The 56,468-nt window shown below is 60.4% G+C and carries 52 protein-coding genes, 2 tRNA genes, 2 rRNA genes and 3 pseudogenes (1 of these 59 running past the window's edge); 35 read left to right on the top strand and 24 right to left on the bottom strand.

Going from position 1 to position 56,468, the window contains the following annotated elements:
* A protein-coding gene (locus KW849_RS00290) for a uracil-xanthine permease family protein (RefSeq protein WP_218426676.1) crosses the window boundary here: on the top strand, positions 1–541 show its 3' portion. Its footprint begins 734 nt before the window's first position; 541 of the gene's 1,275 nt are visible here — the last part of the coding sequence; the start codon falls outside the window, past its left edge; its stop codon occupies positions 539–541.
* A 139-nt stretch (positions 542–680) separates the two neighbouring features.
* On the opposite strand, the gene hemH is transcribed toward KW849_RS00290, so the two are convergent.
* Both hemH and KW849_RS00280 read right to left on the bottom strand, forming a co-directional pair.
* Positions 681–1,703, bottom strand: coding sequence for a ferrochelatase (gene hemH / locus KW849_RS00285; protein WP_218426674.1), 1,023 nt, complete (start codon positions 1,701–1,703; stop codon positions 681–683).
* Between the two features lie 13 nt (positions 1,704–1,716).
* Positions 1,717–2,619, bottom strand: coding sequence for a TIGR01777 family oxidoreductase (locus KW849_RS00280; protein ID WP_218426672.1), 903 nt, complete (start codon positions 2,617–2,619; stop codon positions 1,717–1,719).
* 196 nt (positions 2,620–2,815) lie between these two features.
* Here KW849_RS00280 and KW849_RS00275 point away from each other — a divergent pair, with 196 nt between their 5' ends.
* The 6 genes and pseudogenes from KW849_RS00275 to KW849_RS00250 all read left to right on the top strand — a co-directional run bounded on the left by KW849_RS00275 (position 2,816) and on the right by KW849_RS00250 (position 7,674).
* Positions 2,816–3,802: an NAD(P)/FAD-dependent oxidoreductase gene (locus KW849_RS00275; protein WP_218426669.1), complete on the top strand. Its 987-nt coding sequence runs from the start codon at positions 2,816–2,818 to the stop codon at positions 3,800–3,802.
* Positions 3,803–3,968: 166 nt separating this feature from the next.
* Positions 3,969–4,925, top strand: coding sequence for a MerR family transcriptional regulator (locus KW849_RS00270; RefSeq protein WP_218426667.1), 957 nt, complete (start codon positions 3,969–3,971; stop codon positions 4,923–4,925).
* Between the two features lie 21 nt (positions 4,926–4,946).
* Positions 4,947–6,389, top strand: coding sequence for a deoxyribodipyrimidine photo-lyase (gene phrB / locus KW849_RS00265; RefSeq protein WP_218426665.1), 1,443 nt, complete (start codon positions 4,947–4,949; stop codon positions 6,387–6,389).
* A 2-nt stretch (positions 6,390–6,391) separates the two neighbouring features.
* Positions 6,392–6,490 (top strand): annotated as a pseudogene (locus KW849_RS00260) (nuclear transport factor 2 family protein); the annotation flags it as partial.
* Positions 6,487–7,269 (top strand): SDR family oxidoreductase, encoded by a 783-nt coding sequence (locus KW849_RS00255; protein ID WP_218426663.1) that lies wholly within the window; start codon positions 6,487–6,489, stop codon positions 7,267–7,269. The pseudogene KW849_RS00260 and the gene KW849_RS00255, both read left to right, overlap by 4 nt.
* A 99-nt stretch (positions 7,270–7,368) precedes the next feature.
* Complete coding sequence (locus KW849_RS00250) at positions 7,369–7,674, top strand: YkgJ family cysteine cluster protein (protein ID WP_218426661.1); 306 nt, start codon at positions 7,369–7,371, stop codon at positions 7,672–7,674.
* Positions 7,675–7,796: 122 nt separating this feature from the next.
* Here KW849_RS00250 and KW849_RS00245 read toward each other — a convergent pair whose 3' ends face one another.
* The 6 genes from KW849_RS00245 to hemA all read right to left on the bottom strand — a co-directional run bounded on the left by KW849_RS00245 (position 7,797) and on the right by hemA (position 13,171).
* Positions 7,797–8,315, bottom strand: coding sequence for an acyloxyacyl hydrolase (locus tag KW849_RS00245; protein WP_218426659.1), 519 nt, complete (start codon positions 8,313–8,315; stop codon positions 7,797–7,799).
* A 123-nt stretch (positions 8,316–8,438) separates the two neighbouring features.
* Positions 8,439–9,230 carry a glutamate racemase gene (gene murI / locus KW849_RS00240; protein ID WP_218426656.1) on the bottom strand — a complete coding sequence of 264 codons (792 nt, stop codon included), beginning with the start codon at positions 9,228–9,230 and terminating at the stop codon, positions 8,439–8,441.
* Entirely contained in the window at positions 9,223–9,978 is a 756-nt protein-coding gene (locus KW849_RS00235; RefSeq protein WP_218426654.1) for a molybdopterin-synthase adenylyltransferase MoeB, read from the bottom strand. The genes murI and KW849_RS00235 overlap by 8 nt, the downstream gene beginning before the upstream one ends.
* Positions 9,972–10,802 (bottom strand): peptide chain release factor N(5)-glutamine methyltransferase, encoded by an 831-nt coding sequence (prmC, locus tag KW849_RS00230; protein ID WP_218426652.1) that lies wholly within the window; start codon positions 10,800–10,802, stop codon positions 9,972–9,974. Before prmC ends, KW849_RS00235 begins: the two co-directional genes overlap by 7 nt.
* A complete protein-coding gene (gene prfA / locus KW849_RS00225) occupies positions 10,803–11,885 on the bottom strand; it encodes a peptide chain release factor 1 (protein ID WP_218426650.1) in 1,083 nt (360 codons plus the stop codon). It lies immediately after the preceding gene.
* A complete protein-coding gene (hemA, locus tag KW849_RS00220; protein ID WP_218426648.1) occupies positions 11,882–13,171 on the bottom strand; it encodes a glutamyl-tRNA reductase in 1,290 nt (429 codons plus the stop codon). Before hemA ends, prfA begins: the two co-directional genes overlap by 4 nt.
* 333 nt (positions 13,172–13,504) lie before the next feature.
* Here hemA and KW849_RS00215 point away from each other — a divergent pair, with 333 nt between their 5' ends.
* The 8 genes from KW849_RS00215 to ychF all read left to right on the top strand — a co-directional run bounded on the left by KW849_RS00215 (position 13,505) and on the right by ychF (position 20,423).
* Complete coding sequence (locus KW849_RS00215) at positions 13,505–15,229, top strand: tetratricopeptide repeat protein (protein WP_218426646.1); 1,725 nt, start codon at positions 13,505–13,507, stop codon at positions 15,227–15,229.
* A 4-nt stretch (positions 15,230–15,233) separates the two neighbouring features.
* Positions 15,234–15,851, top strand: coding sequence for a lipoprotein insertase outer membrane protein LolB (lolB, locus tag KW849_RS00210; protein ID WP_218426644.1), 618 nt, complete (start codon positions 15,234–15,236; stop codon positions 15,849–15,851).
* 1 nt (position 15,852) lies between these two features.
* Positions 15,853–16,704: a 4-(cytidine 5'-diphospho)-2-C-methyl-D-erythritol kinase gene (gene ispE, locus KW849_RS00205; protein ID WP_108214858.1), complete on the top strand. Its 852-nt coding sequence runs from the start codon at positions 15,853–15,855 to the stop codon at positions 16,702–16,704.
* Between the two features lie 36 nt (positions 16,705–16,740).
* Positions 16,741–16,815: transfer RNA gene (locus KW849_RS00200), tRNA-Gln, on the top strand.
* A gap of 46 nt (positions 16,816–16,861) precedes the next feature.
* On the top strand, positions 16,862–17,803 hold the full coding sequence (locus KW849_RS00195; protein ID WP_003208392.1) for a ribose-phosphate pyrophosphokinase: 942 nt from the start codon (positions 16,862–16,864) through the stop codon (positions 17,801–17,803).
* A 142-nt stretch (positions 17,804–17,945) separates the two neighbouring features.
* Positions 17,946–18,545, top strand: a complete 600-nt coding sequence (locus KW849_RS00190; RefSeq protein WP_218426642.1) for a 50S ribosomal protein L25/general stress protein Ctc — start codon at positions 17,946–17,948, stop codon at positions 18,543–18,545.
* A 169-nt stretch (positions 18,546–18,714) separates the two neighbouring features.
* Positions 18,715–19,299, top strand: a complete 585-nt coding sequence (pth, locus tag KW849_RS00185; RefSeq protein WP_218426640.1) for an aminoacyl-tRNA hydrolase — start codon at positions 18,715–18,717, stop codon at positions 19,297–19,299.
* Between the two features lie 23 nt (positions 19,300–19,322).
* Positions 19,323–20,423 carry a redox-regulated ATPase YchF gene (gene ychF, locus KW849_RS00180; protein WP_218426638.1) on the top strand — a complete coding sequence of 367 codons (1,101 nt, stop codon included), beginning with the start codon at positions 19,323–19,325 and terminating at the stop codon, positions 20,421–20,423.
* A 178-nt stretch (positions 20,424–20,601) separates the two neighbouring features.
* Here ychF and KW849_RS00175 read toward each other — a convergent pair whose 3' ends face one another.
* Positions 20,602–21,819, bottom strand: coding sequence for an MFS transporter (locus tag KW849_RS00175; protein WP_218426637.1), 1,218 nt, complete (start codon positions 21,817–21,819; stop codon positions 20,602–20,604).
* 292 nt (positions 21,820–22,111) lie between these two features.
* On the opposite strand from KW849_RS00175, the gene KW849_RS00170 reads away from it, so the two are divergent.
* Positions 22,112–24,211 (top strand): methyl-accepting chemotaxis protein, encoded by a 2,100-nt coding sequence (locus tag KW849_RS00170; RefSeq protein WP_371319105.1) that lies wholly within the window; start codon positions 22,112–22,114, stop codon positions 24,209–24,211.
* 15 nt (positions 24,212–24,226) lie between these two features.
* Here KW849_RS00170 and KW849_RS00165 read toward each other — a convergent pair whose 3' ends face one another.
* Positions 24,227–25,132, bottom strand: a complete 906-nt coding sequence (locus tag KW849_RS00165; protein ID WP_218426633.1) for a LysR substrate-binding domain-containing protein — start codon at positions 25,130–25,132, stop codon at positions 24,227–24,229.
* Here KW849_RS00165 and KW849_RS00160 point away from each other — a divergent pair.
* From KW849_RS00160 to KW849_RS00130, 7 genes are all read left to right on the top strand, one after another.
* Positions 25,131–25,415, top strand: a complete 285-nt coding sequence (locus KW849_RS00160; protein ID WP_218426631.1) for a hypothetical protein — start codon at positions 25,131–25,133, stop codon at positions 25,413–25,415. The two genes, KW849_RS00165 and KW849_RS00160, sit on opposite strands and share 2 nt — an antisense overlap.
* Entirely contained in the window at positions 25,360–26,478 is a 1,119-nt protein-coding gene (locus KW849_RS00155) for an ABC transporter ATP-binding protein (protein ID WP_218426629.1), read from the top strand. Before KW849_RS00160 ends, KW849_RS00155 begins: the two co-directional genes overlap by 56 nt.
* 15 nt (positions 26,479–26,493) lie before the next feature.
* Positions 26,494–27,414: an ABC transporter permease gene (locus KW849_RS00150; protein WP_218426627.1), complete on the top strand. Its 921-nt coding sequence runs from the start codon at positions 26,494–26,496 to the stop codon at positions 27,412–27,414.
* Positions 27,414–28,220, top strand: coding sequence for an ABC transporter permease (locus tag KW849_RS00145; protein ID WP_256357015.1), 807 nt, complete (start codon positions 27,414–27,416; stop codon positions 28,218–28,220). Before KW849_RS00150 ends, KW849_RS00145 begins: the two co-directional genes overlap by 1 nt.
* A 27-nt stretch (positions 28,221–28,247) precedes the next feature.
* On the top strand, positions 28,248–29,294 hold the full coding sequence (locus KW849_RS00140; protein ID WP_218426623.1) for an extracellular solute-binding protein: 1,047 nt from the start codon (positions 28,248–28,250) through the stop codon (positions 29,292–29,294).
* Between the two features lie 60 nt (positions 29,295–29,354).
* Complete coding sequence (locus KW849_RS00135; RefSeq protein WP_218426621.1) at positions 29,355–30,806, top strand: amidase; 1,452 nt, start codon at positions 29,355–29,357, stop codon at positions 30,804–30,806.
* Positions 30,807–30,896: 90 nt separating this feature from the next.
* A tRNA-Met gene (locus KW849_RS00130) sits at positions 30,897–30,973 on the top strand.
* A gap of 99 nt (positions 30,974–31,072) precedes the next feature.
* On the opposite strand, the gene KW849_RS00125 is transcribed toward KW849_RS00130, so the two are convergent.
* Positions 31,073–32,182, bottom strand: coding sequence for a M14 family metallopeptidase (locus KW849_RS00125; protein WP_218426619.1), 1,110 nt, complete (start codon positions 32,180–32,182; stop codon positions 31,073–31,075).
* A gap of 168 nt (positions 32,183–32,350) precedes the next feature.
* Between KW849_RS00125 and ggt the strand changes: the two genes are divergently transcribed.
* From ggt to KW849_RS00110, 3 genes are all read left to right on the top strand, one after another.
* On the top strand, positions 32,351–34,183 hold the full coding sequence (gene ggt, locus KW849_RS00120) for a gamma-glutamyltransferase (protein WP_218426616.1): 1,833 nt from the start codon (positions 32,351–32,353) through the stop codon (positions 34,181–34,183).
* 175 nt (positions 34,184–34,358) lie between these two features.
* A complete protein-coding gene (locus KW849_RS00115; RefSeq protein ID WP_090457679.1) occupies positions 34,359–34,661 on the top strand; it encodes a type II toxin-antitoxin system HigB family toxin in 303 nt (100 codons plus the stop codon).
* A 3-nt stretch (positions 34,662–34,664) separates the two neighbouring features.
* Entirely contained in the window at positions 34,665–35,036 is a 372-nt protein-coding gene (locus KW849_RS00110) for a type II toxin-antitoxin system HigA family antitoxin (protein WP_095945264.1), read from the top strand.
* Positions 35,037–35,093: 57 nt separating this feature from the next.
* On the opposite strand, the gene ddlA is transcribed toward KW849_RS00110, so the two are convergent.
* Complete coding sequence (ddlA, locus tag KW849_RS00105) at positions 35,094–36,188, bottom strand: D-alanine--D-alanine ligase (protein ID WP_218426614.1); 1,095 nt, start codon at positions 36,186–36,188, stop codon at positions 35,094–35,096.
* Between the two features lie 165 nt (positions 36,189–36,353).
* Between ddlA and KW849_RS00100 the strand changes: the two genes are divergently transcribed.
* Together KW849_RS00100 and KW849_RS00095 are read left to right on the top strand one after the other, a co-directional pair.
* Positions 36,354–37,163, top strand: a complete 810-nt coding sequence (locus KW849_RS00100) for an AraC family transcriptional regulator (RefSeq protein ID WP_218427842.1) — start codon at positions 36,354–36,356, stop codon at positions 37,161–37,163.
* A 76-nt stretch (positions 37,164–37,239) separates the two neighbouring features.
* A complete protein-coding gene (locus KW849_RS00095; protein WP_046041843.1) occupies positions 37,240–37,608 on the top strand; it encodes a cupin domain-containing protein in 369 nt (122 codons plus the stop codon).
* A gap of 12 nt (positions 37,609–37,620) precedes the next feature.
* On the opposite strand, the gene KW849_RS00090 is transcribed toward KW849_RS00095, so the two are convergent.
* The 4 genes and pseudogenes from KW849_RS00090 to KW849_RS00080 all read right to left on the bottom strand — a co-directional run bounded on the left by KW849_RS00090 (position 37,621) and on the right by KW849_RS00080 (position 41,058).
* Positions 37,621–38,220: a flavin reductase family protein gene (locus tag KW849_RS00090; protein ID WP_218426612.1), complete on the bottom strand. Its 600-nt coding sequence runs from the start codon at positions 38,218–38,220 to the stop codon at positions 37,621–37,623.
* A 90-nt stretch (positions 38,221–38,310) separates the two neighbouring features.
* Positions 38,311–38,748: pseudogene (locus KW849_RS31745) on the bottom strand (methyl-accepting chemotaxis protein); the annotation flags it as partial.
* A 150-nt stretch (positions 38,749–38,898) separates the two neighbouring features.
* Positions 38,899–39,537, bottom strand: a pseudogene (locus KW849_RS31740) (PAS domain-containing protein); the annotation flags it as partial.
* 207 nt (positions 39,538–39,744) lie between these two features.
* Entirely contained in the window at positions 39,745–41,058 is a 1,314-nt protein-coding gene (locus KW849_RS00080; protein ID WP_218426608.1) for an MFS transporter, read from the bottom strand.
* Positions 41,059–41,259: 201 nt separating this feature from the next.
* Here KW849_RS00080 and KW849_RS00075 point away from each other — a divergent pair, with 201 nt between their 5' ends.
* From KW849_RS00075 to KW849_RS00065, 3 genes are all read left to right on the top strand, one after another.
* Positions 41,260–42,678, top strand: a complete 1,419-nt coding sequence (locus KW849_RS00075; protein WP_218426607.1) for a TIGR00366 family protein — start codon at positions 41,260–41,262, stop codon at positions 42,676–42,678.
* 93 nt (positions 42,679–42,771) lie between these two features.
* Positions 42,772–43,944 (top strand): hypothetical protein, encoded by a 1,173-nt coding sequence (locus tag KW849_RS00070; RefSeq protein ID WP_218426606.1) that lies wholly within the window; start codon positions 42,772–42,774, stop codon positions 43,942–43,944.
* Positions 43,945–44,088: 144 nt separating this feature from the next.
* Positions 44,089–44,610: an SET domain-containing protein-lysine N-methyltransferase gene (locus KW849_RS00065; protein WP_218426605.1), complete on the top strand. Its 522-nt coding sequence runs from the start codon at positions 44,089–44,091 to the stop codon at positions 44,608–44,610.
* Positions 44,611–44,616: 6 nt separating this feature from the next.
* Here the strand turns inward: KW849_RS00065 and can are convergent, their stop codons facing one another.
* Entirely contained in the window at positions 44,617–45,261 is a 645-nt protein-coding gene (gene can, locus KW849_RS00060; protein WP_108214835.1) for a carbonate dehydratase, read from the bottom strand.
* Positions 45,262–45,429: 168 nt separating this feature from the next.
* Between can and KW849_RS00055 the strand changes: the two genes are divergently transcribed.
* A complete protein-coding gene (locus KW849_RS00055; protein WP_218426604.1) occupies positions 45,430–45,834 on the top strand; it encodes a serine kinase/phosphatase in 405 nt (134 codons plus the stop codon).
* 140 nt (positions 45,835–45,974) lie between these two features.
* On the opposite strand, the gene rimI is transcribed toward KW849_RS00055, so the two are convergent.
* Positions 45,975–46,427, bottom strand: coding sequence for a ribosomal protein S18-alanine N-acetyltransferase (rimI, locus tag KW849_RS00050; RefSeq protein ID WP_108214833.1), 453 nt, complete (start codon positions 46,425–46,427; stop codon positions 45,975–45,977).
* Complete coding sequence (locus KW849_RS00045) at positions 46,420–47,166, bottom strand: energy transducer TonB (RefSeq protein ID WP_108214832.1); 747 nt, start codon at positions 47,164–47,166, stop codon at positions 46,420–46,422. Before KW849_RS00045 ends, rimI begins: the two co-directional genes overlap by 8 nt.
* 238 nt (positions 47,167–47,404) lie before the next feature.
* Here KW849_RS00045 and mksB point away from each other — a divergent pair, with 238 nt between their 5' ends.
* From mksB to mksF, 3 genes are read left to right on the top strand one after another with little or no spacing between them, the layout of a single operon-like run.
* Positions 47,405–48,682 carry an Mks condensin complex protein MksB gene (mksB, locus tag KW849_RS00040; RefSeq protein WP_218426603.1) on the top strand — a complete coding sequence of 426 codons (1,278 nt, stop codon included), beginning with the start codon at positions 47,405–47,407 and terminating at the stop codon, positions 48,680–48,682.
* Complete coding sequence (gene mksE, locus KW849_RS00035) at positions 48,672–49,373, top strand: Mks condensin complex protein MksE (protein ID WP_218426602.1); 702 nt, start codon at positions 48,672–48,674, stop codon at positions 49,371–49,373. Before mksB ends, mksE begins: the two co-directional genes overlap by 11 nt.
* Entirely contained in the window at positions 49,370–52,210 is a 2,841-nt protein-coding gene (gene mksF / locus KW849_RS00030; RefSeq protein ID WP_218426601.1) for an Mks condensin complex protein MksF, read from the top strand. Before mksE ends, mksF begins: the two co-directional genes overlap by 4 nt.
* A gap of 161 nt (positions 52,211–52,371) precedes the next feature.
* Here mksF and KW849_RS00025 read toward each other — a convergent pair whose 3' ends face one another.
* The 5 genes from KW849_RS00025 to KW849_RS00005 all read right to left on the bottom strand — a co-directional run.
* Entirely contained in the window at positions 52,372–54,675 is a 2,304-nt protein-coding gene (locus tag KW849_RS00025) for an intermembrane transport protein PqiB (RefSeq protein WP_218426600.1), read from the bottom strand.
* Positions 54,668–55,291, bottom strand: a complete 624-nt coding sequence (locus tag KW849_RS00020; protein WP_218426599.1) for a paraquat-inducible protein A — start codon at positions 55,289–55,291, stop codon at positions 54,668–54,670. The genes KW849_RS00025 and KW849_RS00020 overlap by 8 nt, the downstream gene beginning before the upstream one ends.
* Positions 55,278–55,937 carry a paraquat-inducible protein A gene (locus tag KW849_RS00015; RefSeq protein ID WP_218426598.1) on the bottom strand — a complete coding sequence of 220 codons (660 nt, stop codon included), beginning with the start codon at positions 55,935–55,937 and terminating at the stop codon, positions 55,278–55,280. The genes KW849_RS00020 and KW849_RS00015 overlap by 14 nt, the downstream gene beginning before the upstream one ends.
* A gap of 148 nt (positions 55,938–56,085) precedes the next feature.
* A 5S ribosomal RNA gene (gene rrf, locus KW849_RS00010) occupies positions 56,086–56,201 on the bottom strand.
* 159 nt (positions 56,202–56,360) lie between these two features.
* Positions 56,361–56,468 (bottom strand): 23S ribosomal RNA (locus KW849_RS00005); the annotation flags it as partial.

The raw sequence follows: 56,468 nt of genomic DNA, 5'->3' as shown, positions 1-56,468 counted from the left end.
TGCCGTGGGTAGCGTGACCGGTCGCGATTACCTGAAGAAACCTGGCCTGCACCGCACCCTGCTCGGCGACGGCATTGCCACCACGGCGGCCGGTCTGTTCGGCGGCCCGCCCAACACCACCTACGCCGAAGTGACCGGCGCAGTCATGCTGACCAAGAACTACAACCCGAAAATCATGACCTGGGCGGCGATCTTCGCCATCAGCCTGGCGTTCATCGGCAAGTTCGGTGCACTGCTGCAAAGCATTCCGGTACCGGTGATGGGCGGGATTCTCTGCCTGTTGTTCGGTTCGATCGCGGCGGTGGGGATGAACACGCTGATCCGCCACAAGATCGATCTGGCCGAGGCACGCAATCTGGTGATTGTTTCGGTGACCCTGGTGTTCGGGATCGGCGGCGTGCTGATCGGCACCGGCACCGGGCCGGACGATTTCGGCCTTAAAGGCATTGCGCTGTGCGCAGTGGTGGCGATTGGCTTGAACCTGATTCTGCCGGGCAATGACAGCTGGAAGCACAAGAAGGCGCAGGAGCCGCTGATCTAAAGCCTCACGCAACACCCTGTGGCGAGGGAGCTTGCTCCCGCTGGGTTGCGAAGCGACCCCATTTTTTTGCAGTCAATGCAAATGTTGTGACCGCTACGCGCTCAAGCGGGAGCAAGCTCCCTCGCCACAAATTGTGTTCCTACAGCACCAACGGCGCACGCTCGCACAACGCACTCAACGCCCGCGCCCAATGCGGGTCATCGTTGAGGCACGGCACCAGCACCAGGTCCTCCCCTCCCGCTGCGCGGAATTGCTCCTTGCCGCGATCACCGATCTCTTCCAGTGTCTCGATGCAATCGGCAACGAACGCCGGGCACATCACCAGAATCTTTTTCACGCCGCTTTTGGCCAACTCATCGAGACGCGCTTCGGTGTAGGGTTCGATCCATTTGGCCCGCCCCAGACGCGACTGGAACGACACCGACCACTTGCCCTCCGGCAGCCCCAAACGCTTGGCGACCTCTGCCGCCGTGCGCAGGCATTGGCCGCGATAACAGGTGGCGACCACCTCCGGCGGCGCCCCGGCGCAGCAATCACCACCACCCTCGAAGCTGTGACCGGGGTTGAGCTTCTTCAGATGCCGTTCCGGCAGGCCGTGAAAGCTCATCAGCAAATGATCGAAATCCTGCTCCAGATAGGACCGGGTCGTGGCCACCAGCGCATCGAGGTATTCCGGTTGGTCGTAGAACGGTTGCAGCACCGAAAGCTGTACGTCGAGGTTTTTCTCGCGCACCACGCGTTTGGCTTCCTCGATGACCGTGGTGGTGGTGCTGTCGGCGAACTGTGGATATAGCGGTGCCAGCGTGATTCGCTTGTGCCCCGCCCCAGCCATGCGAACCAGTGTCGATTCGATCGAAGGCTCGCCGTAACGCATGGCCAGTTCGACCGGGCCGTGGTGCCACTGGGTGGTCATGGCTTGTTGCAAACGACGGCTGAGCACCACCAGCGGTGAGCCCTCGTCCCACCAGATCGAGGCATAAGCATGGGCCGACTGCTCGGGCCGCTTGATCAGGATCAGCGATACCAGCAAGCGTCGAACCGGCCATGGCAGGTCGATCACGTACGGGTCCATCAGAAATTGGTTGAGGTAGCTGCGCACATCCGCCACCGAGGTGGAGGCAGGTGAGCCCAGGTTGACCAGAAGCAACGCGTGATCGGTCATGCAACGTCCTATTTCAAAGGCGACTGGACAGATCGTCCAGAGCCGCGCGCAAATCCATGAACTTAAAAGTGAAACCAGCCTGCAACAAACGCACCGGGGTGGCGCGCTGGCCGCCCAGCAACAGCAAGGACAACTCGCCTAGCCCCACCTTCAATGCGAAGGCCGGCATCGGCATGAACGCCGGGCGATGCAGCACGTCGCCCAACGCCTTGGCAAACTCGCGGTTGCGCACCGGTTTGGGCGCGCACGCATTATAGGGACCGCTGGCCTCGTTGCGATGCAGAAGAAAATCAATGAGGGCGATTTGATCGTCGACATGAATCCACGGCATCCACTGCCGGCCGTTGCCGATCGGCCCTCCCAGCCCCAGTTTGAACGGCAGTAACAGCCGCGACAAAAAGCCACCCTCCGCCGACAGCACCAACCCGGTACGGATGTGAATGACGCGAATGCCCATCGCTTCGGCCCGCTGTGCAGTCTCCTCCCAGGCGATGCATAACTGGCTGGCGAAGTCTTCACTGATCGGCCCCGAATTCTCGGTCAGTTCACGCTCGCCGCCGTTGCCATACCAGCCGACAGCCGAACCGGAAATCAGGACCTGGGGTTTCTGCTCGCGACTTTCGAGCCACGCCAGCAGGGTTTCGGTGAGCGTGATGCGACTGCTCCACAACAAGGCTTTTCGCTTGTGCGTCCAGGGTCGGTCGGCAATCGGCGCTCCGGCCAGATTGACGATTGCATCCACCGGCTCCTGCCCCAGATCCTCCAGCCGGGCAATTCCACGCACTTGGGCACCACATATTTTCGCGACTTTTTCAGGCTGACGACTCCAGACTGTCAGGCGATATCCCTGAGCCGACCAGTGCCGGCAAAGCTGACGTCCTATCAAACCAGTACCGCCGGTCAGCAATATGTGCATGACTTCTTCCTCGCGTGGCGTTTTACCCTGTCCATTAGTCTATTTTTATAAGCAGGGATCTTTGGTATCGAGCAGGCTCTATGTTTAACAATAGGCCAAGCTGTCAGAACAAGAACGCTAAAAGTTATACCAAAAAACAATATTGTACAGGTTTGAACCCCGGCGTAGTCTGTACAGAAAGGTAAACGAGGCACCTATGACTGTACCTATCGCAATCATTGGCACCGGCATTGCCGGACTCTCCGCCGCCCAGGCTCTGACTGACCTCGGGCATGTGGTTCAATTATTCGATAAAAGCCGCGGTAGTGGCGGGCGCATGTCGAGCAAGCGCAGCGATGCGGGGGCGCTGGACATGGGCGCGCAATATTTCACCGCCCGTGACCGGCGCTTTGTCACCGAAGTCCAGCGCTGGCAAGCCGAGGGTTGGGTCGCCGAGTGGACGCCGCAGCTGTACACCTATCATGGCGGCCAGCTTAACCTGTCGCCGGACGAGCAGACCCGTTGGGTCGGCACGCCGCATATGAGTGCCATCACCCGCGCCCTGCTCGGTGACCTTGAAGTGCATTTCGCCTGCCGTATCACCGAGGTCTATCGCGGTGAAGAGCACTGGCACCTGCAGGACGCCGAGGGCTTCACCCACGGACCGTTCAGCCACGTGGTCATCGCCACGCCGGCCCCACAGGCCACGGCTCTGCTGGCAACAGCGCCGAAACTCGCGGGTGCCGCTGCCGGGGTGAAAATGGACCCGACCTGGGCCATCGCCCTGGCCTTCGAAACACCGCTGGAAACGCCCATGGAAGGCTGCTTCGTCCAGGACAGCCCACTCGACTGGCTGGCCCGCAACCGCAGCAAACCCGGGCGCGACAACACCCTCGACACCTGGGTGCTGCACGCCACCAGCGCCTGGAGTCGCCAGCACATTGACCTGCCCAAGGAAGCCGTGATCGAACAACTGCATGGCGCCTTCGCCGAACTGCTGCACGATTCCATGCCCGCACCGACCTTCAGCCTCGCCCACCGCTGGCTCTACGCCCGCCCCGCCAACAGTCACGAATGGGGCACCCTGGCCGATGCCGACCTGGGGCTGTACGCCTGTGGCGACTGGTGCCTGTCCGGGCGCGTCGAAGGGGCCTGGCTCAGCGGTCAGGAAGCCGCGCGCCGTTTGCATGCGCACCTCCAATGAACCGTAGGAGCTGCCGAACGCGGCCCGAGCCTTCGGCAGCTCCTACAGGGGCATTGCACCACCAAAAACCTGTACATAAAATTTGACTTGTACAACTTCGAATCTATGATGAAGTTATCTTGTACAGACTCGACCGTCTGCACAGCGTCAGATTCGAGGTACTCCGATGCCCCACGTCCTCGCCAAACCGAAAATCGCCATCAGCGTCCACGAAGACCTCGGCGATGACTTAAAAAAGGCGTTGGACGAAGGCTGGCTGCCGATCCGTGAAGTGGCGCGGCAAACCGGGGTCAATGCCGTGACCTTGCGCGCCTGGGAGCGGCGCTACGGTCTGATCGTTCCGCTGCGCACACCCAAGGGGCATCGGTTGTTCTCGGCCGACCATATACAGCGTATCAAGGCCATCCTCACCTGGCTCGATCGTGGCGTTGCCGTCAGCCAGGTCAAGCCATTGCTCGACACGCCGCCAGCCTTCAGCGAGTCCGTCGACAACGATTGGCACATCCTGCTGCAAACGTTGCTGCAGGCGGTCAGCCGATTGCAGGAACGTGCCCTGGATGACAGCGTCAATCAGGCGATGGCGCTGTATCCGCCGCGAACCCTGTGCGAGCAATTGCTGATGCCCTTGCTGTCCGCTCTGGAGCAACGCTGGCAAGGCCAGTTCGGGGCGCAGATGGAGCGGGGCTTTTTTTGTGCCTGGCTGCGCAGCAAGTTCGGTGCGCGCATCTACCACAACAATCGTCAGTTGCGCACTGCGCCGCTACTGCTGGTCAACCACTCGGACCTGCCCATGGAGCCGCACCTTTGGCTGACAGCCTGGATGATCAGCAGCGCGGATTGCCCGGTGGAGGTCTTCGATTGGCCGCTGCCTGTCGGAGAACTGGCATTGGCGGTCGAACTTCTACAACCCCGCGGGGTTCTGCTGTACTCAAGCAAAGCCCAGAATCCGGCGCAGTTGCTGAAACTTTTCAAAGGCATCAGTTGCCCAAAAATGATTGCCGGACCAACGGTATGCATCCACCACACCGAGTTGTCCGTCAGTACTGCCCAGATCGCTGATTTGTACCTGGCCGAAGACCCGCTGTCGGCACATCAGGCACTCGTTCAGCGCGGGCTGATTTAAATGGATCGAGTGGACACCCGCATGCAATTGATCTGGCTGCGCAGCGACTTGCGCCTGCATGACAACACCGCCCTCTCGGCTGCCGCGGCTCGCGGCCCGTGCGTGGCGGTGTTTCTGCTGAGCCCGGGACAATGGCTGGAACACGACGATGCGCCCTGCAAAGTGGACTTCTGGCTGCGTAACCTGCGCGAGTTGAGCCGCGAACTGGGTCAACTGAACATTCCCCTGCTGGTCCGCCTGGCACCTCGCTGGAATGACGCACCCAGTGTATTGCTGAACCTGTGCCGACAGTTGCAGATCGACGCTGTGTACCTCAACGAAGAGTATGGCATCCACGAATCCCGGCGCGATGCAGCCGTCACCCAGACGCTAAAGGACGAAGGCATCGAAGTTCGCCGCTACCTCGATCAGTTGCTGTTCAAGCCCGGGAGCGTGCTGACCCGCACCGGCACTTACTTTCAGGTCTTCAGCCAGTTCCGCAAAGTCTGCTACGAACGACTGCACCACTCGCTGCCCAGCCTGGTCTGCGCGCCGCACAAACAAGCGTCGCTGAACATTGCCAGCGATGCGATCCCCGCGAGTGTCGACGGCTTCGCAACGCCCGATGAGAACCTGCGCGACCTGTGGCCGGCGGGCGAAACCGAAGCCCGGCATCGCCTCGACAGCTTTAGCGATGTGCAGATCGAGCGCTATCGAAGCGAACGGGATTTCCCGGCGAAGCCCGGCACCAGTCAGCTCTCGGCCTATCTGGTCGCCGGGGTGATTTCTGTGCGCCAATGCCTGCACGCGGCCTTGAACAGCAATCAAGGTGAATTCGAAAGTGGCAAGACTGGCGCCGTCACCTGGATCAACGAACTGCTGTGGCGCGAGTTCTACAAACACATCCTGGTGGGCTACCCTCGGGTTTCCCGACACCGCGCGTTTCGTCCGCAAACCGAAGCATTGGCCTGGCGCAACGCACCCGAAGAACTGGCCGCCTGGCAACAGGCGCGTACCGGTTTGCCGATTATCGACGCCGCCATGCGCCAACTGCTGGCAACCGGCTGGATGCACAACCGCCTGCGCATGGTGGTGGCGATGTTCCTGACCAAGAACCTGCTGATCGACTGGCGCGAAGGCGAACGCTTTTTCATGCGTCACCTGATCGATGGCGACCTGGCGGCGAACAATGGTGGCTGGCAGTGGAGTTCGTCCACCGGCACCGATTCGGCACCTTACTTCCGGATTTTCAACCCGCTGAGCCAGTCGGAAAAATTCGACCCCGAAGGCGTGTTCATCAAGCAATGGCTGCCGGAACTGGCCGGATTGAATAAAAAAGACGTGCACAACCCTGCCAATCTCGGCGGTCTTTTCGGTATTGTGGATTACCCCTCACCGATCATCGACCTGAGTGCTTCCCGTACACGTGCGTTGACGGCATTCAAAAACCTGCCCTCGCGGCAATACGCCGCCGTTGGGTCATGAATTACCGCCACCGGGATGACTTTGATGCCGGGGCTTTGCTTTATGAACATTTACCCGTATTGGGCCGGGCAATTGCCTGGCTGAAAAGGAGATTGGGATGAGTCGGACACTCGCACGACGATACTGGCTGACGGGTGCAAGCAGCGGCATCGGTGCCGCCCTGGCCGAAGAAATCCTCAAAACCGGTGCGCACCTGGCCGTCAGTTCGCGCACCGTGGCACCACTGAAAAACTTATCGCTACGTTACCCGGGGCAAGTGCTGGTGCTTGCCGGAGACCTGACCAACAGCCAGACCGTGCGCGAGATCGGCGAGCAGATTGCCGAGGACTGGGGCTCGCTGGACACCGTGATACTCAATGCCGGCACCTGCGAGTACGTGGACGCCAAGCAGTTCGATGCGTCGATTGTCGAGCATGTGGTGCGCACTAACCTGCTGGCCAGCAGCTATTGCATCGATGCCGCCCTGCCATTGCTGCGGGCCGGCATCGCACCGCATATGGTAGCCATGGCCAGTACGGTGACTTACCTGCCGTTGCCCAGGGCAGAAGCCTACGGCACCTCAAGGGCCGGGCTGCGTTATCTGTTCGAATCCCTGCGCATCGACCTGGCCCCGGAAGGTATAGAGCTCACAGTGATCAGCCCCGGGTTTGTCGAAACGCCGCTGACCGCGAAAAACGACTTCTCCATACCCTTGAGCTGGCCGGTGGAGAAAGCCGCACGGTACATCTTCGAAAAACTCAAGGACCGCCCGCTGGAAATCGCTTTCCCGGCAGCGTTCATGGCCACCCTCTGGCCGCTCGCCAAACTGCCGGACCGAGTGAAACTGGAGATCGGCAAACCCATGGTGCGCAACCAGCCACCGAGCAAGGATCAACCGTGAAAAGCGCCATCATCGGCAGCGGTATCGCGGACGTTCCGATACTTGAGCGTCCGTCCGACCTTTCACACAGCACCCGGCGACTGCCTTACACTGCGCGCCATGAAAACCATCCCACATACGCAAATCGCGGAACCCGCGGTTACTTGCTCGACCTGCGCAGCCTGCTGCTGTCAGCTCGAAGTCATGCTGATCACCAATACGGGTGTGCCTGAACGGTTCATCGATACCGATGACTGGGGCGGGGAAGTCATGCTGCGCCTGGACGACGGCTGGTGTGCTGCGCTGGATCGCAACACAATGATGTGCACCATCTACGAAAAACGCCCGCTGATCTGCCGGGAGTTCGAGATGGGTGCACCGGAGTGCATCGACGAACGCCAGGGGATTTCGACGGCGTATCGCTGAACAGGAAAACAACACAGCTCCTGTAGGAGCGAGCCTGCTCGCGATTGCGGATTATCAGCCAACTAAGCTGGCAACTGACACACCGTCATCGCGAGCAGGCTCGCTCCTACAGGGGGATGCCATTACAACGGCAACGTGTAATGCAGCGAGTAGCTTTCTACACCGTCGTTGGAACTGGCGAGCCCGGCGTTGGAATAGTGCGTCGCGCGGACCCCGACTTCGTGGCCGCCATTGAAGCGCAGGCCAAAACCGAACCGGTCTTCAAACTGGAAGGCACTGCCGAGGTTGTTGTCTTCGACTCGCGTATTGGAGAACGCCGCCACGCCAATGCCCGCTTCAACGTACGGTTTGACATTCTGGCCGGAAAATTCGTAAACGAATACCGGGGAGAACGACAAGCTGTTAGTGCTGGAGGTCTTGTCGCCTTCCCAGTAGGTGTAGGCGCCGCTCCAGTAACCGGTCACGCGACCGACGTCACTCTGCCACCAGCTCTGGTCCCAATCGAACTGCATGCCCAGTCGATACGTCATGGTCGAATCACTGGTCTGACCAACCGCGAACTCCACACCTGCCGCCTGCGCAGTGAAGGTGTGCCCCATTAATGCGGCCGCAATCGCGGCCAAACAGAATAGTCGCTTCATTAGAAACTTCCCTTTCCGAACAATTTCGTATGGTTTTTTTTGTTGCTCAGCCCTGCAAAGCTATGGAAATCGGCGATTTATCAGAAGTTCCCCCAATTTTTCGTTTGATTCCATTGGACTTTCTTACCTGTTGAAGCTTCGCACAATGCCAGCCGTATTCCACAGTATCGGCAAGATATTTCTGAAATGAACCGGATCGGCGCTGGTCCAGAACTGCGCTTCACGGGCAGGCTCCTCGGCGAGCAGTTCGCCTTCGGCCAGCAGCCGCTGAAGCTGGCGCGCGACGGCGGCGCCGGTGTCGATCAGGCTGATGTCATCGGGGATCATCTGCCGCAGCAACGGCTTGAGAAAGGGGTAATGGGTACAGCCGAGAATCAGGGTGTCCGCGCCGGCGGCCAGCAGTGGCCGAACATACCCGGCCAACAGCTGGCGCAACTCGGGGCTGCGCAGGTCGCCGCTTTCAATCAGCTCCACCAGCCCTGGACAGGGCTGGGTGATCACTTTCACGTCGGTGGCGAAGCGGTCGAGCAACGCGGCGAACTTGGCGCTCTGCAAGGTACCGGTGGTGGCCAGCACCCCCACCACGCCGGAACGGGTTGCGGCGGCGGCCGGTTTGACTGCCGGCTCCATGCCGACGATGGGCCATTCTGGATAGTCGCGCCGCAAGTCGGCGACTCCGGCCACCGTCGCCGTGTTGCAGGCCAGCACCAGGGCCTTGGCGCCCTGCTGCCGAAAGAACTCAGCCATCACGCTGCAACGTTGCTGGATAAATTCCGGGGTTTTCTCGCCGTAGGGAATATTCCCGCAGTCGGCGACGTACATCAGCGTCTCATTGGGCAACAAACGCTGGATCTCGGCCAGTACCGAGAGCCCGCCGACACCGGAGTCGAACACGCCAATCGGCGCTTCACGCATGTTTCGACCCACAAACGCTGCAACCCGGATCGCGCTTGACCCGCAATTCGCGAAAGCGCGTGCCCAAGGCATCGATCAACAGCAGGCGCCCCACCAGCGGCTCACCGAATCCGGCCAGCAACTTCAGTGCTTCGAGCGCTTGCAGACTGCCGACCAGCCCCACCAACGGACCGACCACGCCGGCCTCGCTACAGGTCAATTCGGCTTCGCTGCCGTGCCCGTATAAACAGTGGTAGCACGGACTCTCCGGCCGACGCGGATCGAACACCGACAACTGCCCTTCGAGGCGAATCGCTGCGCCGCTGACCAGCGGTTTGCCAGCCGCCACACATGCGGAATTGACCGCTTCACGGGTGGAAAAATTGTCAGAGCAATCGAGGACCAGATCCACGCCTGCCACCACGGCAGCCAGGGAGTCTTCATCCAGTGCCGCGCGATGGGCGATCAGTTGAATTTCAGGATTGATCGCGCTCAGGCGCTTGAGCGCCGAATCGACCTTGGTCATGCCGACGCTGTCGGTGTCGTGAATGATCTGGCGTTGCAGGTTGGTCAGATCGACCGTGTCGAAGTCCGCCAGGTGCAACTCGCCAACGCCGGCCGCCGCCAGATACAGCGCCACTGGCGCGCCAAGGCCGCCAAGACCGACGATCAATACGCGGCTTCCCTTGAGCCGCAACTGGCCGTCGATATCGATGTGTTGCAGCAAAATCTGCCGGCTGTAACGCAGCAATTCCTGATCATTCAGCACGGCAGGCGCCCCAGACTGATGCGTTGGTGACCGCCCAGATCGGTGCGGCTGTGGACTTCTTCAAACCCGCGGGTCAGCAGCAAATCGCGGACCGCCCCGGCCTGATCATAGCCATGTTCGAGCATCAGCCAGCCGCCAGCATCGAGATGGTCCGACGCCTGGGCGACGATCAGACGCAGATCGTCGAGCCCGTCGACACCGGCCACCAGGGCACTGGCTGGTTCAAAGCGCACATCGCCCTCGACCAGATGCGGATCGGCCGCTGCGATGTAGGGCGGATTGCTGATGATCAGTTGAAAACGCAGACCTTCCAGGGCACTGAACCAATGGCTGCTCAGCACGGTGGCGTTGTTCAGGTGCAGGCGCTGGCGATTGCGTTCGGCCAGGGCCACGGCTTCCAGAACCCGGTCCACGGCAGTGACGCTCCAGGCCGGACGTTCGCTGGCCAGGGCCAGGGCAATCGCGCCGCTGCCGGTGCCGAGGTCGAGCACTTTCGCCGGTGTGGCCGGTAACAGTTCCAGCGCGGCTTCCACCAGCAGTTCGGTGTCCGGGCGCGGGATCAATGTGTGCGGTGCCACTTCCAGATCCAGCTTCCAGAAACCCTGCTGGCCGAGGATATAGGCCACCGGCTCACCGTTGCGACGGCGCTGCAAATACTCGGCGAACGTCAGCGCCGCTTCGCTCGGCACGATGCGCTCCGGCCAGGTGTGCAGGAAACTGCGGGACTTGCCCAACGCCGCCGCCAGCAGCAATTCGGCATCCAGACGCGCCGTGGGCGAGTCGGGTAAATCGGCGGCGCGCAACAAACTGGCAATGATCGTCATTTACTCACCTATCGCTGCCAGTTGATCGGCCTGGTATTCGGCCAGCAACGGCTCGATCACCGCATCTACACCGCCGGCGAGGATCTCGTCGAGGGAATACAGGGTCAGGTTGACGCGGTGGTCGGTGACCCGGCCCTGGGCAAAGTTGTAGGTGCGGATGCGCTCGGAGCGATCACCGGAACCGACCAGCAACTTGCGCTCACTGGCGATGGCGTTGGCCGCAGCGGAGGTCTGCTGATCGTTCAGCTTGGCCGACAACCAGGACATCGCCCGGGCGCGGTTCTTGTGCTGTGAACGTTCTTCCTGGCACTCGACCACGATGCCGGATGGCAAGTGCGTGATGCGGATAGCCGAATCGGTCTTGTTGACGTGCTGGCCACCGGCGCCGGAGGAGCGATAGGTATCGATGCGCAGGTCGGCCGGGTTGATCTCGATGGCTTCCTGCTCATCCGGCTCGGGCAATACCGCCACGGTGCAGGCCGACGTGTGGATGCGGCCTTGGGATTCGGTCGCCGGAACCCGTTGCACGCGGTGCGCACCGGACTCGAATTTGAGCTTTCCGTAGACGTTGTCGCCCTCGACCCGGGCAATCACCTCTTTATAGCCGCCGTGTTCACCCTCGTTTTCCGAGAGGATTTCCACCCGCCAGCCACGGCGCTCGGCGTACCGCGAATACATGCGGAACAGGTCGCCAGAGAAAATCGCTGCCTCGTCGCCGCCGGTGCCGGCACGGATTTCGAGGAACACGTTGCGCCCGTCGTTCGGGTCCTTGGGCAGCAGCATGCGTTGCAGGTCGGCTTCGAGCGCGAGAAGGCGTTCCTTGGCCTCGCGGACTTCTTCCACGGCCATTTCACGCATGTCCGGGTCGCTGTCCTTGAGCAGTGCCTGGGCACCTTCGAGGTCATCCTGCACTTTCAGCAGTTCTTTATAGACGCCCACGATCGGTTCGACTTCCGCGTACTCCTTGGAATAGGTGCGGAACTTGTTCTGATCGGAAATGACCTCGCCGTCGCCCAGCAGGGCAGTCAATTCCTCGAAACGGTCCTGGAGGATATCCAGCTTATTGAGCAGTGACGCTTTCATTGCGGTTTTTTATCCGAAAAGCTATCCGATGAGCCCTCACCGAGGGCAAAGAGTTCCTGGGCCATCGCCAGCGCATCGAGGCGACCTTCGGCAGAGAGCTTTTTCAACTGCACGCTCGGTGCGTGCAACAGTTTGTTGGTCAGGCCGCGCGCCAACTGCACCAGCACTTCTTCGGCGCTGGTGCCGTTGGCCAACAGGCGCTGGGCCTTTTGCAGCTCTTCGTCGCGCAAGCGCTCGCTTTGTTGACGATAGGCCTTGAGTACGTCCACCGCCGCCAATTCACGCAGGCGGACCATGAAGTCTTCGGCGCCGACCGAAACCATCTCTTCGGCGGCCTGGGCTGCGCCCTGACGGCTCTTGAGGTTCTCGGCGACCACTTCGTGGAGATCGTCGACGCTGTAGAGGTAAACGTCGTCCAACTCCCCGACTTCTGGCTCGATGTCACGCGGAACGGCGATATCGACCATGAAGATCGGTTTGTGCTTGCGCAGTTTCAAGGCGCTTTCCACTGCACCCTTGCCCAGGATCGGCAATTGGCTGGCAGTGGAACTGATGACGATATCGCTGCGTACCAGCTCCGCCGGAATATCCGACAGCAACACCGCATGAGCACCGAACTGTTCGGCCAGGATACTGGCGCGCTCCAAGGTACGGTTGGCCACCACGATACGCTTTACACCCAGCTCATGCAGATGGCGGGCGACCAGGGTGATGGTCTCTCCGGCGCCGATCAGCAAGGCCTGGCTGCGTTGCAGGTCGCTGAAAATCTGCTTGGCCAGGCTCACCGCGGCAAACGCCACCGACACCGGATTCTCGCCGATGGCTGTATCGGTGCGCACCTGCTTGGCCGCATTGAACGTGGCCTGGAACAACCGCCCGAGCAACGGCCCGATGGTGCCGGCCTCGCGGGCCACGGCATAGGCCGACTTCATCTGGCCGAGAATCTGCGGTTCGCCCAACACCAGTGAGTCGAGCCCGGAAGCGACCCGCATCATGTGACGAACTGCCGCATCATCTTCATGCACATAGGCGCTTTCGCGCAGCTCGTCGTAGCTCAAATGATGATATTCGGCCAGCCAGCGCAGCACGACGTCCGCCGACAGGTGATCCTGTTCTATATAGAGTTCACTGCGATTGCAGGTGGAGAGGATCGCAGCTTCGCGGCTGTCGGTAAGTCGGCAGAGCTGCTGCAAGGCCTCAACCAGCTGCTCAGGGGTAAAAGCCACGCGCTCGCGGACGTCTACTGAAGCAGTCTTGTGGTTAATACCGAGTGCAAGGAAGGCCATTCAAAGTCGCTGATGGTGACGTGAAGCCGGTAATTGTCCTACTTCGACGGAATCAGAACAACCACTCGATATCTATCGCGCCGGTAGACAACGTCGACGTTGCGAGCGGTTCTCGTTTACACACAGTCAATGTGCATGCATCGATCCCTGTAGGAGCTGGCTTGCCAGCGAAAACGACAGGACAGACAACCAATCTGTCGACTGGACCATTGCCTTCGCTGGCAAGCCAGCTCCTACAGGGACCGTGTGCATGCGAAAATGGCGGGCCGGTTATGTTTGGCCGAACGCTTGTGTCATGATGATCCGACCGCAGGTTAGTCGTCCTCTTCCTATATGAATAGATCTTCCGCGTTGCTCCTCGCCTTTGTCTTCCTCAGCGGCTGCCAGGCCTTGGCACCCGTACCGTCGGACCATACGTCGCCGGTTGAAGACAGCACCCCGGCCCCTGAAAAGCCCAAGGTCTACAGCTCATTCAGCGAGGAAACCATCTTCAGCCTGTTGAGCGCCGAACTGGCTGGCCAGCGCAATCGTTACGACATTGCCCTGGACAACTATGTGACCCAGGCCATCAACACCCAGGATCCGGGCATTTCCGAGCGGGCATTCCGTATCGCCGAATATCTGGGCGCCGATCAGGCAGCCCTGGACACCGCGCTGATCTGGGCCAAAAACGCCCCCAACGACCTCGAAGCGCAACGCGCCGCCGCCGTGCAGCTGGCACGCGCCGGACGTTATGACGACTCCATGGTCTATATGGAGAAAGTCCTGCAAGGCAAGGGCGACACGCATTTCGACTTCCTCGCGCTGTCCGCGGCCGACACCGACCAGGACACCCGCAACGGCTTGATGAAAAGCTTCGACCGTTTGTTGCAGCGTCATCCGGACAACAGCCAGCTGATTTTCGGCAAGGCGCTGCTGATGCAACAGGATGGCGATACCAAAGGCGCGCTGAAGCTGCTGGAAAACAATCCGCCGGACGAAGGCGAAATTGCCCCGATTCTGCTGCGCGCACGCCTGCTGCAAACCCTCAATCGCGGTGACGAGGCCTTGCCGCTGCTGCAAAAAAGCATCAAGAAATACCCGGACGACAAGCGCCTGCGCCTGACTTATGCGCGGATGCTGGTTGAGCAGAACCGTATGGACGATGCCAAGGCCGAGTTCTCGAGCCTGGTTCAGCAATACCCGGAGGACGACGAACTGCGTTACTCCCTGGCACTGGTCTGCCTGGAAGCCAAGGCCTGGAGTGAGGCCAAAGGTTACCTGGAAGACCTGATCGCCCGGGAGAGCCACGTCGACTCGGCGCACCTGAATCTCGGTCGCATTGCCGAAGAACAAAACGACCCGCAAGGCGCGCTGATCGAATACGCCAGGGTTGGCCCGGGCAGTGACTTCCTGCCGGCGCAATTGCGCCAGGCCGACATCCTGATGAACAACGGCAGGACCGCCGAAGCGCAAAGAAAGCTGGCGGCAGAGCGCGATGAGCAGCCCGATTATGCAATTCAGCTGTACCTGATCGAAGCCGAAACCCTGTCCGCCAACAACCAGGGCGACAAGGCCTGGAAAACGCTGCAACAAGCCTTGCAGCAATACCCGGACGACTTGAATCTGCTCTACACCCGAGCCATGCAGGCGGAAAAACGCAATGACCTGGCGCAGATGGAAAAAGACCTGCGCGCGATCATCAAGCGCGACCCGGACAATGCCATGGCGTTGAACGCCCTTGGCTACACCCTGTCTGACCGCACCACACGCTACGCCGAAGCCAAGGCCCTGATCGAACAGGCGCACCAGATCAGTCCGGAAGACCCGGCGGTACTCGACAGCCTTGGCTGGGTGAATTATCGCATGGGCAATCTCGACGAAGCCGAGCGCCTGTTGCGCCAGGCCCTGGATCGCTTCCCCGACCAGGAAGTCGCCGCTCACCTGGGCGAAGTGCTGTGGGCCAACGGCAAACAGCGCGAAGCCAAACAGGTCTGGGGCAAGTTCCTCAAGGAACAACCCGACAGCCCGACCCTGCGCGGCACCATCAAACGCCTGACCGGATCAGAGACTCTTTAAGATTATGTTTTTGCGCCATTTCATCGTTTTCAGTTTTATCGCCCTGCTCGCCGGTTGCGCGGGCCTGGGTCCCCGCGAATCAGTCGAGGGTCACGGCAACCCCGCCCAATGGCGAGAGCACAAACAGCAGCTTGCGGGCCTTGATGGCTGGCAGATCGACGGCAAGATCGGCATTCGCGCACCGAAAGATTCGGGCAGCGGCACGCTGTTCTGGTTGCAGCGTCAGGATTACTACGACATTCGCCTGTCCGGACCACTGGGCCGTGGCGCAGCTCGCCTGACCGGACGTCCGGGCAAGGTGTCGCTGGAAGTCGCCAATCAGGGACGGTACGACGCACCGAATCCGGAAGTGCTGCTCGAAGAACAGTTGGGCTGGAAATTGCCGGTGTCAAACCTGGCCTGGTGGGTGCGCGGGCTCCCGTCTCCGGACAGCAAAAGCCGTCTGACGCTGGACGGCGACAGTCGTTTGGCCAGTCTCGAACAGGACGGTTGGCAGGTCGAGTACACCGAATATACCCAACTGAACGGTTACTGGCTGCCCGAACGGATCAAACTGCATGGCACCGACCTGGATGTCACACTGGTGATCAAGGCTTGGCAACCACGCAAATTGGGGCAGTGAAATGCCAGACAATCGCCTGACACTGCCTTCGCCAGCCAAACTCAATTTGATGCTGCACATCCTGGGGCGCCGCGAAGACGGCTACCACGAACTGCAGACGATGTTTCAGTTTCTCGATTATGGCGACGAAATCACCTATGCCCTGCGCGATGACGGTGTCATCCGCCTGCACACCGAATTCCCGGGCGTCCCCCACGACAGCAACCTGATCGTCAAGGCCGCGAAAAAACTTCAGGAGCAATCCGCTTGCTCGCTGGGCGTCGATATCTGGATCGACAAGATCCTGCCCATGGGCGGCGGCATTGGAGGCGGCAGCTCGAATGCCGCAACGACTCTGCTCGGCCTCAATCACCTGTGGCAATTGGGCTGGGATGAAGATCGCCTGGCTGGCCTGGGGTTGACGCTCGGCGCCGATGTCCCGGTTTTCGTACGTGGCCACGCGGCTTTCGCCGAAGGCGTGGGGGAAAAACTGACCCCTGTCGACCCGGAAGAACCGTGGTATCTCGTGCTGGTGCCGCAAGTCTCTGTAAGTACGGCAGAAATTTTTTCAGATCCGTTGTTGACACGTAACACTCCTCCCATTAAAGTGCGCCCCGTTCCCAAGGGAAACAGTCGAAATGACTGCTTGCCGGTGGTAACAAGGCGTTATCCAGAGGTACGTAACGCTTTGAATTTGTTAGGTAAATTTACCGAAGCAAAACTCACCGGAACTGGAAGTTGTGTGTTTGGGGGCTTCCCAAGCAAAGCTGAAGCTGATAAAGTCTCGGCCCTTCTGACAGAGACCCTTACAGGTTTTGTAGCAAAAGGAAGCAACGTTTCGATGTTGCATCGCAAGCTGCGAAGTCTGCTCTAAAGGAACCGATTACTGGGTAATCGTTGCAACAGATACAGGGGCGTCGCCAAGCGGTAAGGCAGCAGGTTTTGATCCTGCCATGCGTTGGTTCGAATCCAGCCGCCCCTGCCATTTTCCTATACTCATCCAGGTTACCCTCAGCCTTCAGGTACTGCGCGTGTCCAAGATGATGGTCTTTACGGGGAACGCCAACCCCGATCTGGCTCGGCGTGTCGTACGTCAGCTGCATATCCCTCTCGGTGACATCTCTGTCGGTAAATTCTCCGACGGCGAAATTACAGCCGAGATCAATGAAAACGTCCGCGGTAAAGACGTCTTCATTATTCAGCCGACTTGCGCTCCGACCAACGATAACCTGATGGAACTGGTTGTGATGGCTGATGCCTTCCGCCGCTCCTCGGCTACTCGTATCACTGCTGTTATTCCTTACTTTGGTTATGCCCGTCAGGATCGCCGTCCGCGTTCCGCACGTGTGGCTATCAGCGCGAAAGTCGTGGCTGACATGCTTACCGTAGTCGGCATCGACCGTGTTCTCACGGTTGATCTGCATGCTGACCAAATCCAGGGTTTCTTCGATATTCCGGTAGATAACATCTACGGCTCCCCGGTACTGGTGGATGACATTGAAGATCAGCGCTTCGAAAACCTGATGATCGTGTCCCCGGACATTGGTGGCGTCGTGCGTGCACGTGCCGTTGCCAAATCCCTGGGCGTGGATCTCGGGATCATCGACAAACGCCGTGAGAAAGCCAATCACTCTGAAGTGATGCATATCATCGGTGATGTCGAAGGGCGTACCTGTATTCTGGTCGATGACATGGTCGATACCGCCGGCACTCTGTGCCACGCGGCCAAGGCCCTGAAAGAGCATGGCGCTGCCAAGGTTTTCGCCTACTGCACACACCCTGTGCTGTCCGGTCGGGCGATCGAAAACATCGAAAATTCCATGCTGGACGAACTGGTGGTGACTAACACCATCCCGTTGTCCGCTGCTGCACAAGCCTGCTCGCGTATCCGTCAACTGGATATCGCGCCGGTAGTTGCCGAGGCGGTTCGCCGCATCAGCAATGAAGAATCGATCAGCGCGATGTTCCGCTAAGGGCCCTGCCCTTCTCGAAATGTCTCGTTGACGAAAAGCGCCCCGCCCCGGCATTCCTGTCGGGGCGGGGCTTTTTTGCCCATATCGCCTTTAGCGCTGGTCGCAAACGCTGGGGCGAATGTGGTTATTTTGGAGATACAACATGAACGATTTTACCCTGAATGCTGAAGTGCGTTCCGACCTGGGGAAAGGTGCGAGCCGCCGCCTGCGTCGTCTCGCAAGCCTGGTTCCAGCTGTAGTTTACGGTGGCGAAAAAGCCCCTGAATCCATCAGCATGCTGGCCAAAGAAGTTGCCAAACTGCTCGAAAACGAAGCGGCTTACAGCCACATCATCGAGCTGAACGTTGGTGGCACCAAGCAGAACGTCGTGATCAAAGCCCTGCAGCGTCACCCGGCCAAAGGCCACGTGATGCACGCTGACTTCGTACGCGTAGTCGCTGGCCAGAAACTGACCGCTGTCGTTCCAGTGCACTTCATCAACGAAGAAGCACCGACCAAGAAAGGCGGCGAAATCTCGCACGTTGTTGCCGAGATCGAAGTTACCTGCCTGCCGAAAGATCTGCCTGAGTTCATCGAAGTCGACCTGGCTAACGCTGAAATCGGTTCGATCATTCACCTGTCGGACCTCAAGGCGCCTAAAGGCGTTGAGTTCGTGGCCCTGGCACACGGCGATGACAAGGCTGTTGCCAACGTCCACGCTCCACGTGTTGCTCCAGAAGCTGCAGAAGGCGCTGCAGAGTAATTTTACTCTGTACGCCGGAGTGACCGGAAACATCGCGGACTAGAGCGTAGCGAGAAAGCGGGCGAGAACGCGGAGTTTACATCATGGTAAATGAGCTATTTTCGTCCACTTTCGCCGCTCTCCCTGATTGCGGCGATGTTATCCACCACTCCAATGAAGGGCCCCTATCGTGACTGCCATCAAACTGATCGTTGGCCTGGGAAATCCAGGCGCTGAATACGAACAGACCCGGCATAACGCAGGGGCCCTTTTTGTTGAGCGCATCGCGAACGCACAAGGCGTCAACCTTGTGGCGGACCGCAAGTATTTCGGCCTGACCGGGCGCTATTCGCATCAGGGTCAGGATGTTCGTCTGCTGATTCCCACCACGTACATGAACCGTAGCGGCCAGGCCGTAGCAGCTCTGGCAGGTTTCTTCCGCATCTCGCCTGAAGAAATCCTCGTGGCGCACGACGAACTCGACCTGCCACCCGGCGTCGCCAAGCTCAAACAGGGCGGCGGCCATGGCGGTCACAACGGGTTGCGCGACATCATTGCGCAACTGGGCAATCAGAATACCTTTCATCGCTTGCGGCTTGGCATTGGCCACCCGGGCGTTGCCAGTATGGTTTCAAATTTCGTCCTGGGTCGTGCGCCACGCGCCGAACAGGAAAAACTCGATGCCAGCATCGACTTTGCCCTCGGCGTGCTGCCGGATATCCTCGCCGGGGAATGGAACCGCGCGATGAAAACCCTGCACAGCCAGAAGGCCTGACTCTAACTCCTCGGGGAAACACCATGGGATTCAATTGCGGCATCGTCGGCCTGCCTAACGTCGGCAAGTCCACCCTGTTCAACGCCCTGACCAAGTCCGGGATCGCGGCCGAGAACTTCCCCTTCTGCACCATCGAACCCAACAGCGGTATCGTGCCGATGCCGGATCCGCGCCTGGACGCCCTGGCGGCCATCGTCAATCCAAAGCGCATCCTGCCGACCACCATGGAATTCGTCGACATCGCTGGCCTGGTCGCCGGCGCGTCGAAAGGTGAAGGCCTGGGCAACAAGTTTTTGGCCAACATCCGTGAAACCGATGCCATCGCCCACGTGGTCCGCTGCTTCGAAGACGAGAACGTGATTCACGTTTCCAACAGCGTCGACCCGAAACGCGACATCGAGATCATCGACCTGGAACTGATCTTCGCCGACCTCGACAGCTGCGAGAAGCAACTGCAGAAAGTCGCACGCAACGCCAAGGGCGGTGACAAGGACGCAGTGGTCCAGAAAGGCCTGCTGGAGCAACTGATCGCTCACTTCACCGAAGGCAAGCCAGCGCGCACTCTGATGAAGAACATGGGCGCCGACGAAAAAGCGGTGATCAAGGGCTTCCACCTGCTGACCACCAAGCCGGTCATGTACATCGCCAACGTCGCAGAAGACGGTTTCGAGAACAACCCGCTGCTGGACATCGTCAAAGCCATCGCCGAAGAAGAAGGCGCTGTGGTTGTTCCGGTGTGCAACAAGATCGAAGCGGAAATCGCCGAGCTCGATGACGGCGAAGAGAAAGACATGTTCCTCGAAGCCCTGGGCCTCGAAGAGCCTGGCCTGAACCGCGTGATCCGCGCTGGCTACGAAATGCTGCACCTGCAGACCTACTTCACCGCCGGTGTCGAAGAAGTCCGCGCCTGGACCGTCCGCGTCGGAGCCACCGCACCGCAAGCCGCTGGCGTGATCCACACCGACTTCGAAAAAGGCTTTATCCGCGCCGAAGTGATCGCCTACAACGACTTCATCCAGTACAAGGGCGAAGCCGGTACCAAGGAAGCCGGTAAATGGCGTCTGGAAGGCAAGGATTACATCGTCAAAGACGGCGACGTGATGCACTTCCGCTTCAACGTCTAAGCCATACGCTCACAAAAAAGCCGCGTTTGATACGCGGCTTTTTTGTGCCCGAAACAATCCTCCAACACCCCACCAATTCCCTGTAGGAGCGAGCTTGCTCGCGATGGTCTATCAGACAATCACGCGCTGACTGACACACCATCGCGAGCAAGCTCGCTCCTACAGAGGATTTGCCGGATCAGACCTTTTTGGTTCGTGGCAAAAAGATCGCCAACACCCCAAACAACGGCAGGAACGAACACAGGTAGTACACGTATTCGATGCCATGAATGTCCGCCAGATGGCCGAGCAACGCCGCGCCAATCCCGCCGAAACCGAACATCAGGCCGAAGAACACTCCGGCGATCATCCCGACATTACCCGGCACCAGTTCCTGGGCGTACACCACGATGGCCGAGAACGCCGAGGCGAGGATGAAGCCGATGACTACGCTGAGGATGCTGGTCCAGAACAGGTCGACATGGGGCAGCATCAGTGTGAAGGGTGCAACACCGAGGATCGAGAACCAGATCACCGCCTTGCGCCCGATCCTGTCGCCGATCGGCCCGCCGAAGAATGTCCCCGCGGCGACCGCGCCGAGAAACAGGAACAGGTGCAACTGCGAACTGGCCACCGACAGGTCGAACTTCTCGATCAGGTAGAAGGTGAAGTAGCTGGTGAGGCTCGACATGTAGAAATACTTGGAGAACACCAGCAACCCGAGTACCACCAGCGCACTGGTGACTCGACCCTTGGACAGACCGTGAGTCGCCGCCTGGCCTTGCTTGAGCTTGAACAGGTTCAAGTGGTTGGCGTACCAGCGGCTGATCCGGTAGAGCACGAACAGCGCAAACACCGCGAACAGGCCGAACCACGCCACCTGCCCCTGACCGTAGGGAATGATGATCGCCGCCGCCAGCAACGGGCCGAACGCCGAGCCTGCGTTACCGCCGACCTGGAAGGTCGATTGCGCCAATCCAAAGCGCCCGCCCGAAGCCAGGCGCGCCACGCGGGAGGCTTCCGGGTGGAAGGTTGAAGACCCGATGCCGATCAGCCCCGCCGCCAGCAGAATCAACGGGAAGCTACCGACCACCGACATCATCAGAATGCCGACCAGGGTGCAGACTGTCCCCGCCGGCAGCAGCCACGGCTTGGGATGGCGGTCGGTGTAGTAACCGACCCACGGTTGCAGCAGCGAGGCCGTCAACTGGAACGTCAGGGTGATCAGGCCGACCTGGGTGAAGGTCAGGCCATAGTTGGCCTTGAGCATCGGATAGATCGACGGCAGCACCGACTGGATCAGGTCGTTGATCAAATGCGCCAGCGCTACCGCGCCGATGATGCGCATCACCAGGGGACTGCTTTGGGGCGTAGCGGACGCCGGCACTGAGCCGGTCTGGGCGTTGCTGATAGCCATGGGAGTTTCCAGACAACAGGAGGTGCAAACGGGCAGGTGCGTCAATGTGCCATTTTTCAGTGCAGCAACGCCATCCCCTTAGCCTGCTAACGACCTTCGTTTTTCATCGCCACAACCTTGATGGCGCAAAGCCATGGTCTGAATCTTGCCTTCCTTCTCGGCTTGAACGCGGCCTCCTTACAAAGGAGACCGACAATGGGAAGTTTCGCTACAGAGTCGGCCTACAGAGCGGACAAGGGTGAACTTTCGAGGCCTTTTTAGAGGGCACGAGTCGGAGGTGCGACAACCTCCGATGCACGCCAATGGGGCGTGGTGTCCAGAGGAGTCATGGGGCATGCAGGCTTTTTTATCACCGGGGATCGGGCTGCTGGGGCGCTTCGGCTTCGCACGCAAATTCCAGCTGTTGTTTCTGCTGTTCATCCTGCCGCTGGCCGGCAGCCTGTGGATGATCGGCCAGGACTATCGCGACAAACTCAGCCTGATCTCCGGCGAACGCGCCGGGGTACGGCAACTGCTTGCGCTCGATGCGCTGGATGACCTGCTCGCCGCCCAGCGTGATCGCGCCGCCCGGTGGCGCGCCACGGAAACCAATCGCCAGCCAACGCCGGCCACCCTCGCCGCGATGGCCGCCTTCGATGCGGTTCAACCTGCCGTCAGCCAGGCCACCGCCGAGTTGGGCAATGCCCTGCAGAAAGAAAGCGCCGAGAGTGAAACCCTGTCGCGTTACCAGGCCCTGCAAACTGCCCTCGATGGCCTCGACTCAAAAAGCCTGAGCAATGTCGGCTGGTGGCCGGATGGCTATGATCGTTTCACCAATGCCTTGAGCGCCCTGCAAGCCTTGCGCGAACAGATCGCCATGGACAATCGCCTGACGCTGGCACCGTGGCTGGAAACCTACTTGCTGACGCAGATCTCCACCCAACATGCGCCAGACCTGATCGAACGGGTCGGTCGGCTCGCGGCGGTGGGTCAGGCGTCAGTGGTGTCCGGACAGTTCACCTTGCAAAGCCGCCTGCAACTGCGCGACCTGCGCAGCCGCATCGGCGATGCGCGAGAGCAGCTGGTGAAAACCGCTGGCCTGCTCGAAGCGCGCTTGCCCAGCGCCCTGCAAACCTGGGCCGGGCAATACCATGCCAGCCTCAAACGCCTCGATGCAGGCCTGAAGGTGCTGGATGACGGCGTGTTCGGCGGCAGCATCAACCTCAAGCCGGAGGACTTTGAACGCAGTCTCGATGCCCTGCTCTCCGACCTCGCCTCGTTGCGCCAACAGTCGCTGGTGTCGCTGGATCAACGCCTGGATTACTACCACGGCTCGGCGATCCGCCAGTTCATTGTGGTGGCCGCCGTGTTGGGCTGCCTGCTATTGGCGGCGCTGTATCTGTTCATCTGCTTGCAGGCCTCGATCCGCCGCAGCGCCAGCGGCATCACGGTACTGGCCGAGGCCTTGCGCGATGGCAATCTGAGTCTGCAAGTGCCGGTTCAGGGCCGGGACGAGCTGGCAGTCATCAGTACCGCGCTGAACGTCGCCGTGGTGCAACTGCGCACCAGCCTGCAAGGGGTGGATCACGAAACCCTGCAACTGAGCCACGCGGTGCAAACCCTCAACCATCATTCAAGCGACGCCCTGGGCGAAGTCGAAGCCCAGCAGTTGCAGATCAGCCAGATTGCCGCAGCGGCGACGCAATTGGCCGCCACCTCCCAAGGGGTGGCCCACAGTTGCGAACAGGCGTCCGGCAGCGCCCAACACACCCATCGCATTGCCGCCGACAGCAGCCGTGACAGCCAGCGCACCACCGCGAGCATCCAGCAACTCAATCAACGCCTGAACGAGACCGCTGCTGCACTGGGCCGGGTCAGCGAGCAGGGACAGCAGATTCAACTGGTGGTCGACACCATTCGCGGCGTCGCCGAGCAGACCAACCTGTTGGCACTCAATGCCGCCATCGAGGCGGCTCGGGCGGGCGAGCAAGGGCGCGGCTTCGCGGTGGTGGCCGATGAAGTGCGCAGCCTGTCCCAACGCACCCAATCGTCAACCGCACAGATTGCCGGCACGGTCGACAGCCTGCGCAACACCGTGAATGAGGCGGTCAACCTGATGCAAGCCGCGTGCAGTCAGGCAGAGTCCGATGCACAAGCGGTCACTGGCCTCGGTGAACGGCTCGGGGAAATCGCCAGTGCCGTGCAGAGCGTCACCGATACCCTGGCGCAAATCGCCACGGCGGTGGAAGAACAGGCCAGTACCGCCGACGAGGTCAGCGGCAATATCCAGCAGGTCGATCAAGCGGCGGTGCGCTTGCTCGAAGGGGCCCGCGCGGTGAACCAGGCAGCGGACACCTTGAGTCACGGCAGCAAGGCCCTCAGTGACAATACCGGGCGCTTCCGTTTGAGTTGAATCCGACAGGGCTTCTCAGGCGTGGATCACCGCCTCCGGGAAGTCCTGCTCCAGTTCGCTCTTGAGCCAGTCGATAAACCACGCCTCGTCCGCCGAGAGCTCGGCGGACGGCGTCAGCACCCGATAACTTTCCAGCTTCACTTGCGCGTCCACCACCCGCACCAGCTTGCCGCTACGGAGTTCTTCGCGCACCAGCACTTCGTTCGCCAGCGCGATGCCCTGCCCGCTCTCGGCTACCGACAAGGCGTGGTCGTTGTTGACGTAGAGCATGTCCGAGTTGAGGTGGATGTCGAGGTCGTTGGCGGCGAACCACAGGTTCCACCACTCGCCGTCATCGACGTGGATCAGGTTGTGTTTTACCAGGTCCGCGGGGCTGTCGATGGGCTCGACGCTGGCCAGATAATCGGGGGAACAGATCGGAAACACCCGAGGACAAATCAGGCTGGTGCGCGAGTGCGCATATTGACCGTCCAACCCGTAGACGATGCCCAGGTCAGCGCTTTTGCCATCCACTTCGGTGAAGGTCGAATTGGGTTCGATGGCGAACTTCAAGCCCGGGCGCAGGTGACGCATGGCCTCGATGCGCGGCATCAGCCAGCGCTTGGCAAACCCCGGCACCACCATGATGCGCAGCCAGCGTTCGGCGTGTTTTGGCTGCGCCTCTTTTCCGGCTTCGATGATCAGTTGCAAGGCAGCGGTGATCTTGCGGTGGTACTTCTCCCCCGCCGTCGTCAGGTTGACTCCGCGAGAGGTGCGCTCGAACAGTTGGATGCCCAGCCAGTTTTCCAGCAATTTCACATGGCGACCGATGGCCGGCTGGGTCACGTGCAGGGCCTTGGAGGCTTCGACATAGCTGCCCAACCGAGCGGCGGCATCAAAGGCACGCACCGCGTTGAGTGGCGGTAAACGGTGGTCAGGCATGGTTTCCGGGCGCCTTTTGCTGTTAAATTTTTTAACAGCCCCTATGTTAAAATTGAAGTTTCGCCCCCGCAACCCCTCGCTGATAATCGATCCACAGCAGAACAAAAAACAGCTGGTTACAACACCCGAACGCAATCTCGATCCTGCCCAGAAAAATAATATCCATGGCCCGACGGCACAGCTGCTTTCAGCACGTGCGCAGGCGATGGGGGAATCGGAGGTAACGCATGAATGCCCTGCATTCGCTGCAAACGCTGGCGGTGTCCATCCGCTCAGTGCGTAAAGTCTACGGTGATCCAAAGACTGGCCCGGTGGCGCTGAAAAGCATCGACCTGGACATTCGCGACAACGAATTCTTCACCCTTCTCGGCCCTTCGGGCTGCGGCAAAACCACGCTCCTGCGGATGATCGCCGGGTTCGAATTCCCTACCGAAGGCGAGATTCTGCTCTACGGCGAAAACATCGCCGACCGCCCGCCCTTCCAGCGCCCGGTCAACACGGTGTTCCAGCATTACGCGTTGTTCCCACACATGACCATCGCCGAGAACCTGGCCTTCGGTCTTGAGTCCCACCCGATGGGCAAAGTCCTGAACAAAACGCAAATGGCCGAACGGGTGCGCGAGATGCTCGCCCTGGTGCAGATGGAACGCTTTGCCAACCGCAAGCCGGCGCAACTGTCCGGCGGCCAGCAACAGCGCGTCGCCCTCGCTCGCGCACTGGCGCCACACCCGAAAGTGTTGCTGCTCGACGAACCGCTCTCGGCCCTCGACCTCAAGCTGCGCCAGGCAATGCGCGAAGAGTTGAAAACCATTCAGGCCCGTACCGGCATCACCTTCATCTTCGTCACCCATGACCAGGAAGAAGCCCTGACCATGTCCGACCGCATTGCCGTGTTGTCCGAAGGCGAGGTGCAGCAGGTCGGCCGCCCGGAGGACATCTACGAACGTCCGCGCAATCGCTTTGTCGCGGACTTCATCGGTGAGACCAACTTCATCGAAGGCACGGTCACCCGTGTCGAAGACGGTCTGGCCTGGTTCGCCGGCCCGGCCGGTCATCCGCTGCCTGCACAGCCGTGCAGCGATGTGCGGGTCGGTGCCAGCGTCGCGTTGTCCGTGCGACCCGAGCGTTTGCACCTGGTACCGGGCAATACCGAATGTGCCTTGCCATGCCGAATCGAAGCGCAGATCTACCTCGGCACCGACCTGCAATACCAGGTCAGCCTGAGCGACGGTTCGCGCCTCACCGTGCGCACCCCCAACTGCGTCGACCAGAGCAAGCGCTTCGCAGCAGGAAGCCAGGCCGGTCTGTTGTTCGACCAGGGCAGCGCCAGCGTCCTGCACGATTGAGCACGAGGAATTGCCATGCACGCACTACCGATTGCCAACACGCTGGAACGTCGGCGGGCCTTCCAGAGCTTTCTCGGGGTCAGCCCGGCGCTGATCGCCATCGGCCTGTTTCTGATCGTGCCGATCCTGATCGTCATCGGCTATTCGCTGATGGAGGCCAACCCCTACGGCGGGGTGAACAAGGTATTCAGCAGCGACGCCTACACCTCGCTGCTGTTCGAGCGGCAACTGGACGACAGCCTGGCCTTCGCCGACGCCTACCTGATCATCGCCCTGCGCTCCATCGGCATCGCCGGGCTGACCACGCTCATCACCCTGTTGATCGGCTTTCCGGTGGCCGTGTGGCTGGCCATGCAACCGGCGCACCGCCGTGGTTTGCTGATCTTCCTGATCACCGTGCCGTTCTGGGCCAACCTGCTGATCCGCACCTATGCATGGATTCTGCTGCTGCGAAACACCGGAGTGATCAACAACAGCCTGATGGGCCTGGGAGTCATCGATCAGCCGCTGCAACTGCTCTACACCGACGGCGCAGTGCTGCTGGGCCTGGTCTACACCTACGCGCCCTTCGTCGTGCTGCCGATCTACGCCACCCTGGAAAAAATGGACATCCGTCTGCTCGAAGCCGCTCAGGACCTCTACGCCGGACGCGTTCGAACCTTGCGCAAGGTGGTATTGCCGATCGCCAAACCGGGGATTCTCGCCGGCGCCATCCTCACTTTCGTGCCTTGCCTGGGCGCGATGATCGCCCCGGAATTGCTTGGCGGCGGCACGCGAATGATGCTCGGCAACCTGATCTTTCGCCAGTTCAGCGATGCGCGGAACTGGCCGTTCGGTGCGGCGCTGTCGCTGGTGTTGATGGCGGCGGTGATGTTGGTACTGACAGTCTATGCCTTGCGTGCCGAGCGCCAGCGCATCGCCAAAGGAGGTGCGTGATGATCGGCCTGTTCAAACGCAACACGCTGGGCGTGCAGGACTTTCCCGGCTTCGGCGGCTTCAGTTTCCTGTTCTACCTGTACCTCTACGCGCCGATCGTGGTGCTGGTGGCGTTCTCGTTCAATGCCAACCAGTCGGCCACGGTATGGACCGGCTTCAGCCTCGACTGGTATCGCGCGGCCTTCGCCAACCAGGCCCTGCGCCAGGCGGCCGGCAACAGCCTGTTGATCGCAGTCTGCGCCAGCATGATCGCCACGGCCATCGCCACCCTCGCCGCCCTCGGCACGTCACGGGGTGCGAAGTTCAAGGGCCTGCAACTGTCCATGGGCGCGATCATGTTGCCCCTGGTGCTGCCGGAAATCGTGGTCGGTGTCGCCACCCTGGCGCTGTTCTCCACCATTGGTCTGTCCCTGGGCTACGGCAACCTGATCATCGCGCACACGGTGTTCTGTATCCCGTTCGCCTTTCTGCCGATACGGGCACGCCTGAACGACATGGACCTGTCCCTGGAACAAGCCTCGGCCGACCTGTATGCCAGCCCGTGGCGGACTTTCCGCAAGGTCACCCTGCCGCTGTTGATGCCGGGGATTTTCTCCGGGCTGATGCTGGCCTTCATCGTGTCGCTGGATAACTTCGTGATCTCGATGATGGTCTCCCAGGCCGGCACCACGACCTTGCCGATTTTCATTTTCGGCCTGTTGCGCATGGGTGTGACACCGGACGTCAACGCAGTCTCGACCCTGATCCTGGGCGTCTCGGTACTGTTCGTGACCCTTTCCTATCTGCTGGGCAAAAAGAAATCCTGAACCTTCTACGTACTGTGGGGAAATAGCATGAGCAAGTGGATTAAAAGCATCGGCACTTCGTTGTTCCTGACTTTACCGCTACCCCTGGTCGGCAGCGTTCAGGCCGCGGAAAAACTCAACGTGGTGAGCTGGAGCGGCTACTTCTCGCCGGAGATTCTCGCCAAATTCCAGAAACAGACCGGCATCGAAGTCACGGTCGATTCCTACGACTCCAACGAAACCCTGCTGGCCAAATTGAAACAGGGCGGTGCCGGTTACGACGTGGCAATCCCGTCGCACCAGTTCGTGCCGATCCTGATCAAGGAAAAACTGCTGGAACGTTTCGACCCGGTCAACGAACCCTACTACGCCAGCGTCGTCGACAACCTGAAAAAACCCACCTGGGACCCGGAAGGCGCCTACTCCGTGCCGTTCATCTGGGGCACCACCAGCGCGGTGCTCAACACCGAGCGCTACAAGGGCCCTGCCGACAGCCTCAAGGTGCTTTACGAGCCGCCGGCCGAGTTGCAAGGGCGAATCAACATGTTCGACTCGGTCAGCGACGTGGTGGACATGGCCAGCCTGTACCTGAACATTCCGCTGTGCAGTGAAGATCCGAAGCAGATGCAGCAGATCCTGACCCTGCTCAAGGCGCAGAAACCGTTCGTCAAAACCTACAGTTCCAAGGCTGGCTCGATTCGCGAAAACCTCGCCTCGGGTGAAATCGACATGTCGACCTTCTGGGGCGGTTCGTCGATGCGCGCCCGGGAGATGAAACCGAGCCTGAAATACCTGTACCCGAAAGAAGGCGTACTGGCCTGGGTCGACAACATGGTCATTCCGACCGGCAGCAAGAACCCGGCGAACGCCAAGGCCTTCATCGCGTTCCTCAGCCAGCCAGAAAACGCGGCGATGACCCAGAACTTCCTCAAGCACCAGAGCCCGATCAAGGGGGTGGAACCGTTCCTCGATGCGAGCCTCAAGGACGCGCCGGAACTGCACATTCCCGAAGGCACCAATGTGGTGTTCAGCAAGACCTGCGGCGAAGGCGCGATCCGTCTGGCCGACCGTCTCTGGACCAACCTGATGCGTTGATCGCTACCGCCCCGACGCGATGGCGGGGCGTTTTTCCAGCCGTCTGAAAGGCCGCTTGCAATGAACTCGAATAACATCAGCGAACTGGTCCTGTTGCAGGCCCACGAGCTCGCCGAACGCATCCGCCTGCGCCAGGTTTCCTGCCGGGAAGTGATGCAGACTTATCTTGCCCATATCGAACGCTTCAACCCGCGGGTCAATGCGCTGGTGAGCCTGCAAACACCAGAAGACCTGCTGGCCCAGGCCGATATCCGCGACGCCGAGCTGGCCCGTGGTCAATACCGTGGCTGGATGCATGGCTTGCCCCATGCCATCAAGGACCTGTCCCTGACCCGCGGCATCCGCACCACGTTGGGCTCGCCGCTGTACAAGGACTTCATCCCCGAGCGCGACGGCATCATGGTCGAGCGGATCAGGGCCGCCGGCGCGATCATCATCGGCAAGAGCAACACCCCGGAATTCGGCCTCGGCTCGCAAAGCTATAACCCGCTGTTCGGCGCGACCGGTTGCGCCTACGACCCGAGCAAGACCGCAGGCGGTAGCAGCGGTGGCGCGGCGGCGGCGCTGGCCATGCACCTGGTACCGGTGGCCGACGGCAGCGACATGATGGGCTCGTTGCGCAACCCGGCGGCCTTCAACAACATCTTCGGTTTCCGTCCGTCCCAGGGCCGCGTGCCCTTCGATGACAGCGCTGATCTGTTTATCGACCAACTCGGCTATGAAGGCCCCATGGCTCGCAGCGTGCGCGATGCCGCGTTGCTGTTGTCGGTGCAGGCCGGGGCCGATGCGCGGGCGCCACTATCGATCGCCGAATCGGGCAGCGCCTTTGCGGCACCGCTGGATCGGGACTTCAAAGGCACTCGTCTCGGCTGGCTCGGCGACTTCAACGGCTATCTGCCGATGGAAAAAGGCATCCTCTCATTGTGCGAAAAGGCCTTCGGCGATTTCGAAAGCCTGGGTTGCCATGTCGAACCCGTACAGTCCGAATTCGCGCCAGAGAAGCTGTGGAGCAGTTGGCGGACGTTGCGCCACTGGATGGTCGCCGGCTCGTTGGGCGCGACCTATGCCGACCCGCAAAAACGCGCGCTGTTAAAACCGGAAGCCTGCTGGGAAGTGGAGAACGGCCTGAAACTCTCGGCCACCGAGGTGTTTGCCGCCTCGGTGACGCGCAGCGACTGGTATCGCGCGATCTCCAGGCTATTCGAAAAATACGACTACCTGCTGCTGCCCAGCGCTCAGGTGTTCCCGTTCGATAAAACCCAAACGTGGCCCGCCTCCATCGAAGGCGTGACCATGGACACCTATCACCGCTGGATGGAGGTGGTGATTCCCGGCACCTTGTCAGGCTGCCCGGTGGCTAACGTGCAGGTCGGCTTCAACGCCAGCGGCCTGCCCATGGGCCTGCAAATCATCGGCAAACACCAGGCCGACTTCGCCGTGCTGCAATTGGCGCACGCTTATGAACAGGCCAGCCGCTGGTTCCAGCGCTGCCCTTCGCCACTGCTCAGGTGAGAGATTTTGATAAACGGTTGAAAGCGCAGAGAAATATTTTAGATTTATGCTTGACGCATCCCCGTTACCGGTGAATAATGCGCGCCACTTGGCTACATAGCTCAGTTGGTTAGAGCATAGCATTCATAATGCTGGGGTCCGGGGTTCAAGTCCCTGTGTAGCCACCAAGTACTAAAAACGGCTTACCGCAAGGTAAGCCGTTTTTTTATGCCTCGAAAAAATGCGCTGCGGTGACAGGGAAATCCTGCACCGCCTGCGCGTCTCGATCAGACGCGAACCGTCGGCAATGCCGACAACGCCCGCTCCCAGATCTGCCACGTGCGCAGCCAGACCATCGCCTGCCAATCGCTGTCGGCGGGATAGAACTGCTCGAGCAGATTCAGCTTGATCTCGCGCCCTGTTGCGTCATTCGGGTTACCGTACAGATGCAACCAGTGGTCATCGCGCAGATGCCGGTGAACCTCCGGCCCCGGATAAGTCCCGCATTCAATGACAAACGGCATCAGCCGCACCTGCGGCAGCGCATTGACCAGCGCCTGCGAGGTGTAGCCGGTGGCCGTTGCGGCCACGCCGGTTTCGCTCAGGGTGTCGGCGCCGGTTTGCAGGCTGTAGAGCCACGGACCATAAATCGCCTGTGCATCCGCCAGCGCCGGATAGGCGGACTCGGTGATGGTCAACAACATCGGATGACCGTACTCGCCAGCGCCCGTGTGCAAGTCGAAACACATGGCGACCTCGGCATGGGCCACGTGCTTTTGCACGATATTGTGCAGCGTGCGGTTCGACCAGCTCGGCGCCAGCCCGCCGAAAAACAGGCCGTCGGGATGAGCATGCTGACCGCCTTCGACAATCGACATGACTGCCGGCCAGCCGTGCAGGCGAATCTGCTCGTCGAGCAAGGCATCGGCACGCTCACGATCCGGACCGCGCAACTGCGGGCAGGCATAGATTTCATGCAGGGCGCTGTAGGCCTGGTTGTCTGGCAGCGGTCGCTGGAAATCCAGGTGATTGCGGTTCAGGTCGATGTTGTCTTCGTTCACCCGGCGCAACCACGCCATGCCCCAAGGGTTGATGGCATGGATCATGACCACGGCGACATCCGCTGGCAGGGAACGCTTGCCCAACTCCTGCAGCCATTTGATCTGGCAGCCCGAGCCATAGAAGCCTTCGACCCCGTGGGTGCCGCTCAGCGCGATCAGCAGGTGCTTGGCGGCCGGATCACCCAATACCGCCACATCCGTGCTCAGGGGCTCACCAAACGGCCCTTTGAGCGGGTGTGGATACTCGGTCAACGTTGCGCCGGCGTTGGTCGCTGCGACCAGAAACTGGTCGCGCTGAGAGCGATAACTTGGCTGGGTTGGAAACTCGGTCTGCATGTCTGCCTCTTGTTGATTTTCTGGCCTGCCTGTTGGCAACGACCCTACAGAAAACCCCGCCATTGATGAAGGACAAAAACGCCGGTGCCGTGGGACCGGGTTTGCGTCCCTCCCGGTCGGCCGATAAAGTCCACCGATCGTAGATCCAACGGACGGAGTACCCCACACGTGTTCTCAACCTTCCCTTTGCGCCGCTATCGCCTGCCAGCTCTGGTTCTGCTCGCCAGTGCCTTGACCCTGACCGCGTGCAACAACGCTTCAGTCCCGACCCTGCCGCTCGCACCGGAAAGCGCCTCCGGTTTCCGCACCGACCTGAAAACTCAACACGCCGAGAAATACATGGCCGCGGCGGCCAACCCGCTGGCGGCCGAAGCCGGGCGAGACATGCTGCGCCGGGGCGGCTCGGCCATCGACGCGGCGATTGCGATGCAAGCGGTGTTGACGCTGGTCGAGCCACAGTCTTCGGGCATCGGTGGCGGCGCATTGATCGTGCTCTGGGATGGCAAGGCCGTGCGCACCTACGACGGACGTGAAACCGCCCCGGCCGGCGCCACCGAGAAACTTTTCCTGCAAGCCAATGGGCAACCGATGGGGTTCACCCAGGCGCAGATTGGCGGTCGCTCAGTGGGCACACCCGGCGTATTGCGCGCCCTGGAACTGGCCCATCAGAAACACGGACGCCTGCCCTGGGCGCAGCTGTTTGAACCGGCCATCCGGCTCGCCGAGCAAGGCTTCGCCATTTCGCCACGCCTGCATCAGTTGATCGCCGCGGATTCGTCCATGCCACGCTCGCCGGAAATGATGGCTTACTTGCGCAATGCCGATGGCAGCCCGAAAGCCGTCGGCACAAACTTGAAGAACCCGGCCCTGGCCGCCGTGTTCAAACGTATCGCCCATGAAGGCCCGGATGCCCTGTACAAAGGCCCGGTCGCCGAGGAAATCGCGGCCAAGGTACAGGGGCACGCCAACCCCGGCAGCCTGTCCCTGACTGATCTGGCCAACTACCAGGCCAAGGAACGCGCGCCGCTGTGCACCGACTACAAGCGCTGGCAAGTCTGCGGCATGCCGCCGCCGTCGTCAGGCGGGATCGCCGTGGCGCAGATCCTCGGCACGCTGCAAGCCCTGGAGACTCGCGATAAACGTCTGGCGCTGGCACCGCTGAAGCCGGTCAAGACCACGGCCCCCGCCGGCATCGAACCCGACCCGCAAGCGGTGCACCTGATCTCGGAAGCCGAACGCCTGGCCTACGCCGACCGCGCTCAGTACGTCGCCGACACAGACTTCGTACCCGTGCCGGTCAAGGGCCTCGTCGACCCGGCCTACCTCGCCAGCCGCGCCGCCCTGATTGGCGAACGCAGCATGGGCACAGCCAAACCCGGCACTCCGCCGGGCATCCGGGTGGCCTATGCGCCGGACCGTTCGCCCCTGCGGATTTCCACCTCGCAAGTGGTGGCCGTCGATGACGCAGGCGGCGCCGTGTCGATGACCACCACCATCGAGTCCGCGTTCGGCTCGCACATCATGGTCCAGGGTTTCATGCTCAACAACGAGATGACCGACTTCTCGTTCATCCCCGAGGAAAACGGGCAAAAAGTCGCCAACCGCGTCGAGCCCGGCAAACGTCCGCGCTCCTCCATGGCTCCGACCCTGATCTTCGACCGCCAGAGCGGCGAATTCCTCGCCACCATCGGTTCCCCCGGCGGCTCGCAAATCATCGAATACGTGGCCAAATCCACCATCGGCCTGCTCGACTGGAGCCTCGATGCCCAGGCCGCCATCAACCTGCCCAACTTCGGCAGCCGTAACGGGCCGACCGAACTGGAACAGGGGCAGTTCAGTCCCGCGCTGATTCAAGCGTTGAAAGACAAAGGGCACACGGTGAGTGAAATCGACATGACCAGCGGGACCCAGGCGATCGTTCGGGTCAAGGACGCCCAAGGCAAAGCGTCGCTGACAGGCGGGGCCGATCCGCGGCGTGAGGGGCAAGCGCTGGGGGATTGAGTCGTACACGGGGATGAGAAAGGGCTTACCGGTGAGTAGGTCCTTTTTATTGGTAAAGAGTCCAGGTCGCCTCTCTCCCGCTGCTTTTTCCTACCCGCAATCCATTGCGTCCTGGTTAGAGTTTCCGCGCCTCCACAGACTTGCATCAGTCCCACGATGGGACTAGGATCATGCCATGAGAATCATCGCCATCAATCAGCTGAAGCAATTTTGGGAGAGATACCCGAGCGCAGAACAACCCTTGTTGGCCTGGATTGACGAGGTAAGAAATGCAGCCTGGAAAACGCCCGCCGACATCAAGCTGCACTTCGCTACGGCCAGTATTCTCAAAAGCCGAAGAGTCGTGTTCAACATCAAGGGTAACGACTTCAGGCTGATAGTCGCCGTGGCTTATCGCTTTGGCGCCGTATACATAAAATTTGTCGGCACTCACAAGCAATACGACACGGTCGACGCTGATAACGTCGAAATGGAGTAACCCATGAACATTCACCCGATTCACACCGAAGAGGATTACCGCGCCGCTCTCAAGAGCGTGTCTGCACTGTTTGAGAATGAACCAGAGATTGGCACTCCCGAGGGAGACTACTTTGACATCATGATTACGCTGATCGAGTCGTATGAGTCGAAGCACTTCCCGGTCGACTTACCCAACCCTATCGATGCGATCAAGTTCAGAATGGAGCAGTCCGGGTTGTCCGCCGCCGATCTTGCGCCCGCCATCGGCCGCACAAATCGTGTTTATGAAGTACTCAATGGCAAGCGAGCGTTGACGCTTCCGATGATCTGGAAACTGCACGAGCTGTTCGGGATACCCGCTCAGAGCCTGATCAAACCGGTCAAACACGCTTGATCAAGGTCGGCTCTTGCAAGCATACCCACCGGTAATACGGACGACGCAGTACTCCGCTTATCGACTGATCTTCAACCCCTGCCGAACCTGGTGCTTTTCCAGCGCCAGCTCGATCAGTCGCGTCACCAGTTCGCTGTAGGTCATACCGGTGGCCTGCCACAGTTTCGGGTACATGCTGATGCGGGTGAAGCCGGGCAGCGAGTTGATTTCGTTGATCAGCACTTCGCCGCTGTCGGTCAGGAACACGTCGACGCGGGCCAGGCCAGAGCAGCCCAGTACCTGGAACGCTTCGACGGCCAGGGCGCGAATGCGCTCGCTGGCCTCGACGCTGATATTGGCCGGCACCACCACCTCGGCAGCCGTGTCGTCGATGTATTTGCTGTCGTAGGAATAGAACCCGCTGCGCACCACGATCTCGCCGCAGCCGCTGGCGATGGCGTCTTCATTGCCGAGCACCGCGCATTCAATCTCGCGGCCGCTGACGGCAGATTCGATCAACACCTTGGTATCGAAACTCAAGGCCAGTTCCACCGCTGCGGTGTATTCGGCCTCGTCGGCGACCTTGCTAACGCCCACGGAAGAGCCCTGGTTTGCCGGTTTAACGAATAGCGGCAAACCCAACTTGCCCTGCACCTCGGCAAACCCGGTACGCGCGGCCGTGGCACGGGTCAATGTCACGAACGGCGTCACGGCCAGGCCGGCATCGCGCAGCAGGCGCTTGCTGATGTCCTTGTCCATACACACGGCAGAGCCGAGCACATCGGAGCCGACAAACGGCAGATCGGCCATGCGCAGCAAGCCTTGCAGGCAACCGTCTTCCCCGAGAGTGCCGTGGACAATCGGGAAAATCACATCGACATGGCCGAGCATTTCCTGGCTGGAGGTTTCCACCAGTTGCTGGCTGGTTTTACCCGGCACCACCGCCAGCTCACGATTGGATTGATTGAGGGCGATCAGCGCCGGGTTTTCCTGGTTCAGCAAAAAATTCGAAGGATCGTTAAGGTGCCAGTGGCCTTGTTTGTCGATGCCGATCAGCACCGGCTCGAAGCGTGAACGATCCAGCGCATCGACGATGTTTTTCGCCGACTGCAACGACACCTCATGCTCCGCCGAACGGCCCCCGAAAATGATCCCCACGCGCAGCTTGCTCATGACCCGGCCTCATCCTGACAAATAAAAAACAACCTGTAGCGAATGCGCCCCACAGTGCAGTATTTGCCCTTGGTTTTCTAGCGGACAAGCCGCCTTCCGATCAGAAGACAGGGAACCGTCGGCTGGGTTACCGTGTTGCCCACCAAGCTCAAGACGATCAACACCATGGCCAAGCGCACGCCTCGCAATGACTGGTTCCTTCGCGCGCCCGATGTCGGCGGGCTACAGCGTTTCGAGGCGTTTTTTGCCGGCCATGGCTACGACCTTCACCGCCACGACACCTATGCCATCGGCCACACCCTGGCCGGGGTGCAAAGCTTTCAGTATCGCGGCGGCTGGCGTCACAGCCTGCCCGGCGCAACGATCGTGCTGCACCCGGACGAAGTCCACGATGGCGAGGCCGGTACCGAGTCCGGTTTCCAGTACCGGATGATGTACATCGAACCGGCGCTGATCCAGCAGATGCTCGGCGGGCAAGCGCTGCCATTCATCAAGACCGGGCTGTCGAACGATCCCCGTTTGTTCGCCGCCACGGGCGCGTTGCTGCGCAGCCTGGATTGCCCGCTCGATCCACTGGAAGAACAGGACGCGCTGTTCGATCTGGCGCAAGCCATGAGCACGGTTTGCGGTGCGTCGGGCAAACGCTCGGGTTTCGATTACGTGGCCGCGCAGCGTGCGCGGGAATACATCCACGGCGCCCTGGATCGCACCGTGACCCTCGATGAGCTGGCGCAGCACAGTGGCCGTGATCGCTGGAGCCTGTCCCGGGATTTTCGCCTGTTGTTCGGAACCAGCCCCTACCGCTACCTGACCATGCGCCGCCTGGACTTGGTCCGTGCACTGCTGATTCAGGGTCAGAGCCTGGTCAGCGCCGCACTGATCGCAGGCTTCACCGACCAGAGCCACATGACCCGGCAATTCGGCAAAACCTACGGTCTGTCACCGGCCCGCTGGATGAACATGCAGCGTCGTTGAGCCACGCACAATCGTACAAGAAGCGCGCCGGGGCGCTGGCTATCGTGGGTTCACCAACCACCGCGAGAGCTGTTTCATGAACGCTTACGAAAGCCTGAACTTCGCTGAAAAAATCAGCCGGATCGATTCCCACTGGTCGCCCCGGGTCATCGCCGAAATGAACGACTACCAGTTCAAGGTGGTAAAGCTGCTGGGGGACTTTATCTGGCACGACCACCTCGATACCGACGAAACCTTCATCGTGCTTGAAGGCCGGCTGCGCATCGATTTTCGCGATGGCCACGTGCTGGTGAATGCAGGGGAAATGTATGTAGTGCCCAAAGGCGTCGAGCATAAGCCCTGTGCCGAACAGGAGGTAAAACTCCTGCTGATCGAACCCAAGGGTGTACTCAACACCGGTAGCGAAGGTGGCGAGCGCACGGCAGAGAATGATGTGTGGATATGAGCGCTGACCGGCTTACACCTGCAAGGTCTTGCCGTCCACCGGCTCGCCAATGGTCAGGAAGTGTCCGCCTGCTACGTGGTGCAAGGTACGCAAGGCATCTTGCCCTTCGAAGTGCCAGCGCCCCTCGCTGAACACACGTTCGTCAGCCTGGGCGGCAATCACTTCGGCCAGGAACAGATCGTACTGCTGGTGGTTGTTCGGCTCCGGCAACAGGCGACATTCCAGCCAGGCCACGCAGCCTTCGAGCATCGGCGCATCGACCGACTCGCCAATGAATGTCTGCAAGTCGTAGGTTTCAAACTTGTCGCGGCCCTGGCCCTGGGTCAACTCCAGGCCGGAGGTCGAACCGACGGTTTGCACAATGTCGGCCTGGGCGGCGCATGGCACGCTCAGTACAAAAGTGCCTGAGGCCTCCAGCAACTGGCGAGTCCAGGTGGATTTGTCCAGCACCACGGCAATTTTCGGCGGTTCGAAGTCCAGCGGCATGGCCCAGGCTGCCGCCATGATATTGCGCTGGCCACCGTGGGCTGCGCTGACCAGCACGGTCGGGCCATGATTGAGCAGACGATAGGCCTTGGACAAGGGAACCGGACGGCGGTGGGAAGCGCTCATGTAAGTCTGCTCCTGGGGGAAAAGAGCCGATTGTAGCGCCCACGTAACCCTGTGGGAGCGGGCTTGCTCCCACCAAGAGCTGATCGCAGGTCAGTTGGTGAGTTGATTGGCAAACTGCCCCACCGCATTGACCACTTTCTGCGCGCCGTCCTGGATCTCGACAATCACCGTACCCGCTTCCGCCGCCAGTGCCAGGCCCTGTTCGGCCTGGAGCTTGCCGTCGGTCATCAGCGCCACGGCGTTGCGCGCCATGTCCTGGTTCTGCCGTACCACGAGGACGATTTCGTCGGTGGCCTGGCTGGTGCGCGACGCCAGTTGCCGGACTTCATCCGCCACCACGGCGAAGCCCCTACCCTGCTCGCCTGCACGCGCCGCTTCGATGGCCGCGTTGAGCGCCAGCAGGTTGGTCTGCTCGGCAATGCCGCTGATGGTTTTGACGATGCTACCGATCACCAACGACTGCTCGTTCAAGGCTTCGATGCCATCGCCAGCGGTTTGCATATGCTTGGCCAGGTCACGCATCACTTCCACGGCCTGGGTCACCACGGCGTTACCGCGCTGGGCGCTTTGGTCAGTTTGCTGCGAGGTGCTGTAGGCAATGTTGGCGGCCTCGGCGACGGCTTGTTCCTGATTGACCTGATCGGTAATCACCGTGGCGAACTTCACCACCTTGTAGAGCCTGTTGTTGGCATCGGCCACCGGGTTGTAGGACGCCTCCAGCCAGACCGTACGACCGTGGCTGTCGACACGCTTGAAACGGTCGGCCACGTACTCGCCCGCGTTCAGGCGACGCCAGAAGTCCTGGTACTCGGCACTGTTGTACTCCTCCGGCAGACAGAAGGTGCGGTGATGTTTACCTTTGATCTGCGCCAGGCTGTAACCCATGCCACTGAGGAAGCGGTCGTTGGCAGTCAGCACGTTGCCGTTGAGGTCGAATTCGATCACCGCCGTGGAGCGCACCAGTGCGCCGATCAGGTTCTCGTGCTCGCGGGAGGCCTCGATGGTGCGGGTCAGGTCGCTGGAGAAGATCGAAAAATACTTGATCCGCCCATCGGCCGAGCGCACCGGTTGCAGGATCGAACGCAACCACGCTTCCTGGCCCGTACTGCGCAGCAGGCGCACTGCGCCGGCGAAGTGCTCGCCACGGGTCAGCGCGTGCTTGAAACGCTGCTGGAATTCGTCGAACTTCACGTGATCCGGGACGAAGTCGTCGATGTGTCGGCCGATCAGGTCACCGCTCTTGTAGTGCATTTCGCCAAGGAAGTTCTGATTGACCGACTGAACCCGTCCATCGCTGTCGAGAGTCAGTACCAGCATCTCGCTTTCCAGACTTTCCTTCACTTGCTGGAGGCTGGAGAGTTCTTCACGAAGAGCCGACAGCTCCTGCTTCAAGCGTTTATTGAACATGGGAAAGCACCGATGGACAGGGGTAGAAAGCGATAAGCAACCTAACCATCGGCCTTGGAAACATTTTCTTAAGCGTGTTTCAGGCTTGTCCTGTAAAAATAGTTACGACACGCAAAATCAATGCGCGCCAGCAGTGGAACAGCCTGCGATTCTCGGCATCCGTGCACCGAAATAAGCCGCACTGCCCACGCCCACCGCGCCCATCACCGCACTGAACATCACGCAGATCCATGGACTCCATGGCATCAGACCGATCAACAACAGCGGTGTGACACTCGCCCACGCGGCGTAGGCAATGTTGTAGGTGAACGAGATACCCGAGACGCGAATCCGCGCCGGGAACAGGCTGACCATCACCGATGGCACCGCGCCAACCACCCCGCAGCACAGCCCCGCCACGGCGTAGGCCAGGCCGAGCCAGTCGCCGCCCATGATCAGGCAGGCATACAGCACGCCGATACCCAGCGGCAGCAGCAGGCTATAGAGCATCACCGTGCGCCAGGCGCCGATGCGGTCGACCAGCAGCCCGGCGAGCACGCAGCCGATGTTCAAGAACACGATGCCCAGTGCGCTCAGGGCGAAGGTATGGCTGGCGGTCATGCCAAAGGTTTTCTGCATCATGGTCGGGGTGATGACCACGAACACCACCACGGCCGAGGTCAGCACACAGGTGAGGATCATCGCCGGCAAAATGGCCAGGCGATGCTCGCGCAGGACCGTGCGCAGCGGCAGTTCGCCGGCCGCCTCGCGTTGCGCCTGCATGGCCATGAACACCGGGGTTTCGCTGAGCCAGCGACGCAGCCAGACGCCAATCACCCCGAACACACCGCCCAGCAGGAACGGGTAACGCCAGGCGTAATCGAGGATTTCCGCCGGGGTGAATGCCTGCGCCAGGAAGGTCGCGGTCAATGCGCCGATCAAATAGCCGAAGGTCAACCCCGCCTGCAGGAAACCCAGGGCATAACCGCGATGGGCGACGGGTGCGTGCTCGGCGACGAATACCCAGGCGCTCGGCACTTCGCCGCCCACTGCCGCCCCCTGGAGGATGCGCAGGGCCAACAGCAGTAACGGTGCCCAATAACCGATCTGCGCGTAAGTCGGCATGGTCCCGATCAGCAGGCAGGGCAGCGCCATCATCAGGATGCTCAGGCTGAAGACTTTCTTGCGCCCCAATCGGTCGGCGAAGTGCGCCATCAGGATGCCGCCCAGCGGTCGCGCCAGGTAACCGGTGACGAAGATCCCGAAGCTTTGCAGCAGGCGCAGCCACTCGGGCATTTCCGGCGGGAAGAACAGCTGGCTGAGGGTCAGGGCGAAGAACACGAAAATAATGAAGTCGTATATTTCCAGCGCCCCGCCGAGGGCGGCAAGCCCCAGGGTCTTGTAGTCCGAGCGGCTGAACGGCGCCGCGCGCGAATCAGTGTTGGCAGTCATGTAAAGAACTCTGGCACAGGCAAAAACCAAGGCGCCCATGGTCTACGCAAACGCACCGGCGAACAACCCGTTAGACCAAAGTCCCATAGCCACGAAACAGCCCCGCAAAAATCCTCGGCTTGAATTAATGTTGGCGTCTGTCCAGACGGGCGGTTACTGCCCTGAAGACCACAACAAACATAAAAATCCGAGGTAATCTCCGTGGCCGCTGATATCGAAGATAGCCGCTCCGCCCGCTTTGCCCTGCGCTGCTCAAGTTTTGCCGAACGCTGGTTTCCCGACTCCTGGGTGTTTGCTGCCCTGGCGGTGATTATCGTGGCCCTGGCCACCATGGCGATGGGAGCCAAACCCACCGACGCCGCCATGGCCTTTGGTGATGGCTTCTGGAGCCTGATCCCCTTCACCATGCAGATGGCCTTCGTGGTGATCGGCGGTTATGTGGTCGCCAGTTCGCCGCCAGCGGTGAAACTGATCGACCGACTGGCAATGCTCCCGAAAAACGGCCGCTCCGCCGTGGCCTGGGTCGCGCTGATCTCGATGGTCGCCTCCTTGCTGAACTGGGGGCTATCCCTGGTGTTCGGCGGTTTGTTGGTGCGCGCCCTCGCCCGTCGTACCGACCTGAAAATGGACTATCGCGCCGCCGGTGCCGCCGCCTATCTGGGGCTTGGCGCGGTATGGGCCTTGGGCCTGTCGTCGTCCGCCGCACAATTGCAGGCCAACCCGGCGAGCCTGCCGCCGTCGATTCTGTCGATCACCGGGATGATTCCATTCACGCAGACGATCTTTCTTTGGCAGTCCGGCGTGATGCTGCTGGCCTTGATCGTCGTCTCGCTGATCATTGCCTACGCCACCGCCCCCGGCCCGAATTCGGCGCGTGACGCCAAAGCCTGTGGTGTCGATCCCAGCTTCAACCTGCCACCGCTGCAACCACGCACCCGTCCCGGCGAATGGCTGGAATACAGCCCGCTGCTGATGATCCTGTTGGTGCTGCTGGCCGGTGGCTGGCTGTTCCACGAGTTCTCGACCAAACCGGCGATCAGTGCGATTTCCGGGCTGAACACCTACAACTTCCTGTTCATCATGCTCGGCGCCCTGTTGCACTGGCGTCCGCGCAGCTTTCTGGACGCCGTGACCCGTGCGGTGCCGACCACTACCGGCGTGCTGATCCAGTTCCCGCTCTACGGTTCGATCGCGGCGCTGATGACCACGGTCAAGGGCGCCGATGCGCAGACCCTGGCCCATCACATCTCGACCTTTTTCGTCAGCATTGCCTCCCACGACACCTACGCGCTGCTGATGGGCGTGTATTCGGCGATTCTCGGCTTCTTCATCCCGTCCGGTGGCGGCAAGTGGATCATCGAAGCGCCGTACGTGATGCAAGTGGCCAATGACCTGAACTACCATCTGGGCTGGGCGGTGCAGATCTACAACGCCGCCGAAGCCCTGCCCAACCTGATCAACCCGTTCTTCATGTTGCCGCTGCTGGGCGTGCTGGGGTTGAAAGCGCGGGACTTGATCGGCTTCTCGTTCGTGCAATTGCTGGTACATACGCCAATGGTGCTAGTGTTGTTATGGGCACTGGGGACGACGCTGGCGTATTTGCCGCCGGTAATGCCGTAACCATAAAAAGGGCCGATATTGATATCGGCCCTTTTTGTTCCGCCCTGTCTGTTTCAGTATCTGCTGGACTTATACGCTGAAAAGGATCTGAGCATGTTCAAACTCGCGGCACTCACTCTCGCAGCCCTCACCCTGAGCACCACCGCCCACGCCGATGCCAACTTGAAGCTGGGCACTACCGAACGCGTTACCCGCCTCTTCGCCTACCCCAACAATTGCAACGTGATCTGCTTTCGCAACTGGACGCTTGAGCAAACCGTCGAGCACTACCTGACCCAGAGCGTGCAGCGCGATGGCTACGGTGACGCGAAGGTTCTGGTCAAAACCGATAACGGTCAGCTCCACGCAGAAATCATCGGCGTGCCCAACGGCTATGAAAAACCCTTGGCAGCGCTACTCGATGCCGGTGACCTGGCCTATAACGGCGCCAGCAAACTGAATGCCGATGGCAAGTGGGCATACAGCTGGTATCTGTTCCTGCCGCTGGGCATGGCCCTGGAAAACCGCAAAAGCGTCGAACTGCTGCACTTCCCGCCCGACTATTCGCTGACCCAGGCCCAGGATTACCTGAAGTCCGCCACCACGGATCGCTGGGCCACGCTGCTCACCGCCAATGGCATCCCGGCCGAACAGACGCCAGGCTTTCAGACCATTGTCGACATCGCCCCTATCGCCGCCCCATCCAACGCCGGCAAGGACCTGGAGGGCGTCTACAGCTACTTCAACGACTACCAGACCACCATGGTCAGGAACGTCAGCCTGCGCGCCAGCGGTGAAGCATTGCCAATGGTCGCCTTCGGCGCACCGGTGCGTAACTGGATCAAGCAACAATACGGGGTGACCGTGAACGTGCTGGGCCTGGCGACGATCAGCCCGGGTGACGGAGCGAAAGTGCGGGTGCTGGGTTCCAACCACCCGAGCTACATCTGGTACGCCGCCGATCCGGTGAACTATTCCGGCAATGATGCCAAGGCCAAGGCCGATGCGGCGGGCCTGAAAGTCATGGGCCAGGATTTGAGCGCCGCGTGCTGGCAGGCCGTCATGGGCAGCCAACCGGATAGTAATGCCGATGTCGAGCTGAAAACCTGCACGCAAACCTGGCAAGTGGCCGAGAAGGAAAAAACCTGCACGCTGTTCTACACCTCGATTCGCAACCTGACGCCGGGACAGGCGGCGGCCAAATGCTCGACTGCACCGGTCCAGCTGCAGCTCAAACAGCTCAAGGCGCCAGCGCCAGCCACTGCCCTGCCCGTTCCACCGCTATAAACCGATTGCTGGCAGTCGACCTGTCAGTTATGACAGTAGACTGCCCGCGATATCTGCGAGAGGCTTGGGCCGTACCCATGTGCTGCGGCGCTGACAGGATCGTCAGCCGATGGAAGTCGCAGCAGCCAGCCGACAAGGAACGTTATGAAAGCCAATGCACTGCGCAAGTCTCTCGCACCGCCGCAGGGTGTTTACCCTTTTGTGGCGTTGCCCCTCCACCTCGGGTTTCCATCCCTGGCCGATTTCGAGATTCTCTCGAACGACAAAGGTACGCCGATGGCCGTAGCAGCACTGCGCGAGTTTCCCCGCATCAGTCGAGTCTGCCGGGTGTCGGGGCATTTGCTGCCCTATCGCAGCCGACATACCCGCCAGCTGGCGCCCGATGTTCACGTCTATGACCCGCGCTTCTGCGGGCTGCTGCGCCACTCTTGCGACCCGAACGTGTTTCTGGACATGAGTGAGCTGTGGTTATGGGCGCTGAAGGACATTCAGAAAGGCGACTGGCTGTCGATGGATTACGCGGCCACGGAAGACAAGCTGCTGCGCCAGTTCGCCTGCCACTGCGGTTCGTACAACTGCCGGGGCTGGATCACCGGCTACGATGAAGCGCCGAACGCCGACGGCCAGCCGTTTTTGCAACAGTGGCGTCGGCAGGGTCTGCGCTGAGGAGCTTTACAGGGGCTCGAACGGACGCAGGCGGTACTGCGCTGGCAGTTGCTCGAAACCGCTAATGGTCGCATTCAGGCTCTTCCAGCGGCCATCCTTGATGCCATAAATGCAGCCGTGGACCGACAGGCTCTGCCCGCGGTGCCAGGCGTTTTGCACAATGCTGGTGTGACCGACGTTGGCCACCTGCTGGATCACGTTGAGCTCGCAAAGACGGTCGACCCGTTCTTCCTCGGTGGCCAGTTTGGCCAGTTCTTCGCGCTTTTCGTAATACAGGTCGCGAATCGAGCGCAGCCAACCGTCGATCAGGCCGAACTGACGATCCTGCATCGAGGCGCGCACACCACCGCAGCCATAATGACCGGTGACGAGGATGTGTTTGACCTTGAGCACATCGACCGCGTACTGAATCACCGACAGGCAGTTGAGGTCGGTGTGCAGCACCACGTTGGCCACATTACGGTGTACGAACAGATCACCCGGCAGCATGCCGACGATCTCGTTGGCCGGCACCCGGGCATCGGAACAGCCGATCCACAGGAACTCCGGAGTCTGTTGGCGAGCCAGCTTGGCGAAGAAGTCAGGATCTTGCTCCTTGATCGCAGCGGCCCAACGCTCGTTGTTATCAATCAGATCTTGTAATTCGTTCATGCTTTGAAGCCTCAAGAATGATGCGCAGCTTTGACTGACAACCGTCCGTCGGGGTCACGCGCGAAATGCAGATGCTCTCCTGATCCGGAACACGGGGCTCCATGCCGGTGGAATTCTCGGTAGCCAAGTAGGTCAACTGTAGTAAGGCCTACAGTATGAGGAATTACCATGAATGATTCACGACGTCCGTACGATGCGGTGCAACCGGAACCCGTCGATGACGACGAAGACCGCATGGGCTCGGTGCGTGAGCTGGATTTCGATGAAGAGGAGCCCAGCGCCAGAATCGGTGACGAACTGCCGGAAAGGGAGCGCGAGCAACTGATGCCCCGTCGGCGCGGACGTGAAGCGGGCCTGACCGGTGCCTCGACCGGTGACCATCAACCTACCGACGACGACCTGAGCCCGGAGACCCTGATCCGTGAAGACGGCGCCAGGGATGCCCATGAGGCGGGCAATGATAGCCGTGCGGATTGGGACCTGAGCATCGTCGACGAGGACGATATTGGCGGTGGCGATGGCCTGGATGAGGCGGAATTGGCGCTGCGCGATCCTCTCGACAAAAAACGTTGATCCTGTGGCGAGGGAGCTTGTCGGATCGCCGCACCGTCCCGCTCGGCTGCGAAGCAGTCGCAAAACACATCCCCAAATGCTCTCGGGGGCCGCTTCGCGACCCAGCGGGAGCAAGCTCCCTCGCCACAGACGGGTATGAATCAATCCACCAAAGTACAGGCCATGACCACCGCATCTTCGCGCCCACCCACCGCCGGGTAGTAATCCCGGCGCCGGCCGATCTCGTTGAAACCATAACGCTCGTACAGCTTGAACGCCGCGGTATTGCTGTCGCGCACTTCCAGGAAACACTCCCGGGCGTCGGCCTTGTAGGCAATCGACATCAAATGCTCAAGCAATGTCAGCCCCAGGCCACGGCCCTGGTTTTCCGGCTTGACCGTAATGTTCAGCAGATGAGCCTCGTCGAGGATGATCTGCACCACACCGTGGCCCACCTGTTGCTGACCTTCGAACATCAGCCAGATCTGATACTTGCCCAGGCCATCGAGGAAAATCCCGCGAGTCCAGGGATGGCTGTAGGCCGCGTATTCGATTTTCAGTACAGTTTCCAGGTCCGCCTCGTTCATCGGGCGAAACGATACAGCGTCACTCATTCGATTCTTTCCAGCGCGCCATCAGCCGGCGCATGGCTTGCCAGACATCAGCCTTACGCTGTGGCTCTTCCATTAATAATTCCAGGCCCGGCACCGCCCAGGCCGAGCCCAGGCCTTCGATCTGCAACTCGCGATTGAACGCCTCGGCATCCGCCTCGCCGGCAAATCGCACCGCGGGCAAGCCGATCAGCCACAAGCAGGCGCAGGGCGTTTCTTCCATGCGCACCGAGAGGAAACCTTGCACGAAGTCGCGGGCCGCTTCCGGGCCTTGATCCATCGTGCCACGCACCAGCAACGGCCAGCGTACCGGCTCACCGACGATCTGCGGGCTGTCCGGCAGACCGGCGGCGCGCAGCATGTCCTTGAGCAGCAGGTAAGCAGGATCGCGGCTCTGGAAGGATTCGCCTGTGGGTAACTCCACCAGCAGCAGGCAACGCCCGGCCCGCAACAATTGCAGGGCGAAACGCGGGGGCGGCACGATCGGGGCCTTGACCACGACCGGCGCCTCTTCAGCCTCTTCCACCGGTTTGGCACCGGTGCGCGTGCTTGCCAGCGATGGTCGCGGCACCTCGATCTTCGCCCGCTCGGCCGGCTTGGCCACAGGCGCCACGGGCGTCTGGGCCACAACAGCGGGCACGACAGGCGCGACCACAACCGGCTCTGGCATGTCCAGCAGCTCGGGCCGCGACGGCGCGGCAAAGGGCAATTCGGTGCGCGGCAGCCAGTTGACCACCTGCATGGCGGCCAGATAAGCGCGACGACGGGACTCGATAAGCAAAGGTCGGCCACTTGTGGATAACTAAAGTGCGCTGATTCTACCGCCGTTCGCTCAAGATCGCCCGCGCTGTTGATCGATAGACTTCACCGATAGTCTTTCCACCTATGAAAAATGGCGACTGCCCGTCCCAAGAGTGAATCGCATCGCGCCCGATGCAGTACAATCGCGGCTTTTAATCGCCAACCAGCCGGCCATTCCGATGATCGAACCCAAGCGCGTCTTGCGCGCCCTCGCTGAACACTGGGCACTTCTGGAGCCACTGTGCGAGCACTTCGACCAAGGCACACTGAGCCTCAACGAATTGCGTTCACAGTTGGCCGCCCAGCAACTCGACAGTACGCCGCAGGACATCACCAGCCTGCTGGATGTGTGGATTCGCCTCGACATTCTGGTTCCCGTGGCCAAAAGCCCGAACCGTTTCGAGCTCAATGCGCAGATTCACGACTTCCTCGCCTATCTGCGCCGTGAACACCGCCTGGGCCTGTGCCTCGAGATCGAAGCCTACCTGCGCCACCTGGAGCGTCTGGCCGGTTATATCCAGGACGCGTTCGATATCCGCGATGGCAATGACCTCGCCCGCCAGCTGCGGCTGCTCGACATGCGGGTTCGCGATGTACTGAAAAAACTCGATAACGACGAACAGGCGCTGGTGGCCGTGGCCGAACGGGCGAAAACCAGTGACCGGCAGATTCCGTTGCGCCAGCGCTACGCTGAAGTGCTGGCAACCTGGGACGAATACGTCGAGCCGATGATTGATCTGGTGAATGCCGACGGCGCCTTCGAACAAGGCGTGCGCAAGGTCGAAACCGTCCTGCTGAAGATGCTCAGCGAACAGCAGCGCCTCGGCCACCTGGTCGACGACGACATGCTGCTGCGTACCCACGCGCGCATCCTCGAAATGCAGACCAGCGCTCAACTGACCCTGCGTCATGCCCGCGAACTGCTCTTGCCGCTGCGCGAAGAAGCCCGCCGACACAACGCCGTAACCCGTGGCGCGGCGCTGGCCTTGTCGATGATCCGCCGCAAAGGCATCGACGCCGTGCCGCAAGCGGCGATGCCGATGTTCACCCGCCCGCAGAGTACCTTCCTCGGCAGCGCCAGTCAGGTCGAAGCCTACGTTTACGCCCTGGCGCGTTTCGAACCGAAACCGGCGCGCTTCCCCAAGGCCCACAAGACCCAGAAAGGCGAAGCCCCGCGTGCGCCACGCACGGTTCGCGAAATGCTTGAACGCTGCGAAGACGCCCTGCCGATGCCGGACCTGATGACCTGGCTGCTGGAGCAGGAACCAGACGGCGCCACCGACGAATTGCTGTACTGGTTCTCGCGCCTGTCGCGGGAAAAACGCTTTACGCGCGAGCGCCTGGAACGTCGCGAATACCATACTCACGAGCACCAGGTCAGCCTGCGCTCCTTCGCCCTGCTCTCGGTCAGCGATGCCGCCGCCGAGGATTCTGCGAGCACTCCTTATGCATCTTGATCTATCCGAACTGTCCCATCTGGCACCGATCTTTCGCGAGCTGTTCAAGGGTTACCACGTCAGCCGCCGCGATCCGGAGCTGTACGCACAGTTGTCGAACTTCCAGGACCAGTACCGCACGCTGTTCAAGGCCCTGGGCTTTGAACTGGTCTGCGACACCCGTGGCTTCTACTACTTCGTGCCGGACCTCGCGGCGGCGGCGGTGAACAAGACCGCGCAGCGCCTGGCGCTGTTCACCTTCATCCTCGTCGAGCACCTGGCCGACCAGGGCCGCGACCCGATCTCCGTGCTCGATGGCGGCAGCCTTGGCCGCGATGAGTTGCCCTCGCTGCTGGAAAAATACCGCGACCTGTTCATCCAGGCCGAAGTGCAGACCCAGGACGAGCTCGAAGAAAAGATCATGCGCCGCATGACCCAGCTCGGTTTCGCCAGCGAAGAAAACGGCGTCTACCGTTTCCTGCCGCCGATGCACCGTTTCCTCGACGTGTGCCTGTCGGTGCAGCAGGACCGCGATCTGGCCGCCAGCCTGCACAGCGTGCTGCCGTTGCCCGTGCCGGTGCTGATCGACGAAGACAGCGACGAAAAACTGCTGCAGACCGACGATCCGCTGGATCTCAGCGAGTTCGAGGGTGAAAGCGAAGAAGACGCCCTGGCCCGGGCCATCGCCGAAGAACAGGAGCTCGACGCATGAGCAAGGAACGTTACGGCATCCGCCGCTTTGCCCTTTTGAACACCGCCGGCTACAGCCTCGGCCTGTTCCCGCTGGAAGAACCGCTGTCGGTGTACGGCGCGAACAACCTCGGTAAATCCGCCTCGATCAACGCCTTGCAGTTCCCGATCCTGGCGCGCATGTCGGACATGAGCTTCGGCAAGTACAGCCTGGAGCAATCCCGGCGCTTCTACTTCGCTTCGGACACCAGCTACATACTGGTCGAAGTGAACCTGCCCCACGGTCCGCACGTGATCGGTGTGGTCGGCCGCGGCCCCGGCGGTGGTTTCGGTCACCAGTTCTTTGCCTACGCCGGTAAACTGGACCTGGCCCACTACCAGAAAAACGACACCTGCCTGCGTCAGAAAGAACTCTTCACCAACCTTGAACGCGAAGGCCTGAAAGCCTACGAACTCAAGCCGGACGAACTGCGCCGCTTGCTGGTCGGTGGCCACACCTCGATTCCGCTGGACCTGACGCTGATTCCGCTGCGCTCCACCAGCGAGCAGAGCCTGAAGACCTTCCGCGCGCTGTTCATCAACCTGCTGCACATGCGCGAAATCACTGCAGCCAAGCTCAAGCAACTGTTCCTCGATGCCTTCGAGCACAGCCTGCGCTCCGGCAGCGTCGATTACATCGCCGCATGCGAAGAAGCGTTCCGCGATGTACGACGCATGGAGCAGGACTACAACTCGCTGGTCGCCGCCGGCCCGCTGGTCGAAGCCCTGGCCAACGGCGTGAAGCAACGCGACATCCTGCGCGGCAAGCTGCACCGGATCTCGCCGTTGCTCGACTCGCTGCTGGGCACCTGGTCGGACTACGCCAGTGCGCGCAAGGAAGAGCTGACCATTCAGGCCGAGCACTACCGCAATGAGCAGGACACCCTGCAAAACGACCAGCGCGGCGGCACTCAGGAACTGATGCGTCTGGAGCGGGAAATCACCGGCATCCAGCGCTGGCTCGGCGAATTGTCGGTGCTCAAGCATCGCTTTGCCCTGATCGATGACGTCAAGGTGCTGGAACAGCAACTGCTGGCAGCCAAGGACGCCCACGACGAACTCGCCGGTGCGTTGGCGCAATCCCGCCAGTTCAGCGCCGAAGACCTCGAAGAGCGTCTGCGCGATCTGGAAAAACGCCTGAAGTCGGTCAGGCAGCAACTCGATCACGCCGACAACAACAGCTACGCCCGCCTGCGCGAAGAGTTCTCGCAACAGGACGTCGAACGCCTGATGCGCTTGTTCAATAGTGCGCTGTTCAGCCTGCCATTGGGCGAACACGGCATCACCCTCGACGATGACGGCGAGTGGGTCAAATCCGTGGAGCTGATCCTCGACGGCTTCAAAGGCGAACGCTTCGAAGTGCCGGGCCTGTCCATCGACATCTCGCACATCGAACCTCCGGCATTGCAGGCCCTGGCTGACCGCGCGGCATTGCGCGATCAGAAAGAGCGCCTGGAAAAAGAACTCAAGCAACTGAAAACCCAGCAAGCCGTGGCCGCCGACCGCGCCGCGAGCAAGACCCAGACCGAAGCGCTGTACCAGCAAGTGCTGGATGCGCAGAAAGCCCTGGAAGACTTCCGTCGAGCGCAAACCCTGAGCGCCGAGGAAGGCGACAAGCTTGAGCAGTTGGCGCAAATGGAAGCGGCGCAGGACGAGCTGAAGCGCTCCAGCGACGCCTTCACCGAGCGTGTCCAGCAACTGTCGGCCAAGCTGCAACTGGTCGGCCGGCAGATCGGCGACATGGAAGCCAAGCAACGCACCCTCGACGACGCCCTGCGCCGCCGTCAGTTGCTGCCAGCGGACCTGCCGTTCGGCACACCGTTCATGGACCCGATCGACGACTCCATGGACAACCTGCTGCCGTTGCTCAATGACTATCAGGACAGCTGGCAAGGTCTGCTGCGCGCCGATGGTCAGATCGAAGCGCTGTACGCTCAGGTGCGCCTCAAGGGCGTGGCCAAGTTCGACAGCGAAGACGATATGGAGCGTCGCCTGCAACTGTTGATCAACGCCTATGCGCACCGTACCGATGAAGCCCTGACCCTGGGCAAGGCTCGTCGTGCCGCCGTGACGGACATCGCCCGGACCCTGCGCAACATCCGCAGCGACTACGACAGCCTCGAGCATCAACTGGCGCTGTTCAACCGCGAGATCAACAAGCGTCAGGTCTCCAACCTGCAGAGCTTCCGTATCGTGCTCGCGCCGAATAAGGAAGCGCTCAAGCACATCGACCAGATCATCCACAGCGCCGGTCAGTACGAAGAAGGCGAAACCCTGTCGGTGTTCGATCTGAGCCAGAGTGCCGAGCAGGACAACAAGAACGAAGAGGCCAAGGAATACCTGGCGCGGCTGGTGGCGGCGAACCACAACCAGCTCGGCCTCAAGGACTTGTTCGAACTGGCGTTCGAGATCACCAAGGTCAACGGCCAACCGGTGATCCACACCGACATCGACGGCGCCGCTTCCAATGGCACCACCATGACCATCAAGGCGCTGACCAACATGTACTTGTTGCTGCACTTGATGGACCGTGACCAGGCCGGTCGCGTGCGCCTGCCGTACTACCTCGACGAGGCGGCGGACATCGATGAGAAGAACCAGGCCGCCTTGCTGGAAACCAGCCTGCAACTGGGCTTCGTGCCGATTCTGGCGAGCGTGAAGCCGCAGGTCTGCGCCAGTGTCGCCATCGACCTGGAAGGCGGCAGCGGCCCGGCCGGCATCTACATCGACGAGGCGGACTGGAAGTACATCCGTCGTCACGATCAGGTGAAGGCGACGGTCAACGAACAAGCGGATGAACCGGAGCTGGATGCGGTTTGAGGCTTGAATAGAAGGCGATAAAAAGGCCGCGATCCAAAATGGATCGCGGCCTTTTTCATGCGCATCTCCCACAGAAGTTGCGGTGAAACAAACACCACTAAACCCTGTAGGAGCGAGCTTGCTCGCGATGGCGTCATTACAGACGCCCAATCAATTTCCAGTCATTTACCCAGGCTGATCTTCGGCGCCCAAGTCAGCCATTCATCTTCGAACTTGTCGAACAGCGCGAACGTCTGCTCCGGTTGCGCCGGGCCGCCCATACGCTCACCGTCCGGTGTGGCAAAGGCGACACCGCCCTGAATCATCGTCTCCAGGGATTCAGTGCGCACCGTTGCGCCTTTGAACAGGCCGACATCGAAGTCGAAACCGCTGGTGTTCCAGAACCGCGTGCCGCTGCGTACCAATGGCGCGTACTTCGGCTCGATCAGGATATGGATCAGGACACGATCAGCAGTCTGGCCCAGTTCATAACCCGTCACCTTGCCCACGGTGATTTCGCGATACGTCACCGGCACGCCGGCCTTCAGCGATCCGCGACGAGCGGCGCTGAGCACCAGACTCAATCCCGCTTCCTGCTTGGCGGTTTCCGGCGCAGTGACCAAAGCGACAAAGTTCTTCTGCGGTCCCAGATTTTTCGCTGCCGGTTGCACCTCAATGTATTGCCCGGTCACCAGGGTTTCGAGATTGGACGTCTTGATCAGGCCCAGCTCAGGTTTAACCACCCAGAACTGACTGCCGACCCGGGCGATGCGTTCCGGCACTTCGGTAATCCGCGCGGTCAGCAGCACCGATTGCAGGTCGTCACTCAGGTCAACGTCCTCGATCTTGCCGACATCCAGGCCCTTGAAGCGAATCGGCGTACCCGTACGCAAACCATCGGCGCGGTCTACCTTGATGCTGATCACCTCGCCCTTTTGCGTGGCGTCGTCACGGCTGGCAAACAAGCGGAAACGTGGAATGCGCTTGCGTAGCGGCGCCTTGGCTTCCGGGGTTTCAAACGCAATGCCACCGGCCATCAAGCTTTGCAGCGACTCACTTTTGACTTGAATCCCACCAGTCAGTCCGCCCGTGAGCGTGATGCCGCTGGCATTCCAGAAGCGTGTCGAGGCGTTGACCAGATCCTCGTATTCCTTCTCGATGTGCACGCCGATGATCAACTGCTTTTTGGTGCGCGAGAACTGATAGCTCTGTACCGAACCGACCTTGACCTGTTTATAGAGAACCGGACTGCCGACTTCCAGCGAACCAAGGTTTTCGGTGAACAACACCAGGTGCAGGCCCGGTGCACGCAGATCCAGTGGTGGCGCCTTGGCCCGTGCCACAAACTCCCGTTGTGGAGCCGAACCTTTGTCGCCAGGTCGCACAGCGATGTAGTTACCTTTGACCAGCGCTTCCAGGCCGGTAATCCCCGCCAGGGAAATCGACGGTTTGACCACCCAGAATTGCGTACCGTCCACCAGGTAATCTTCGGCCAATGGATCCATCGTCAATTCGGCGGTGGCCCCGGACAGATCAGGATCGACCTTCAGCGCCTTGAGATTGCCGACCTGAATGCCTTTGTACATCACCGGCGTACGACCGGCCTGCAAGCCTTCGAAGTCGCTAAGCTTGACCTTGACCCGGATACCGGCCGCCGCTGCATCGAAGTCTTCGTAGAGTCTGAACGGCAGGCTTGGGTCGGTAGGCGGGCTGTCCTTGCGGTTTTCAGGCGTAGCGAATGCAATACCCCCAGCGACGATGCTGGCCAACGACTCGCTGCGCACTTTCACACCGGACAGATTGGCGTCGATGCTGATGCCGCTGGCGTTCCAGAAACGTGTGTGTTTGCGTACCAGTCTGGCGTAAGTCGGCTCGATGAAGACCTTGAGCTCGACAGTGCTCTGGTCCTCGGACAGCACGTAGCTCTTGATCTGACCTACCTTGATCTGTTTGTAGAACACCGGGCTGCCGCGGTTCAACGAACCCAGGCGATCAGCCTTGATGGTCAGGTGCAGACCCGGTTGGGCATCGGAGAGCGGCGGCTCCTGGGCCAGGGCCTTGAATTTGCGGACGGGCTCGCCTTCCCCCGGACTGATGGCAACATAGTTACCTGAAACCAGCGTCTCAAGACCGGTAATCCCTGCCAGCGTCACGCTCGGCTTGACCAGCCAGAAGCGCGTGCTGGTTCGCAGGTATTGCTCTACGTCCTTGTTCATTTCGATGCTGGCGATCACACCTTTGGAACTGCCCTCATCATCGAGCTTGAGGCTTTTGACCTTGCCGACTGACATGCCTTTATAGACCACTTCGGTCTTGTTGGCCTGTATGCCTTCGCCACTCTCAAAACGCACCTGAATCTCGATGCCGGTCTCGTTATAGGCACGCCAGCCGAGCCAGCCGCCAATGATCAAGGCGATCAATGGCAGCACCCAAATGGCAGACCAGTTCGAGGCCGGTCGGGTTTTCGCTACAGGCAAATCAGTCATGGTCGTCGTCCGACTCCGTGTTATCCCAAATCAGTCGGGGATCGAAAGTTACTGCGGCAAGCATCGTCAGAATCACCACAGTGGCGAAGGCGATGGCGCCAAGATTGGCTTCGATGCTGGCAAGCCGCCCAAAATTCACGACCGCCACGAGGATGGCGATCACAAAGATATCGAGCATCGACCAGCGGCCTATGAATTCAATGAAACGGTACATCCAGATACGCTGGCGAGCCGAAAGGGGCTGACGGCGCTGCACGGAAAACAGCAACAGAGCGATGCCTACCAGCTTGAAGGTGGGCACCAGGATACTGGCGATAAACACCACCGCCGCAATGGGGATCATTCCGTGGTGCACCAACTCGATCACACCCGCCATGATCGTGCTGGGCGCACCTTTGCCCAAGGAGTTCACGGTCATGATCGGCAATAAATTAGCCGGTATGTAAAGAATGGCGGCGGTAATCAGCAATGCCCAGGTGCGCACCAGGCTATTGGGGCTGCGGGCATGCACCAGTGCTCCGCAGCGTGTACAGACTTGCTCATCGCTATCAGCTTCCTGCCTGTTCAATTCATGACATTCCTTGCAAATCAGAATGCCTGCATCAATCGCCCGCATGGGCATCCTCTCCTGATAACGCTTGCCAGATCTGGTGAGGCGACATTACGACCTCCAGCCAGACTTGAATCAGCAACAAACCGATGAAGCACGCCAGGCCGAGGCCTACGGTGATGGCTGCCATATCTGCCAGCTTGACGATAGCCACGAGTACGCCCATGAAGTAAACCTCGAGCATCCCCCATTCGCGTATATGGTGATAAATGCGATAGAGCAACAAGCCGTAGCTGCGTCCGACATCAAAACGGATACTCAACAATACGGCCAATTGGCACAGTAGCTTGAGCAGCGGGATCCCCATGCTGCACAGGAACACAATCACTGAGACGCTTTGCATGCCCGTATCAAAAAGGGCTACAACACCGCTCCAGACAGTGTCTTGCGAAGATTGCCCGAGCAGATTGAGTTGCATGATGGGTAAAAAATTCGCCGGAATAAACAACAACAAAGCGGCGACGACCAAGGCAAGACTGCGCTGTACGACGTTATAGCGATGGGCATAAAGCTCGTAGCCACAGCGTGGGCACAGGGCTTTTTCGCCATGGGCGAGTTCGGGCTTACGCATCAGCAGGTCGCACTCATGGCAGGCAACCAGATTTTCTAGTGGTAATTCTGACAGCTCTTTGGCGTCAACCGAATCCGGCATAAGCGCTCTGACTCTGAAAAAGTTGGTCCTATTCTAGTGTCCCGGGACAAAAATAACTGCGCCAATTTGTGCTTGATTGATCGTGCTTTTTTCTACGCCAAAAACAAAACCCCTACCTGCGTGCGCAGATAGGGGTTTCGGAATTTAATCTTGACGATGACCTACTCTCACATGGGGAAACCCCACACTACCATCGGCGATGCATCGTTTCACTGCTGAGTTCGGGATGGGATCAGGTGGTTCCAATGCTCTATGGTCGTCAAGAAATTCGGGTACCGAGTCGTGGCCGGCTGGCCGCGCTTCAGCAAATTGGGTAGGTGATAGATTTGTGTGGTGCGAACTTTCGGTTCTTTCGTCTTCACACACCGCAATCTGGTCTCTTTCGCCTTTTCAGCTAGGAGCATCAAATTGCTTGGGTGTTATATGGTCAAGCCTCACGGGCAATTAGTATTGGTTAGCTCAACGCCTCACAGCGCTTACACACCCAACCTATCAACGTCGTAGTCTTCGACGGCCCTTCAGGGGACTCAA

It is taken from the genome of Pseudomonas sp. PDM26 (assembly GCF_019219185.1).
Taxonomy (GTDB): Bacteria; Pseudomonadota; Gammaproteobacteria; order Pseudomonadales; family Pseudomonadaceae; genus Aquipseudomonas.
The sequence above is the reverse complement of the archived record's forward strand: the minus strand, read 5'-3'. Positions and strand labels throughout refer to the sequence as shown.

What these genes read in the sequence shown, in the direction of transcription:
- KW849_RS00245 (WP_218426659.1), bottom strand. Translation starts at nt 8,315, where the DNA reads ATGAAGCGACTATTCTGTTTGGCCGCGATTGCGGCCGCATTAATGGGG.
- KW849_RS00045 (WP_108214832.1), bottom strand. Translation starts at nt 47,166, where the DNA reads ATGCAGGTGGTCAACTGGCTGCCGCGCACCGAATTGCCCTTTGCCGCG.
- KW849_RS00110 (WP_095945264.1), top strand. Translation starts at nt 34,665, where the DNA reads ATGAACATTCACCCGATTCACACCGAAGAGGATTACCGCGCCGCTCTC.
- prfA (WP_218426650.1), bottom strand. Translation starts at nt 11,885, where the DNA reads ATGAAAGCGTCACTGCTCAATAAGCTGGATATCCTCCAGGACCGTTTC.
- KW849_RS00090 (WP_218426612.1), bottom strand. Translation starts at nt 38,220, where the DNA reads ATGAGCGCTTCCCACCGCCGTCCGGTTCCCTTGTCCAAGGCCTATCGT.
- KW849_RS00115 (WP_090457679.1), top strand. Translation starts at nt 34,359, where the DNA reads ATGAGAATCATCGCCATCAATCAGCTGAAGCAATTTTGGGAGAGATAC.
- KW849_RS00250 (WP_218426661.1), top strand. Translation starts at nt 7,369, where the DNA reads ATGAAAACCATCCCACATACGCAAATCGCGGAACCCGCGGTTACTTGC.
- KW849_RS00270 (WP_218426667.1), top strand. Translation starts at nt 3,969, where the DNA reads ATGCCCCACGTCCTCGCCAAACCGAAAATCGCCATCAGCGTCCACGAA.
- prmC (WP_218426652.1), bottom strand. Translation starts at nt 10,802, where the DNA reads ATGACGATCATTGCCAGTTTGTTGCGCGCCGCCGATTTACCCGACTCG.
- KW849_RS00275 (WP_218426669.1), top strand. Translation starts at nt 2,816, where the DNA reads ATGACTGTACCTATCGCAATCATTGGCACCGGCATTGCCGGACTCTCC.
- KW849_RS00140 (WP_218426623.1), top strand. Translation starts at nt 28,248, where the DNA reads ATGAGCAAGTGGATTAAAAGCATCGGCACTTCGTTGTTCCTGACTTTA.
- KW849_RS00025 (WP_218426600.1), bottom strand. Translation starts at nt 54,675, where the DNA reads ATGACTGATTTGCCTGTAGCGAAAACCCGACCGGCCTCGAACTGGTCT.
- KW849_RS00020 (WP_218426599.1), bottom strand. Translation starts at nt 55,291, where the DNA reads ATGCGGGCGATTGATGCAGGCATTCTGATTTGCAAGGAATGTCATGAA.
- KW849_RS00160 (WP_218426631.1), top strand. Translation starts at nt 25,131, where the DNA reads ATGGTTTCCGGGCGCCTTTTGCTGTTAAATTTTTTAACAGCCCCTATG.
- KW849_RS00145 (WP_256357015.1), top strand. Translation starts at nt 27,414, where the DNA reads ATGATCGGCCTGTTCAAACGCAACACGCTGGGCGTGCAGGACTTTCCC.
- KW849_RS00155 (WP_218426629.1), top strand. Translation starts at nt 25,360, where the DNA reads ATGAATGCCCTGCATTCGCTGCAAACGCTGGCGGTGTCCATCCGCTCA.
- KW849_RS00125 (WP_218426619.1), bottom strand. Translation starts at nt 32,182, where the DNA reads ATGCAGACCGAGTTTCCAACCCAGCCAAGTTATCGCTCTCAGCGCGAC.
- KW849_RS00100 (WP_218427842.1), top strand. Translation starts at nt 36,354, where the DNA reads ATGGCCAAGCGCACGCCTCGCAATGACTGGTTCCTTCGCGCGCCCGAT.
- KW849_RS00170 (WP_371319105.1), top strand. Translation starts at nt 22,112, where the DNA reads ATGCACGCCAATGGGGCGTGGTGTCCAGAGGAGTCATGGGGCATGCAG.
- KW849_RS00175 (WP_218426637.1), bottom strand. Translation starts at nt 21,819, where the DNA reads ATGGCTATCAGCAACGCCCAGACCGGCTCAGTGCCGGCGTCCGCTACG.
- rimI (WP_108214833.1), bottom strand. Translation starts at nt 46,427, where the DNA reads ATGAGTGACGCTGTATCGTTTCGCCCGATGAACGAGGCGGACCTGGAA.
- KW849_RS00015 (WP_218426598.1), bottom strand. Translation starts at nt 55,937, where the DNA reads ATGCCGGATTCGGTTGACGCCAAAGAGCTGTCAGAATTACCACTAGAA.
- phrB (WP_218426665.1), top strand. Translation starts at nt 4,947, where the DNA reads ATGCAATTGATCTGGCTGCGCAGCGACTTGCGCCTGCATGACAACACC.
- KW849_RS00165 (WP_218426633.1), bottom strand. Translation starts at nt 25,132, where the DNA reads ATGCCTGACCACCGTTTACCGCCACTCAACGCGGTGCGTGCCTTTGAT.
- KW849_RS00255 (WP_218426663.1), top strand. Translation starts at nt 6,487, where the DNA reads ATGAGTCGGACACTCGCACGACGATACTGGCTGACGGGTGCAAGCAGC.
- KW849_RS00065 (WP_218426605.1), top strand. Translation starts at nt 44,089, where the DNA reads ATGAAAGCCAATGCACTGCGCAAGTCTCTCGCACCGCCGCAGGGTGTT.
- mksB (WP_218426603.1), top strand. Translation starts at nt 47,405, where the DNA reads ATGATCGAACCCAAGCGCGTCTTGCGCGCCCTCGCTGAACACTGGGCA.
- KW849_RS00055 (WP_218426604.1), top strand. Translation starts at nt 45,430, where the DNA reads ATGAATGATTCACGACGTCCGTACGATGCGGTGCAACCGGAACCCGTC.
- KW849_RS00135 (WP_218426621.1), top strand. Translation starts at nt 29,355, where the DNA reads ATGAACTCGAATAACATCAGCGAACTGGTCCTGTTGCAGGCCCACGAG.
- KW849_RS00095 (WP_046041843.1), top strand. Translation starts at nt 37,240, where the DNA reads ATGAACGCTTACGAAAGCCTGAACTTCGCTGAAAAAATCAGCCGGATC.
- ychF (WP_218426638.1), top strand. Translation starts at nt 19,323, where the DNA reads ATGGGATTCAATTGCGGCATCGTCGGCCTGCCTAACGTCGGCAAGTCC.
- KW849_RS00280 (WP_218426672.1), bottom strand. Translation starts at nt 2,619, where the DNA reads ATGCACATATTGCTGACCGGCGGTACTGGTTTGATAGGACGTCAGCTT.
- KW849_RS00070 (WP_218426606.1), top strand. Translation starts at nt 42,772, where the DNA reads ATGTTCAAACTCGCGGCACTCACTCTCGCAGCCCTCACCCTGAGCACC.
- KW849_RS00215 (WP_218426646.1), top strand. Translation starts at nt 13,505, where the DNA reads ATGAATAGATCTTCCGCGTTGCTCCTCGCCTTTGTCTTCCTCAGCGGC.
- ddlA (WP_218426614.1), bottom strand. Translation starts at nt 36,188, where the DNA reads ATGAGCAAGCTGCGCGTGGGGATCATTTTCGGGGGCCGTTCGGCGGAG.
- murI (WP_218426656.1), bottom strand. Translation starts at nt 9,230, where the DNA reads ATGCGTGAAGCGCCGATTGGCGTGTTCGACTCCGGTGTCGGCGGGCTC.
- can (WP_108214835.1), bottom strand. Translation starts at nt 45,261, where the DNA reads ATGAACGAATTACAAGATCTGATTGATAACAACGAGCGTTGGGCCGCT.
- mksF (WP_218426601.1), top strand. Translation starts at nt 49,370, where the DNA reads ATGAGCAAGGAACGTTACGGCATCCGCCGCTTTGCCCTTTTGAACACC.
- KW849_RS00150 (WP_218426627.1), top strand. Translation starts at nt 26,494, where the DNA reads ATGCACGCACTACCGATTGCCAACACGCTGGAACGTCGGCGGGCCTTC.
- KW849_RS00190 (WP_218426642.1), top strand. Translation starts at nt 17,946, where the DNA reads ATGAACGATTTTACCCTGAATGCTGAAGTGCGTTCCGACCTGGGGAAA.
- mksE (WP_218426602.1), top strand. Translation starts at nt 48,672, where the DNA reads ATGCATCTTGATCTATCCGAACTGTCCCATCTGGCACCGATCTTTCGC.
- hemH (WP_218426674.1), bottom strand. Translation starts at nt 1,703, where the DNA reads ATGACCGATCACGCGTTGCTTCTGGTCAACCTGGGCTCACCTGCCTCC.
- lolB (WP_218426644.1), top strand. Translation starts at nt 15,234, where the DNA reads ATGTTTTTGCGCCATTTCATCGTTTTCAGTTTTATCGCCCTGCTCGCC.
- hemA (WP_218426648.1), bottom strand. Translation starts at nt 13,171, where the DNA reads ATGGCCTTCCTTGCACTCGGTATTAACCACAAGACTGCTTCAGTAGAC.
- ispE (WP_108214858.1), top strand. Translation starts at nt 15,853, where the DNA reads ATGCCAGACAATCGCCTGACACTGCCTTCGCCAGCCAAACTCAATTTG.
- KW849_RS00080 (WP_218426608.1), bottom strand. Translation starts at nt 41,058, where the DNA reads ATGACTGCCAACACTGATTCGCGCGCGGCGCCGTTCAGCCGCTCGGAC.